The organism is Sphingomonas flavida (genome assembly GCF_036663655.1).
Classification (GTDB): domain Bacteria; phylum Pseudomonadota; class Alphaproteobacteria; order Sphingomonadales; family Sphingomonadaceae; genus Sphingomonas.
This window is the reverse complement of the sequence record NZ_JAXOJH010000003.1, coordinates 115344-172003: the sequence shown is the minus strand read 5'-3', so window position 1 is coordinate 172003 and position 56660 is coordinate 115344. Positions and strand designations below refer to the sequence as shown.

Annotated in this window: 55 protein-coding genes (2 of these 55 cut by a window edge); 24 read left to right on the top strand and 31 right to left on the bottom strand. The window is 66.7% G+C overall.

Annotated features, from left to right (window positions below; all coding sequences use genetic code 11):
* On the bottom strand, positions 1 to 588 hold the 5' portion of the coding sequence (locus tag U1703_RS05040) for an alpha/beta fold hydrolase (protein WP_332784842.1). 192 nt of this gene lie to the left of the window's left edge; the window shows 588 of its 780 coding nt (coding positions 1-588); the start codon lies at positions 586 to 588; its stop codon lies beyond the left edge, outside the window.
* 122 nt (positions 589 to 710) lie between these two features.
* Entirely contained in the window at positions 711 to 1496 is a 786-nt protein-coding gene (locus U1703_RS05035) for a helix-turn-helix domain-containing protein (protein WP_332784841.1), read from the bottom strand.
* A gap of 198 nt (positions 1497 to 1694) precedes the next feature.
* Here U1703_RS05035 and U1703_RS05030 point away from each other — a divergent pair, with 198 nt between their 5' ends.
* Positions 1695 to 2228: a hypothetical protein gene (locus U1703_RS05030; RefSeq protein ID WP_320452235.1), complete on the top strand. Its 534-nt coding sequence runs from the start codon at positions 1695 to 1697 to the stop codon at positions 2226 to 2228.
* Between the two features lie 106 nt (positions 2229 to 2334).
* Positions 2335 to 2979: a YitT family protein gene (locus U1703_RS05025; protein ID WP_320452234.1), complete on the top strand. Its 645-nt coding sequence runs from the start codon at positions 2335 to 2337 to the stop codon at positions 2977 to 2979.
* Positions 2980 to 3122: 143 nt separating this feature from the next.
* Here the strand turns inward: U1703_RS05025 and U1703_RS05020 are convergent, their stop codons facing one another.
* The 7 genes from U1703_RS05020 to U1703_RS04990 all read right to left on the bottom strand — a co-directional run bounded on the left by U1703_RS05020 (position 3123) and on the right by U1703_RS04990 (position 9865).
* On the bottom strand, positions 3123 to 4151 hold the full coding sequence (locus U1703_RS05020) for an aspartate-semialdehyde dehydrogenase (RefSeq protein ID WP_332784840.1): 1029 nt from the start codon (positions 4149 to 4151) through the stop codon (positions 3123 to 3125).
* Positions 4152 to 4272: 121 nt separating this feature from the next.
* Positions 4273 to 5559 carry a diaminopimelate decarboxylase gene (gene lysA, locus U1703_RS05015; protein ID WP_332784839.1) on the bottom strand — a complete coding sequence of 429 codons (1287 nt, stop codon included), beginning with the start codon at positions 5557 to 5559 and terminating at the stop codon, positions 4273 to 4275.
* A complete protein-coding gene (locus U1703_RS05010; protein ID WP_332784838.1) occupies positions 5556 to 5804 on the bottom strand; it encodes a hypothetical protein in 249 nt (82 codons plus the stop codon). The genes lysA and U1703_RS05010 overlap by 4 nt, the downstream gene beginning before the upstream one ends.
* Positions 5801 to 6220, bottom strand: coding sequence for an SAM-dependent methyltransferase (locus U1703_RS05005; RefSeq protein ID WP_332784837.1), 420 nt, complete (start codon positions 6218 to 6220; stop codon positions 5801 to 5803). Before U1703_RS05005 ends, U1703_RS05010 begins: the two co-directional genes overlap by 4 nt.
* A 14-nt stretch (positions 6221 to 6234) precedes the next feature.
* The gene (locus tag U1703_RS05000) at positions 6235 to 6498 is read right to left on the bottom strand and encodes a hypothetical protein (protein WP_332784836.1); all 264 of its coding nucleotides are present in this window, start codon (positions 6496 to 6498) and stop codon (positions 6235 to 6237) included.
* A 289-nt stretch (positions 6499 to 6787) separates the two neighbouring features.
* Positions 6788 to 7504 (bottom strand): MgtC/SapB family protein, encoded by a 717-nt coding sequence (locus U1703_RS04995; protein ID WP_320452228.1) that lies wholly within the window; start codon positions 7502 to 7504, stop codon positions 6788 to 6790.
* Between the two features lie 147 nt (positions 7505 to 7651).
* Positions 7652 to 9865: a S9 family peptidase gene (locus U1703_RS04990; protein ID WP_332784928.1), complete on the bottom strand. Its 2214-nt coding sequence runs from the start codon at positions 9863 to 9865 to the stop codon at positions 7652 to 7654.
* A 335-nt stretch (positions 9866 to 10200) separates the two neighbouring features.
* On the opposite strand from U1703_RS04990, the gene U1703_RS04985 reads away from it, so the two are divergent.
* The 3 genes from U1703_RS04985 (at position 10201) to U1703_RS04975 (ending at position 11817) form a co-directional block, all read left to right on the top strand.
* Positions 10201 to 10851, top strand: a complete 651-nt coding sequence (locus U1703_RS04985) for a DUF6975 family protein (protein ID WP_320452227.1) — start codon at positions 10201 to 10203, stop codon at positions 10849 to 10851.
* Between the two features lie 128 nt (positions 10852 to 10979).
* The gene (locus U1703_RS04980; protein ID WP_443025762.1) at positions 10980 to 11516 is read left to right on the top strand and encodes a CHAP domain-containing protein; all 537 of its coding nucleotides are present in this window, start codon (positions 10980 to 10982) and stop codon (positions 11514 to 11516) included.
* 55 nt (positions 11517 to 11571) lie between these two features.
* The gene (locus U1703_RS04975; RefSeq protein WP_332784834.1) at positions 11572 to 11817 is read left to right on the top strand and encodes a hypothetical protein; all 246 of its coding nucleotides are present in this window, start codon (positions 11572 to 11574) and stop codon (positions 11815 to 11817) included.
* A gap of 72 nt (positions 11818 to 11889) precedes the next feature.
* Here the strand turns inward: U1703_RS04975 and U1703_RS04970 are convergent, their stop codons facing one another.
* The gene (locus tag U1703_RS04970; RefSeq protein WP_332784833.1) at positions 11890 to 12999 is read right to left on the bottom strand and encodes an anhydro-N-acetylmuramic acid kinase; all 1110 of its coding nucleotides are present in this window, start codon (positions 12997 to 12999) and stop codon (positions 11890 to 11892) included.
* A gap of 128 nt (positions 13000 to 13127) precedes the next feature.
* On the opposite strand from U1703_RS04970, the gene rimO reads away from it, so the two are divergent.
* Complete coding sequence (gene rimO, locus U1703_RS04965) at positions 13128 to 14468, top strand: 30S ribosomal protein S12 methylthiotransferase RimO (protein ID WP_332784832.1); 1341 nt, start codon at positions 13128 to 13130, stop codon at positions 14466 to 14468.
* On the opposite strand, the gene U1703_RS04960 is transcribed toward rimO, so the two are convergent.
* Positions 14452 to 14841, bottom strand: coding sequence for an MAPEG family protein (locus U1703_RS04960; RefSeq protein ID WP_332784831.1), 390 nt, complete (start codon positions 14839 to 14841; stop codon positions 14452 to 14454). The two genes, rimO and U1703_RS04960, sit on opposite strands and share 17 nt — an antisense overlap.
* A 225-nt stretch (positions 14842 to 15066) precedes the next feature.
* Here U1703_RS04960 and U1703_RS04955 point away from each other — a divergent pair, with 225 nt between their 5' ends.
* Both U1703_RS04955 and U1703_RS04950 read left to right on the top strand, forming a co-directional pair.
* On the top strand, positions 15067 to 16467 hold the full coding sequence (locus U1703_RS04955) for a serine hydrolase domain-containing protein (RefSeq protein ID WP_332784830.1): 1401 nt from the start codon (positions 15067 to 15069) through the stop codon (positions 16465 to 16467).
* Positions 16464 to 17843, top strand: coding sequence for a leucyl aminopeptidase family protein (locus U1703_RS04950; protein WP_332784829.1), 1380 nt, complete (start codon positions 16464 to 16466; stop codon positions 17841 to 17843). The genes U1703_RS04955 and U1703_RS04950 overlap by 4 nt, the downstream gene beginning before the upstream one ends.
* Positions 17844 to 17957: 114 nt before the next feature.
* On the opposite strand, the gene tpiA is transcribed toward U1703_RS04950, so the two are convergent.
* Positions 17958 to 18704, bottom strand: a complete 747-nt coding sequence (gene tpiA / locus U1703_RS04945) for a triose-phosphate isomerase (protein WP_332784828.1) — start codon at positions 18702 to 18704, stop codon at positions 17958 to 17960.
* Positions 18705 to 18839: 135 nt separating this feature from the next.
* On the opposite strand from tpiA, the gene U1703_RS04940 reads away from it, so the two are divergent.
* The 4 genes from U1703_RS04940 (at position 18840) to U1703_RS04925 (ending at position 23715) form a co-directional block, all read left to right on the top strand.
* Positions 18840 to 20786 carry a peptidylprolyl isomerase gene (locus tag U1703_RS04940; protein WP_332784827.1) on the top strand — a complete coding sequence of 649 codons (1947 nt, stop codon included), beginning with the start codon at positions 18840 to 18842 and terminating at the stop codon, positions 20784 to 20786.
* Positions 20773 to 22281, top strand: coding sequence for an anthranilate synthase component I (trpE, locus tag U1703_RS04935; RefSeq protein WP_332784826.1), 1509 nt, complete (start codon positions 20773 to 20775; stop codon positions 22279 to 22281). Before U1703_RS04940 ends, trpE begins: the two co-directional genes overlap by 14 nt.
* Before the next feature lie 119 nt (positions 22282 to 22400).
* Positions 22401 to 23051, top strand: a complete 651-nt coding sequence (locus U1703_RS04930; protein ID WP_332784825.1) for a sigma-70 family RNA polymerase sigma factor — start codon at positions 22401 to 22403, stop codon at positions 23049 to 23051.
* Positions 23041 to 23715, top strand: coding sequence for an anti-sigma factor (locus U1703_RS04925; RefSeq protein ID WP_332784824.1), 675 nt, complete (start codon positions 23041 to 23043; stop codon positions 23713 to 23715). Before U1703_RS04930 ends, U1703_RS04925 begins: the two co-directional genes overlap by 11 nt.
* A gap of 225 nt (positions 23716 to 23940) precedes the next feature.
* On the opposite strand, the gene U1703_RS04920 is transcribed toward U1703_RS04925, so the two are convergent.
* Both U1703_RS04920 and U1703_RS04915 read right to left on the bottom strand, forming a co-directional pair.
* The gene (locus tag U1703_RS04920) at positions 23941 to 25680 is read right to left on the bottom strand and encodes a methyl-accepting chemotaxis protein (protein WP_332784823.1); all 1740 of its coding nucleotides are present in this window, start codon (positions 25678 to 25680) and stop codon (positions 23941 to 23943) included.
* A gap of 433 nt (positions 25681 to 26113) precedes the next feature.
* Positions 26114 to 27352: a DUF2254 domain-containing protein gene (locus U1703_RS04915; protein WP_332784822.1), complete on the bottom strand. Its 1239-nt coding sequence runs from the start codon at positions 27350 to 27352 to the stop codon at positions 26114 to 26116.
* Between the two features lie 36 nt (positions 27353 to 27388).
* Here U1703_RS04915 and U1703_RS04910 point away from each other — a divergent pair, with 36 nt between their 5' ends.
* Together U1703_RS04910 and U1703_RS04905 are read left to right on the top strand one after the other, a co-directional pair.
* On the top strand, positions 27389 to 27682 hold the full coding sequence (locus U1703_RS04910) for a hypothetical protein (protein WP_332784821.1): 294 nt from the start codon (positions 27389 to 27391) through the stop codon (positions 27680 to 27682).
* Between the two features lie 37 nt (positions 27683 to 27719).
* Positions 27720 to 28577: a serine hydrolase gene (locus tag U1703_RS04905; RefSeq protein WP_503676839.1), complete on the top strand. Its 858-nt coding sequence runs from the start codon at positions 27720 to 27722 to the stop codon at positions 28575 to 28577.
* 223 nt (positions 28578 to 28800) lie between these two features.
* Here the strand turns inward: U1703_RS04905 and U1703_RS04900 are convergent, their stop codons facing one another.
* Positions 28801 to 29238, bottom strand: a complete 438-nt coding sequence (locus U1703_RS04900) for a hypothetical protein (RefSeq protein ID WP_332784819.1) — start codon at positions 29236 to 29238, stop codon at positions 28801 to 28803.
* 185 nt (positions 29239 to 29423) lie between these two features.
* Between U1703_RS04900 and U1703_RS04895 the strand changes: the two genes are divergently transcribed.
* Genes U1703_RS04895 through lexA form a run of 6 tightly spaced genes read left to right on the top strand, consistent with a single transcriptional unit; the run spans position 29424 to position 34238 of the window.
* Positions 29424 to 30038, top strand: coding sequence for an anthranilate synthase component II (locus tag U1703_RS04895; RefSeq protein ID WP_320452210.1), 615 nt, complete (start codon positions 29424 to 29426; stop codon positions 30036 to 30038).
* Complete coding sequence (gene trpD, locus U1703_RS04890) at positions 30035 to 31030, top strand: anthranilate phosphoribosyltransferase (protein ID WP_332784818.1); 996 nt, start codon at positions 30035 to 30037, stop codon at positions 31028 to 31030. The genes U1703_RS04895 and trpD overlap by 4 nt, the downstream gene beginning before the upstream one ends.
* Positions 31027 to 31803 (top strand): indole-3-glycerol phosphate synthase TrpC, encoded by a 777-nt coding sequence (gene trpC / locus U1703_RS04885; protein ID WP_320452208.1) that lies wholly within the window; start codon positions 31027 to 31029, stop codon positions 31801 to 31803. The genes trpD and trpC overlap by 4 nt, the downstream gene beginning before the upstream one ends.
* Positions 31800 to 32267, top strand: coding sequence for a cyclic pyranopterin monophosphate synthase MoaC (gene moaC / locus U1703_RS04880; RefSeq protein WP_332784817.1), 468 nt, complete (start codon positions 31800 to 31802; stop codon positions 32265 to 32267). The genes trpC and moaC overlap by 4 nt, the downstream gene beginning before the upstream one ends.
* Before the next feature lie 38 nt (positions 32268 to 32305).
* Entirely contained in the window at positions 32306 to 33505 is a 1200-nt protein-coding gene (locus tag U1703_RS04875; protein WP_332784816.1) for a molybdopterin molybdotransferase MoeA, read from the top strand.
* A gap of 55 nt (positions 33506 to 33560) precedes the next feature.
* Complete coding sequence (gene lexA, locus U1703_RS04870) at positions 33561 to 34238, top strand: transcriptional repressor LexA (protein WP_332784815.1); 678 nt, start codon at positions 33561 to 33563, stop codon at positions 34236 to 34238.
* 408 nt (positions 34239 to 34646) lie between these two features.
* Here lexA and U1703_RS04865 read toward each other — a convergent pair whose 3' ends face one another.
* Complete coding sequence (locus U1703_RS04865; protein WP_332784814.1) at positions 34647 to 36734, bottom strand: ComEC/Rec2 family competence protein; 2088 nt, start codon at positions 36732 to 36734, stop codon at positions 34647 to 34649.
* 94 nt (positions 36735 to 36828) lie between these two features.
* Here U1703_RS04865 and gltX point away from each other — a divergent pair, with 94 nt between their 5' ends.
* The 3 genes from gltX to U1703_RS04850 are packed head-to-tail and all read left to right on the top strand — an operon-like array spanning position 36829 to position 39767.
* Positions 36829 to 38265, top strand: coding sequence for a glutamate--tRNA ligase (gene gltX, locus U1703_RS04860; protein WP_332784813.1), 1437 nt, complete (start codon positions 36829 to 36831; stop codon positions 38263 to 38265).
* A 2-nt stretch (positions 38266 to 38267) separates the two neighbouring features.
* Positions 38268 to 39551, top strand: coding sequence for a citrate synthase (locus U1703_RS04855; protein ID WP_332784812.1), 1284 nt, complete (start codon positions 38268 to 38270; stop codon positions 39549 to 39551).
* A gap of 3 nt (positions 39552 to 39554) precedes the next feature.
* Entirely contained in the window at positions 39555 to 39767 is a 213-nt protein-coding gene (locus U1703_RS04850; protein ID WP_332784811.1) for a hypothetical protein, read from the top strand.
* Positions 39768 to 39813: 46 nt separating this feature from the next.
* Here the strand turns inward: U1703_RS04850 and U1703_RS04845 are convergent, their stop codons facing one another.
* The 4 genes from U1703_RS04845 to U1703_RS04830 form a co-directional block, all read right to left on the bottom strand.
* On the bottom strand, positions 39814 to 41178 hold the full coding sequence (locus tag U1703_RS04845; RefSeq protein ID WP_332784810.1) for a sensor histidine kinase: 1365 nt from the start codon (positions 41176 to 41178) through the stop codon (positions 39814 to 39816).
* Positions 41175 to 42245 carry a hypothetical protein gene (locus U1703_RS04840; protein ID WP_332784809.1) on the bottom strand — a complete coding sequence of 357 codons (1071 nt, stop codon included), beginning with the start codon at positions 42243 to 42245 and terminating at the stop codon, positions 41175 to 41177. Before U1703_RS04840 ends, U1703_RS04845 begins: the two co-directional genes overlap by 4 nt.
* Before the next feature lie 35 nt (positions 42246 to 42280).
* Entirely contained in the window at positions 42281 to 43411 is a 1131-nt protein-coding gene (locus U1703_RS04835) for a hypothetical protein (RefSeq protein ID WP_332784808.1), read from the bottom strand.
* 123 nt (positions 43412 to 43534) lie between these two features.
* The gene (locus U1703_RS04830; RefSeq protein WP_332784807.1) at positions 43535 to 43828 is read right to left on the bottom strand and encodes an Hpt domain-containing protein; all 294 of its coding nucleotides are present in this window, start codon (positions 43826 to 43828) and stop codon (positions 43535 to 43537) included.
* A gap of 102 nt (positions 43829 to 43930) precedes the next feature.
* Here U1703_RS04830 and U1703_RS04825 point away from each other — a divergent pair, with 102 nt between their 5' ends.
* Positions 43931 to 46255, top strand: coding sequence for a hypothetical protein (locus tag U1703_RS04825; RefSeq protein WP_332784806.1), 2325 nt, complete (start codon positions 43931 to 43933; stop codon positions 46253 to 46255).
* A 130-nt stretch (positions 46256 to 46385) separates the two neighbouring features.
* Here U1703_RS04825 and U1703_RS04820 read toward each other — a convergent pair whose 3' ends face one another.
* From U1703_RS04820 to nuoI, 11 genes are all read right to left on the bottom strand, one after another.
* Entirely contained in the window at positions 46386 to 46907 is a 522-nt protein-coding gene (locus U1703_RS04820) for a helix-turn-helix transcriptional regulator (RefSeq protein WP_332784805.1), read from the bottom strand.
* Complete coding sequence (locus U1703_RS04815; protein ID WP_332784804.1) at positions 46907 to 47182, bottom strand: DUF1467 family protein; 276 nt, start codon at positions 47180 to 47182, stop codon at positions 46907 to 46909. The genes U1703_RS04820 and U1703_RS04815 overlap by 1 nt, the downstream gene beginning before the upstream one ends.
* 4 nt (positions 47183 to 47186) lie before the next feature.
* Positions 47187 to 48821: a ribonuclease J gene (locus tag U1703_RS04810; protein WP_320452193.1), complete on the bottom strand. Its 1635-nt coding sequence runs from the start codon at positions 48819 to 48821 to the stop codon at positions 47187 to 47189.
* Between the two features lie 141 nt (positions 48822 to 48962).
* Complete coding sequence (locus U1703_RS04805) at positions 48963 to 49742, bottom strand: type III pantothenate kinase (protein WP_332784803.1); 780 nt, start codon at positions 49740 to 49742, stop codon at positions 48963 to 48965.
* A gap of 9 nt (positions 49743 to 49751) precedes the next feature.
* Positions 49752 to 50495, bottom strand: coding sequence for a biotin--[acetyl-CoA-carboxylase] ligase (locus U1703_RS04800; RefSeq protein ID WP_332784802.1), 744 nt, complete (start codon positions 50493 to 50495; stop codon positions 49752 to 49754).
* The gene (gene nuoN, locus U1703_RS04795) at positions 50462 to 51925 is read right to left on the bottom strand and encodes an NADH-quinone oxidoreductase subunit NuoN (RefSeq protein ID WP_332784801.1); all 1464 of its coding nucleotides are present in this window, start codon (positions 51923 to 51925) and stop codon (positions 50462 to 50464) included. The genes U1703_RS04800 and nuoN overlap by 34 nt, the downstream gene beginning before the upstream one ends.
* Positions 51925 to 53475: an NADH-quinone oxidoreductase subunit M gene (locus U1703_RS04790; RefSeq protein WP_332784800.1), complete on the bottom strand. Its 1551-nt coding sequence runs from the start codon at positions 53473 to 53475 to the stop codon at positions 51925 to 51927. The genes nuoN and U1703_RS04790 overlap by 1 nt, the downstream gene beginning before the upstream one ends.
* A gap of 7 nt (positions 53476 to 53482) precedes the next feature.
* The gene (gene nuoL, locus U1703_RS04785; RefSeq protein ID WP_332784927.1) at positions 53483 to 55597 is read right to left on the bottom strand and encodes an NADH-quinone oxidoreductase subunit L; all 2115 of its coding nucleotides are present in this window, start codon (positions 55595 to 55597) and stop codon (positions 53483 to 53485) included.
* Positions 55597 to 55905 carry an NADH-quinone oxidoreductase subunit NuoK gene (gene nuoK / locus U1703_RS04780; RefSeq protein WP_007404079.1) on the bottom strand — a complete coding sequence of 103 codons (309 nt, stop codon included), beginning with the start codon at positions 55903 to 55905 and terminating at the stop codon, positions 55597 to 55599. Before nuoK ends, nuoL begins: the two co-directional genes overlap by 1 nt.
* Positions 55902 to 56513: an NADH-quinone oxidoreductase subunit J gene (locus U1703_RS04775; protein ID WP_007404217.1), complete on the bottom strand. Its 612-nt coding sequence runs from the start codon at positions 56511 to 56513 to the stop codon at positions 55902 to 55904. Before U1703_RS04775 ends, nuoK begins: the two co-directional genes overlap by 4 nt.
* Before the next feature lie 49 nt (positions 56514 to 56562).
* Positions 56563 to 56660 carry the 3' portion of an NADH-quinone oxidoreductase subunit NuoI gene (nuoI, locus tag U1703_RS04770; RefSeq protein WP_042483186.1) on the bottom strand. The gene runs 388 nt beyond the window's last position, so 98 of the gene's 486 nt are visible here — the last part of the coding sequence; its start codon lies beyond the right edge, outside the window; the stop codon is at positions 56563 to 56565.

The window sequence follows — 56660 nt, the reverse complement described above, 5'->3', positions numbered from 1 at the left end:
GGGCGTATCGGCAAAGGTCTGAAGGATATGCAGCAGCGCCACCGGATCGCCGCCGGTCGTCTTCAGGAACGCCTCCGCCATCCATTCGGGGGTGCCGCGCGGATGCTCACCCAGCCGGGTCAGGATATTGGTGAAATGCGCGACCCGGCGGTCGGTATGGAGCAATCCCTCCAGCCCCATGCCCGCAAAGATCGCCTTGCCCGGCTCCGCGCCTGTCGCCAGCATCCGGCTGACCGTCCGCGCGCCCAGCGAATAGCCGCCGAGATCATAGTCGGTCAGCCCCAGATGCTCGACCAGCGCATGACCATCACGGGTCAGCGCGTCCTTGGGATAGGCGGCGGGGTCATGCGGCTTGCCGCTTTCGCCATGGGCACGCAGGTCCGGCATGATCACCCGGTAGCCCTTGGCCGCGATGGCGGCGGCGTGGCCGTACCGTATCCAGTTGGTCTGCGCGTCGGAGAAATAGCCATGGATCAGCACCACGGGCCGCCCCTCCCCCATTTCACGCCAGGCGATCGGCGTGCCGTCGAAGCTGTCGAAGAAGCGGGTTTCGGGGGCGGTGTCGGCCAAGGGTTCTGTCTCCGGCATGAAACTGTACCGGGCCCTCCTAATACGGATCGGGCGGGATGTGGACCTCTCTTGCCGCCGCGACCGCCCTCACTTCTTCGACCATTCCTCCATCTGCAAGGGAAGGAGTAGGAGTACCCCTCCTACCCCACGTAAATCCCGGCAACCCGCCACTCGCCATTCTCACGCTCCAGCGTCACGGTTTCGACGATGGCGGCCGCAGTGCCGAACCGCGTGTTGAACCGCACCATCCGATAACCGGCGGGCGGCGCGGGGATGTCGTCCTGGCTCAGGAAGGCGCGCGACACCATCTTGCCCAAGGGCGCCCGCACCTTTTCCGACGTGCTTGCCCAGACCTGTTCGGTGTTGAGCCTGCGGAAGCTGTCCGTGGTCATGCGATAGCTGTCCGCCCAGCGACCCTGGTCGATCAACTGGACGAAATGTTGCGCGACCTCGACCACCGCCGGATCGGTCGCCGTGGACGAAGCCGGAGCCGGGGCCACTTGGGGCGGTGCGGAAGCCATATGGATCAGGCCACCAAGGGCCAGAAGGCTGAGGGCAAAGGTCATGAGCGTCGCTCCGATGATGATCCGGGGACGGCGGTTGCCGCGCCCCGCGCCGATGACCGGCGCCGGTGCTTCATCCGCCACCCCGACCCGACGATCTTCCCCGATCCTTATGTCCCCCAAGGAATAGGGGGTCGCGACCTGCGGTTCACCCTCCACCTCCAGCAGCATCCGCGCCGCCTCGCGGCTGCTCGACACGGCCAGTTTGCGGCGGGCGTCGCGCAGGCGTTCGTTGATGGTGTGGACCGACAGGTTCAACTCGCGCGCGATCGACTTGGCGTCATGCCCCCGCACGATCAGGCGCAGCGTCTGTTTTTCGCGGTCGGTCAGCGCCGCGACACCGGCTTTGGCCTGCATGGTCATGCCCCCGACTATGCCGCAGCGACCCGCCACGACCACCCTCAAAAAATTGTACCCTTGACCTGTTCGGAAGAGCGACGAGCCCGTCATGACTCTGCTTCTGATCAAGCCGACGCAAAATGGCGGGAATCCGCAGTTTTTTCTGATTGCCCGCGAGTCGCGAACATGGACAAAAGGAGTACAAGCCGTTAGCCGCCGCCCATGGCAGCATCCTTGTTCCTTCTACTGGCGGTGATCCTGGCGTTCGCCGGTGGGGGTGGACCGTGGATGCTGATCGCCACGGTCGCGGCGGCGACGGCGGCGGGCACGCGGTTGCCCGATCTCGACACGCCGCTCCAGCTTCAGCATCGCAGCGCATTGGTCCACAGCGTCCTGCCCTTCTATATCGCGACGCTCGACCTGCGGACCTGGCCGGTCGCGGCCGGGCTGGGCTTCGGGGTGGGCTTCCATCTCGCCGCCGATCTGTTTCCCGGCACCATGCGGGGCTTCGCGACGATCAAGATTCCGCTCCTCGGATCGATCGGTGCCTTGCCCTCCTATCTGTGGATCGCGGTCAACGCGGCGGCGAATATGGTGGGGGCGTTCGTCATCCTAGAGTGGATCGCCGCCGACCGGGTCGCGGCCTGCGCGCTGGCCGCGACCGGGGTGCTGGGGGCCAGCTATCTGCTGCGCACCAAGGGCGGGCTCTATGCGCTGGTGGTGCTGATGGGGCTGGGCTGGCTGATCCTGCGCTAGGCGAAGGAATTGGCCTTTTTGCATCGATTGCGATAAGGGTCCCGTCTCTGCCGCCAAGAAGCAGGCCAATCGGGAGTGGATGCCGGACCCTTGATCCGGACCCTCGATGACCGCAGCGACCGCTTCCCCTGCCGAAACCCTGCCGCCCAGCCCGATGGGCCGACCGCATAGCCTGCTGGAGGACGCCTATGCGATCTTCATCGGCGTGACGCTGCTGGTCGTCGGGCTGATCTTCCTGAAGGCGGCGGGGCTGGTGACGGGCGGGATCGCGGGCGTCGCGCTGCTGCTGTCCTATCTGGTGCCGCTGCCCGCGGGCGTGCTGTTCACGCTGGTCAACATTCCCTTCTTCCTGTTCGCGCACAAGGTGATGGGGGCGCGGTTCGCGGTGAAGACGGTGCTGGTCAATATCGGCATCGGCGTCGCCTCGGCGATCACGCGGGTGTCGGTGCATGTCGATGGCGTGCATCCGGCCTTCGCCGCGCTGGTCGGCGGCACGGTCATCGGCATGGGCATATTGTCGCTCGCCCGGCATCAGGCCGGGGTCGGCGGCACCGGGGTCATCACCATCTGGCTCTATCGCAAGCGGGGGTGGAACATGGGCATGACCCAGGTCGCACTGGACGTCTTCATTTTGGCCATGGCGATCCCGGTCGTCTCGGGCATGCAGATGATGTGGTCGGCGATCAGCGCGGCGGCGATCAGCCTGATCCTCTTCGCCTGGCACCGGCCGGGCCTGTATATGGGGCGGTGAACCAGTCCTCCCCGGTACGGGGAGGTGGCAGCGCGCCAGCGCTGACGGAGGGAGGCTTCCACATAGGACTTGCCCAGCGGAGAGCCCCCTCCACCACCGCTTCGCGGCGGTCCCCCTCCCCGTTGCCGGGGAGGAATTTGGCGTCAGTCGCCCTTCTTCAGGTGACGGCGGCCGAGCAGTTCGGCGATCTGCACCGCGTTCAGCGCCGCGCCCTTGCGCAGGTTGTCCGATACGCACCACAGCGACAGGCCGTTATCGACCGTCGAATCCTCGCGAACGCGGCTGATGAAGGTCGCGAAATCGCCGACGCATTCGACCGGGGTCACGTATCCGCCGTCCTCGCGCTTGTCGACCAGCATGATGCCGGGCGCCTCACGCAGGATGTCCTGCGCTTCCTGGGCCGAAATCTCGTTCTCGAACTCGATGTTCAGCGCCTCGGAATGACCGACGAAGACGGGCACGCGCACGCACGTCGCCGTCACCTTGACCTTGGGGTCGAGGATCTTCTTGGTCTCGGCGACCATCTTCCACTCTTCCTTGGTCGAGCCGTCGTCCAGGAAGCTGTCGATGTGCGGGATCACATTGAACGCGATCTGCTTGGTGAACTTCTTGGGTTCGGCCGGATCGCCGACGAAGATGTTGCGGCTCTGCTCGAACAGCTCGTCCATGCCCGCCTTGCCCGCGCCCGACACCGACTGATAGGTCGCGACTACGACGCGCTTGATCGTCGCCTTGTCGTGCAGGGGCTTGAGCGCCACGACCATCTGCGCGGTCGAGCAGTTGGGGTTGGCGATGATGTTCTTGGCCTTGTAGCCGTCGATCGCATCGGGGTTCACCTCCGGCACGATCAGCGGCACGTCCGGGTCCATGCGGTAGAGCGACGAATTGTCGATCACCACGCAGCCGGCGGCGGCGAATTTGGGCGCATAGATCTTCGTCGCGTCACTGCCGATCGCGAACAGCGCGATGTCCCAGCCGGTCGGATCGAAATGCTCGATATTCTTGATGGTCAGTTTCTTGCCAGTCTCGCCGAACTCGACCTGATCGCCCTGGCTGCGCGACGACGCGACGACCGCGATCTCGTCGATCGGAAATTCCCGCTCCGCCAGAATGTTGAGCATTTCCCGGCCGACATTGCCCGAAGCCCCGGCGACCACAACGCGATAACCCATTCAACCCTCCACTCGGAAGCGTGAGCCGGTAGCGTCATTGCGCGGATACGTCCACCAACTTTGCGAAAAGTGCGCATTTGCGCTGGACAAGCGGGAGTTTGTCGGCCCCCCGCCGCCCGGATCACGCCGCATGATCGAGCGCCGTGCCACTCAGCCAGTCCGGCACCATCTGCGGCCGGATCGCCGCCGCGTCGATGCGCGGCGCGATGACGGCATAGCGATCGCCCTCGACCATCACCTCGGCCGCCAGCGCCCGGCTGTTGTAGCAGGATGCCATGGACGCGCCGTAAGCCCCGGCGTCGCGCAGGACGGCCAGATCGCCCTCCTTCACCCGGTCGACCAGCCTTGCCCTGGCGAAACGGTCGCTGCTTTCGCAGACGGGGCCAACGACATGCGCGCGCATCGTCGCACCGTTCGGGGCGACCGCCGCGAAGTCGTGCCAGGCATCATAGAGCGCAGGTCGCACCAGATCGTTCATGCCCGCGTCGATCACAACGAACGGACATTCCGCGCCCGGCTTCACCCACAGGACACGGGTCAGCAGCACCCCGGCATGGGCCGCGATATAGCGCCCCGGCTCGAACATCAGCGTCACGTCCCAATCCTGGGTCACCCGCGCGACCATCGCGGCATAGGCGGCGACATCGCCGCCCGGCCCGCCCCGATAATCCACGCCCAGGCCGCCGCCCAGATCGACATGGGTGATGACATGCCCCCGCGCCCGCAGCGCCGCGACCAGCTCGCCGATCCGACGATAGGCGGCCTCCAGCGGCGCCAGGTCCATGATCTGGCTGCCGATATGCACCGCGACGCCATGCAGCGTCAGGCCCGACCGATACGCCAGCCGATCATAGATGCCGATCGCATCGGCGATGGGGACGCCGAACTTGCTGTCGCTGGTGCCGGTCGTGATCTTGGCATGGGTGCCCGCATCGACATCGGGATTGACGCGCAGCATCGCCGTCGCGCCCAGGCCAAGCCGTACGGCGGTTGCGGCAAGCACTTCGCCCTCGCGCTCGCCCTCCAGGTTGATATGGCCGACCCCGGCCCGCAGCGCCCGCGCCAGTTCCTCCGGGGTCTTGCCGACGCCCGAATAGACGATGTCACGCGCCATCATACCGGCCCCCAGTGCGGCGGTGAGTTCGCCGCCGGAGACGATATCGGCGCCGAAGCCCTCGTCGCGCAGGATCGACAACATGGCCAGCGACGGGTTCGCCTTGACCGCGAAAGCCAGCGACTTGCGGGGGATCGGCGACAGCGCCTCGCGAAACCGCCGCGCCGCCGTGCGCAACGCGCCCGCCGAATAGACATAGGTCGGCGTGCCGACGTCTTGCGCGATCCGGCTCAGCGCGACGCCCTCGGCATGGAGCGCGTTGCCGCGCAGGGCAAAACCCGTGTCCCGGCTCATGACCGCCGCCCCCGGCGCAGGCGCGCGGCATGAATGGCCTCGGCCGTGTAGGGATGCCCGCGCCGTTCGGCGCGCAGCGCCTGGATCAGGTGCTTGCCGTTCAGCATCAGCACGACACCGCCCAGCGCCACCAGAAACCAGAACAGCGCCAGCAACGATTCCGCCGGGCCGGTCAACGTCGCCACCACCGCGCCCAGCGTCATCACCGCGCCCAGTGCCCGCCATGCCATGTCCCGCCCGCTCATGCCGCCATCTCCTGTTCATATTCGTCGCATGGATCGCCGATCACACATGCCGCTGCGGCCCGAAGCACGTCCTTCTGAGCGTCGCACCGATGGCAGACCAGGATGTCGGCGGGAAAGTCGCGTTCCTCGGCCAGCGCCGCGATGGGGTCGCCACGTTCGAACACCAGGCCCATCGCGGCATGGCGGTGACGCCGGGCAGCAGCGCGGGCGCGACCGATCAGCGCGGGCGAGCCGCCGAGCCCCCGCCCCTCGATCGCGGTAAAGCCCATCGCGCGCGCCTGTTCGGCGACCGCGATCAGGAACCCGCCCGCGCCGCAATCGGTATCGACGATCCGCACCGCGCAGCGATGCCGCTCGCGCAGGGCGCTCAACGCCGCCTCGACGGCGGGCCAGCGGGGGTCGTGGCGGTATCGCATGGCCTGCCGCTCACTCATGCCGCACGCGACAGCATGGAGGCGTCGGCCGCCACCGGGTCGAACGATACCAGCGGGGTCAGCGCCTTTTCGGCGACCGCGACGCTGGCATGATAGATTTCGGCTTCCTCGACCGCATAGCGCATCGCCGCGCCGCGCGAGATGAAACGGCCCTCCAACTGGCCCGCGCTATCCTGGACCAGCCAGTGACCCGCCCGGTCCTGGCCGACATAGATAAGCCGCGCCTGCGGGTCGGGTTCGATGGCGAAATCGTTACGCATGGATACTGGAAACCTCTGCCGAACGGGCATCCGATCGCCCGCCCGCATCAGCTACGCCTCGCCCCATAGGGTTTCGAGATCGATTTCCCGCTATCGCATAGCGGCGGCATAGTGGGGCGCAGGTGCGTGTTCCGCCATTCCTTCCCTGGCAGGGGAGATGGCAGGGCGAAGACCTGACGGAGGGGTGTCGCGGCTGGAGATTTTGGCCCGACCTCACGAGCGGGGACACCCCTCCACCATGCTTCGCATGGTCCCCCTACCCTTACAGGAGAGGAATAGAAGTCCAGCCTCAGTCGTGCGTGCTGGCGGCCCAGGTCGCGTGGGCGATGCCGTGGACGGTCTGGAAATGGTCGGTGATGCGGTCGAGTTCGCGCGCCTCGACGATGGTGCTGGTCAGGGTGGCGGCGACCGTGACCTGATCCTCGCCGAGTTCGACCGTTTCCAGTTCGGCGACCGGCAGCCCGGCGCGCTCCAGATGCTCGACCAGCATGTCGCCGACGGGCCCGGCCTGTGCGGCAGCGGTCGTCAGGCTGACCGAATAGGTCGCCTCGACATGCCGTCCCTCGACCGGGATACGGTTGATCGCATCGACCAGCGGGCGCAGCGCGGTGTTGGCGAGCAGGACCATGACGGTCAGCAGCACGGCTTCGGCGACCATGTCGCTGCCCGCGATCGCACCGACCGCCGCCGAGCACCAGAGGGTCGCCGCGGTGTTCAAACCGCGGACGTTCAACCCCTCCTTCATGATGACGCCCGCGCCCAGGAAACCGATGCCCGAGACCACATAGGCGATGATGCGGATCGACTCGACATCGCCGCCCAGCCGCTGGCCGAGATCGACGAACGCCGCTGCGCCGATCGCGACCAGCGCGTTGGTGCGAAGGCCCGCCGTGCGCTGGCGATACTGGCGTTCGGCCCCGATCACGGTGCCCAGGATGAACGCGGTCAGATAGCTGACCATCGTGTCGAGGAAAGGCCAGAGGTGGAAGGTCTTCAGGAATGCCATGTGCAGGCCCTTAAATCCTCCCGTTTCGGGGAGGTGGCAGCGCAACGCGCCGACGGAGGGGGGCCGCCACACAGGTCAACCTTGCCGGGACGCCCCCTCCACCATGGCTAGCGCCATGGTCCCCCTCCCCGTGCCGGGGAGGAATGATCATTTCGCCTTCTTGTTCTTCACCGTGCGATCCAGGAAGTTCAGGATCGTGTGCCACAGATGCTGCGACACGCCGGGTCCACCGACGCGGTGGGTCTGGCCGGGATAGAGCATCATCTCGAACGGGGTGTCCGTCTTCTGCATCTCGGCCGCGAATGCCGTCGCATTGTCGAGGAAGACGTTGTCGTCCGCCATGCCGTGGATCAGCATCAACGGATCGCGGATTTTGGCCGCGTCGGTAATGGCCTGCGACGTCGCATAGCTTTGCGGATCAGTGCGCGGATCGCCCAGATAACGCTCGGTATAATGGGTATCGTACAACTGCCAGTCGGTGACGGGCGCCCCCGACACGGCGGCGGCATACACGCCCGGCGTCTTCTCCAGCATCTTGATCGACATATAGCCGCCGTACGACCAGCCATAGGTCGCGATCCGCGCAGGGTCGACGAAGGGCAGGCCCTTCAGATAATTCGCGCCCGCCAACTGGTCGGCGACCTCGACCGTGCCCATCGCGTGATAGATGGCATCCTCGAACGCCTTGCCGCGATTATAGGAACCGCGATTGTCGATCTGGAAGAAGATCCAGCCCTGATCGACCAGATATTGCGGCAATGCGCCCTGCCAGCCGCGCGTGACCTGCTGGCCGGTGCCGGGTCCGCCATAATGCTGGAAGAACACGGGGTAGCGCTTGCCGGGCTCCAGCTTGGGCGTGATCATCTCCCAATAGAGCGTCGTGCCGTCGTCGGCCTTGATCGTACCGAACTTCGTCTCGCGGTGGCTGGCGAGATATGGGGCATAGGGGTGCCCCGCCCGAATCGCATTCTCGTTGATCCAGCTGAGCCGCTTGCCCGCCGTATCGGCCAGATAGACCTGGGTCGGCTGGCTCGGGCTGGAACGCGAGACGATGAAGCGGCTTGCCGAAGAGTCCATCGTCGCGCTGTTGGTATAACCGCGCTCGGTCAGGCGGGTGATGACGTTGGGCTGGGCGATGTCGACGGCATAGAGATGCTGTTCGAGCACGTCGTCCTTCAACCCGGTGAAGTACAGCCGCCCCTTCGCCTCGTCGACGCCGACCAGGTTGGTGACGACCCACGGCCCCTTGGTCAGTTGCGTCCACTGGCCGTCCGCGAAGTGATAGAGATGGCCATAGCCATCGCGCTCCGACCGCCAGATCAGGCTGCCGTCCTTGAGCGGGCGATAGGCGTCGGTCAGGTTCAGCCAGCTGCGGTCGCCCGACCGCTCGGTGAAGAGGATGGTCGACTTGCCGGTCTTCGGATCGACGCGGAGCATGTCGAGCGTCTTCTGGTCGCGGCTCTCGCGCTGGACCAGCATGGCCGAGCCGTCCGGCGTCCAGTCGACGCGCGCCAGATAGATGTCCGGGTTGGTGCCCAGATCGACCTTCACCCGACCCGAACCGTCCGCCTTCATCACGTACAGGTCGACCAGCGCATTGGGCGTGCCCGCCGCCGGATAGCGCTGTTCATAGACCTTGGTGCCCGCTGCGCCGATGGCGGCACGGACCGCGACCTTGACCGGCGCGTCATCGAACCGCTCGACCGCGATGTAGCGCTCGTCAGGGCTCCACCAGTAACCGGTGAAGCGGTGCATTTCCTCCTGCGCGACGAATTCCGCCTCACCGAAATGGACGGTGCCGCCGCCTTCCTTCGTCAGCGCCCGTGCCTCGCCCCCGCCCAGCGGCATGGCCCACAAGTTCTGGTCGCGCACGAAGCTGACATAACCGCCCTTGGGGCTGACGATCGGGTTCAACTCGCCGCCCGGCGTGTTGGTCAGGCGACGGACCTGCCCGTCCAGCCCGGCGAGGTAGAGATCGCCGTCCAGCGGCACCAGGATCGACTTGCCGTCGGGGGCCCAGTCATAGGCGACGATGCCCTTCGATCCGCTGATCCGCGCGCGCTCGCGCTGCATCTTCTCGGCCTCGGACAGTTCGGCGCCCGAGCCGACCTTCTTGGAGTCGACCAGCATCCGCTCCTCGCCGGTGCGGGTGTCGCGCGCCCAGAGGTCGAGCCGCTCGCGCTCGTCGGCACGCGGGCGCAGCGAGGTCAGCAGCGTGCCGTCGGGCGACAGGCGAAGGCCGCGCGGCTGGGATCCCGACAGGTCCGGGCTGCCGAAGACGCGGTCGAGAGTCAGTTCGCCCTGCTTCGCGCCCTGTGCGGACGGCGCATCAGCCGACATGGCCGACGCCCCCGAACCCATGGCGATCGACGCCCCCACCGACGCCAGCGCCAGACCCAGCACCCATTTGCGCATCCATACCACTCCAGATCCTGTCATGCCGGGTCCCTGCCCGGCCCAATGGCAGCGCGTTATCGCGACGCCGCCCCGATCCGGCAAGCATGATCGGCAACCGCCCGCGCAATCGGCTCGGTCCATCGTGGAAAACGCAGGATTTCAGCGTTAACCCTATCTGTTACGGGGGCGTTTCATATTTCGTAAACCCGGCATTAACGAAAACTGTTTAGGCCGTCCTTTCGGGACCGGAGAAGGGATGACCATCCCGACGCCGGGATCGCCGCACAATCGGAACGGACATGGTGACCAACACGGCATTGGACATTCAGCATGATCGACGCGGGGACATCCGTGCGATCCTGGCGCGCCTGGGCAGCGCCGGGCATCCGCATGTCCAGGCGCTGCTGCTGCCCCATGTCCTGCTCCACGACCTGACTGATGCGATCCATGCGGTGTGTGCGGTGCATGGCAACCACCCGTGCATGATCGACTATGCCATGGCGCGCGGGAGCGAGATCGACACGCTGCCCTGGCTGATCGGATCGTCCAACGCCTTTGCCCATGAACGCGCCTTCCTCGCCAACCTGACCGCCGCAGCCGGTCCGCTGCCCTCGACGCCGGGCCAAGCACAGACCGATGCGGCGCTGACCCAGTTGCGCCAGACGCTGGAAATGCTGGCCAACTCGGATCGGCGCGGTTGCGCGACGGGCGCGGTGTCCGCCCTGATCCTCGACTGGCGCGCGATCCGGCAGGTCATGGCGCAGGCCGCGATGCGCTTCGGCGTGTCGGTGCCGCCCAGTACCCTGCCGGAGCCATTGCTCGACTTCAACGACGACGAATCGGCGATCGGCCTGCCCCGCGCGCGGGGCTTCGGGGCCAGCCAGTTGCTGGGGCAGCACAGGGGTCTATGGGACCTGCTGGAGGCTCGAGCCAGCGCGCGGCGAGGTTGAGTGATGCCCCGCGCGACCCTTTTCGATCGGTCGCGCCAGCGGGGCGGTGCATCTCGTTACCGCGCCGTTAACCAAGCCGGACAGGTTCCGTTTAAATACACCGACTTACGGTCGTTGGCATGAAAGGCATGGTGTCCAAAGCAATCCTTCCGCTCTGCGCACTCGCGGCCGCCATCCCGGCGCATGCGCGCTCGCTGCTCGATTATGTCGGCCAGTGCGTCCCCTTCGCGCGCGCGGCATCGGGCATATCCATCTATGGCGATGCCTGGACCTGGTGGTCGCAGGCGGAGGGCCGCTATCCGCGTGGCCATGCGCCGCGTGTCGGGGCGGTCGTCGTCTTCGAAAAGACGGGTCGCCTGCCGCTCGGCCATGTCGCTGTGGTCAGCCGCATCGTCGAGGACCGCGTGCTGATGCTGACCCACGCCAACTGGTCGATCCAGAATGGCGAGCGCGGCCATGCCGAACAGGACGTGACCTTGTTCGACGTCTCGCCCGGCAACGACTGGAGCACGGTCAAGGTCTGGTTCCGCGATTCCGACGGCCTGGGCAGCTCCATCTACCCCATTTACGGCTTCATCTATGGCAAGGGCCGCCCCGCGCCCGAGTTGACCAGCGAGAAACCCGATTATGTCGGCGCGCTGATCGACGCCTATGTCGCGCGCTGATTGATCGACTGCACTCTTTGATTTAGATTGCTTCCACCCTCAGGGAGGACGCATCATGATGCTGCTCGTCACGCTTGCCTTGATCGCGGATGGCGCCACGCCGCGACAGACGATGCCGACCATCGGCCAGCCATTGCAACAGTGCATCCGGACGGAACAGCGGGTCGCGCAGACCAAGCCCTCCGCCGGTCCCCGAAAGCTGAACGAACTGCCCGACGCGGAACCGCAATTCGCGGTCGTGCGGAACATCGACGGTTGCAACGTTCCGGCCAAGGTGAGCCGACAGACTACGCGGCGGTGAAGGATCGACCCTAGAGGCGCTGCGCTTTCGTTCCTCCCCTGCAAGGGGAGGAACAGTGTCGATGGATTTGGCTCAATTCATGCCCGGCCGATGGATCACCCCCCCGGTCATCGCATGCACGACGCCGGTCGTGCCGGGAAAGCTGATCGGCCGGTCGTTCAGCCGTCGCACCGCCATATAGGCGAACCCCTGCGCCTCCATCGCGTCGCCATCCCAACCGAGCGTGTCGGTCGGCTCCGGCGTCAATCCCGTCGCGGCGGCGATCATCGCCAGCATCGTGGCATTGTGCCGCCCGCCCCCAGCGACCAGCAGCCGCCTGGGCCGTCCCGGCAGATGGTCGAGCGCGCGGGCCACGGTCTGCGCGGTGAAGGCCGTCAGCGTCGCCGCCCCGTCCGCCGCCGACAATCCGCGCGCGGGCTGAATGGTGAAGTCGTTGCGGTCGAGCGACTTGGGCGGGGCCAGATCGAACCAGCCATTGTCCATCATCGTGTCGAGCACCGTCGGTTCGACCCGACCACTGGCCGCCAGTGCGCCGTCCGCATCGTAGCGCTGGCCGGTCTCCACCTCCATCCAGCTGTCGACCAGGCCGTTGGCGGGCCCGGTGTCGAAGGCGACCAGCGCGCCGTCTCGGCCTAGCCCCCCTTCCCCGATCCAGGTGATGTTGGCGACGCCGCCCAGGTTCAAGATCGCCACCGGCTTGGCCAGATCGGCGGCCAGCGCGGCATGATAGACCGGAATCAACGGCGCGCCCTGCCCGCCCGCGGCAACATCGGCGGAGCGGAAGTCGGACACGGTGACAATGCCCGTCGCGTCGGCCAGCGACTGGCCATCGCCGATCTGCCAGGTCCAGCCGCGATCGGGGCGGTGCGCGACGGTCTGGCCATGGAAACCGATGACGTCGACCGCCGCCGCATCGACCCCGGCATCGCGCAGCAGCTTCTGGACGACCATCGCATGGGTGCGCACGATCAGGTCGCTGGCCGCGACGATGGGCGGGCTGGCGCGCGGCCGGTCGAAGGTGAGCGCGAGTGCCGTCGCCTCCGCCAGTTCGGCGCGGGCCCCGTCCGAATACCCCTCGGTCCGGAACGCGATCGGCCGGACATGCGCCTCGCCATCCGTTTCGATCAGTGCGGCGTCCACCCCGTCGAGCGAGGTCCCCGACATCAATCCGATCGCCAGCATCGCGCCCCAAATCCCGTGAAGTTCGCATCCTCCATGCCGGGATCGCACGCCCCTGTCGACCGTCAGAGGTTAAGGCATCGGTGCATCTGGAAAAGCGTGGCGATTTGGCCTATGTGCGCGCACGTCCCATGGCAACCAAACTCCCTACTCCGCCGCGCGTCGGCATGGTCTCGCTCGGCTGTCCCAAGAATCTGGTCGACAGCGAACGCATCCTGACGCAGCTCCGCGCCGATGGCTATCAGATGTCACCCGACTATGCCGGGGCCGATGTCGTGCTGGTCAACACCTGCGGCTTTCTCGACTCCGCCAAGGAGGAAAGCCTGGAGGCGATCGGCGAGGCGATCAAGGAAAACGGGCGCGTCATCGTCACGGGCTGTATGGGCAAGGAGGCGGAAGCCATCCGCACCCGCTTCCCCGACGTGCTCGCGATCACCGGCGCGCATGAATATGAGCAGGTGGTGGAGGCGGTACACGCCGCCGCGCCCGCCAACCTGTCCCCCTATATCGACCTGATCCCCGACGCCGGGCTGAAGCTGACCCCGCGCCATTACAGCTATCTGAAGATCTCGGAGGGCTGCAACCACCGGTGCAGCTTCTGCATCATCCCGTCGCTTCGCGGCGATCTGGTCAGCCGCCGTCCCGACGCGATCCTGCGCGAGGCGGAGAAGCTGGTCGCGGCGGGCACGCGCGAACTGCTGGTGATCAGCCAGGACACCTCCGCCTACGGCATCGACATCCGCAAGGAGCCGCGGATGTGGAAGGGGCAGGAGGTCGTGCCGCACATGACCGACCTCGCCCGTGAACTCGGCAAGATCGCGCCGTGGGTGCGGTTGCACTATGTCTATCCCTATCCGCATGTGGATCAGGTGATCCCGTTGATGGCGGAAGGGCTCGTGCTGCCCTATCTGGACATTCCGTTCCAGCACGCCGCACCGTCGGTGCTTCGCCGCATGAAGCGCCCCGGCAACGATGCCAAGGTGTTGCAGCGCATCCACCAGTGGCGCGACATCTGCCCCGACATCGCCATCCGCTCGACCTTCGTCGTCGGCTTCCCAGGCGAGACCGAGGAGGACTTCGAGTATCTGCTCGACTGGCTGGACGAGGCCCAGCTCGACCGGGTCGGCGCCTTCCGCTTCGAGCCGGTCGAGGGTGCCGCCGCCAATGCCCTGCCCGATCACGTCCCCGAGAAGGTGAAGGAAGAGCGTTACGCGCGGATCATGGAAAAGACCGCCGCCATCTCCGCCGCCAAGCTCGCCGCCAAGGTGGGTCGCACGCTGCCCGTCATCATCGACGCGGTGGACGAGGAAGGCGGCGCGACCGGCCGCAGTCAGGCCGACGCGCCCGAGATTGACGGCGAGGTCTTCCTGCGCGATGCCGGGCATCTGAGCGTCGGCGATATCGTGCCCGTCGCCATCGAGGATGCCGACGATCACGACCTTTACGGCGTTCCCGTCACAGGAAACGGATAAGCATCATCACCAGGCCGATCATCGAGACGATATAGGCCAGCGACCGCACGTAGCGGACGCCGAAGATATAAAGCGGCACATAGGCGACCCGCGCGAGGAACCACACCCACGCGCCGGTCGCCGCGATGCCTCCGCTCTGTCCGGTGACGGCCAGGCCCAATGCGAGCGCGATGAAGATGGGCCATGTCTCGCGATAATTGGCCGAGGCCCGCTCGGCGCGACCCGCATAGCGGCCCAATGGCGCAGGCGTCCCGTCGCGCGGCCCCGCATTCCAGCCGATACCCCGGTCCAGCGTCGCGAGTTGCGATTGCAACGCGATATGGACGAAGAGCAGGATGATCGACCAGCCGAGGATGGTCAGTTCGGTGGTCATCTTTTCCGTGTCCCTTTTTTGCTCTCCACCCTGGCGAAGGCCGGGGTCCAGCTCGACCGCCATAAGCGGCGCGCCTTGCGCTCTACAACGCGACACACGGCACCTTGACCCCGGCCATCGCCGGGGTGGGAAGGAATGTTGCGTTGGACTTCGCTGGCGAGCGGCTAGCCCTGCCCCGAAAGCGCCCCGTTGCACCGTCCCCACAAACCTGCTTCCTTGCGCGCCATGAGATACCCCCATTTGCTGGCGGCGATCGCGTTCATCGCCCCCGCCCCGCTGCTCGCCCAGGCACTGACCCCGGCGGAAACCCAGAAGATCGATGCTCTGGTGACCAAGACGCTGGCCGATACCGGCGTACCGTCCGCCTCGATCGCGGTCGTTCGCGGCGGTCGGATCGTCCTCGCCAAGGCGTATGGCAAACAGTTCGAGGGGCAGACCGGGCCCGCCGATCCCAAACTCCCCTACCAGATCGCCTCGGTGTCCAAGCAGTTCACCGCCACCGCGATCCAGTTGCTCGCCGACGAGGGCAAGCTGTCGCTCGACGACACCGTCTCCAAATACGTCCCCGGCATCACCGGCGGCGACACGATCACGATCCGCCAGTTGCTCAGCCACACCTCTGGCCTGCGCGACTATTGGCCGCAGGATTACAGCTTCAAGGCGATGGCGACGCCGACCACACCGCAAGGGATCGTCGACCGCTGGGCCAAGGCGCCGCTCGACTTCGCGCCCGGCACCCAGTGGCAATATTCCAACACCGGCTATGTCGTGGCGGGCATGATCGTCGAGAAGGTGACGGGTCAGCCGTTGCTCGATTTCCTCCAGGCGCGCGTGTTCCGGCCGCTCGGCATCCGCGCGATCGACCAGGACAAGGCGGTCGGCCCCGGCTTTCCGCAAGGCTATCTGCGCCACGCGCTGGGCCCCGTGCGGGTCGAGACGCCGGCGGCCCCGGGCTGGCTCTACGCCGCGGGCGAGCTGTCGATGTCTCCGCAAGATCTGGCCAAATGGGACGTAGCGCGCATGAACCGCACGCTCCTGCCGCCCAAGACCTGGGCCGAGCAGGAAAATCCGGTGAAGCTGACCGACGGCTCGAACACCAATTACGGCCTGGGCGTCAGCGTCGGGACCGCCGACGGCCGCCGTTTCGTCGAGCATAGCGGCGAGGCGGTCGGCTTCCTGACCGAAAATATCGTGTACCCCGACGACAAGGCCGCCGTGGTGGTCGCGGTCAATGCCTGGTTCGCCGATGCGCAGAGCCGCATCGCCAACGGCATTGCCGAAACCGTCCTGCCCGCGCCCCAGGCCAATGCCGAGGACGCCGCCGCGCTGGCCCGCACCAAATCGATCTATGCACAGTTGCAGGCAGGCCAGCTCGACAAGGCCCTGCTGACCGAGGACGCGGCCTATTATTTCACGCCCGCGACCATCGCCGATTACCGCACCAGCCTGTCCCCGCTGGGCGCGCAGGGCAAGATCGAGCAGACGGGCCGCACGCGCCTTCGTGGCGGGTTCGTCAACCGGTCGTACCGCGTCACCTATCCGAACCGCACCCTGCGCATCAGCACCTATGCCGAGCCGGGGACGAACGGCCGTATCGAACAGTTTCTCGTGAGCCCCGCCGAATGACCGATTTTGCCTCCCTGCTTCAACCCGATCGCGGCCAGAGTGCGCGTACGATCACCCTGGTCGCGCCGGATACGTTCGACGCATGGCTGGGCCGCCAGTCGGTGGCGACCCGCGCGCTGGCAACGGCGCAGCGTTTCACGGGCAAGTCCGGCACGCATCTGTTGGTCCCGCAAGACGACGGGATCGCGGTCGTCGCCGGGGTCGGCGATGCCGCCTCACCCTGGGCGCTGGCGAAACTGGCCGAAACCTTGCCCGAGGGCAGCTATCGGCTCGACGGAGCGGAAGTCGGTGCCAATGCGCTAGGCTGGCTGCTCGGCCAGTATCGCTTCACCCGCTATCGCAATGCCGAGGATCAGGGGCCCCGTATCCTGCTGACCCGCGATGTCGCCCACCGGGATGAGATGATCCGGCTGGCCGCCGCGACTGCCCAGGTGCGCGATCTGGTCAATACCGGCGCGGGCGACCTGGGCCCCGCCGAGCTGGAAGCCGAGGCCGAGGCGCTGGCCCGCACACATCACGCGCAGGTCACCGTGACCAGCGGCGATGCGCTGGCCCGCGGCTATCCGATGATCCACGCGGTCGGCCAGGCCGCAACGCGCGAGCGCGCGCCCCGCCTGATCGAGCTGCACTGGGGCGACCCCACCCATCCGCGCATCGCGATCGTCGGCAAGGGCGTGTGCTTCGACACCGGCGGGCTGGATATCAAGCCCTCGTCCGGGATGCGATTGATGAAGAAGGACATGGGCGGCGCGGCCCATGCGCTGGCACTGGCCAGCCTGGTCATGGCGGCGCGACTGCCGGTGCGGCTCCACCTGCTGATCCCGGCGGTTGAGAATGCGGTATCGGCGGCATCCTTCCGCCCCGGCGACGTGCTGAAGACGCGCAAGGGCCTGACGGTCGAGAACACCAACACCGATGCCGAAGGCCGCCTGATCCTGGGCGACGCGCTGACCCGCGCGGGTGAGGAAAGCCCCGAGCTGATCCTCGACTTCGCCACGCTGACCGGCGCGGCGCGCGTGGCACTGGGCCCCGACCTGCCGCCGCTGTTCACCGATGACGAGGCGCTGGCGACGGACCTGCTCGCGGCCGCGGCGGCGGAGGACGATCCCGTGTGGCGGATGCCGTTGTGGGACGGGTATGACGACATGCTCAAGTCCGACATTGCCGACATGGTCAATGCCCCGGACGGCGGCTTTGCAGGGGCGATCACCGCAGCGCTGTTCCTGCGGCGCTTCGTGCCCAAGGATACGGCCTGGGCACATCTGGATGTGTTTGCTTGGCGGCCTTCGGGTAAGCCAGGGCGGCCCAAGGGGGGTGACGCCTATGCCCTGCGCGCCGCGTATCGGATGTTGAAGGGGCGGTATCCGGCGGCTTGAGGTTCCAGCGTGGCCTTCGACTGCGCTCAGGCTGAACGGGGAGGTGGGACCAAAACCCCCACAGCCGTTCACGCTGAGCGAAGTGGAAGCGCACGCCCCAACCTCACCAAAAAATTACAACCCCGCCGCCGCCTCGATGATCGGCACGAACTTCGCCGCCGTCAGGCTCGCGCCGCCGACCAGCGCGCCATCGACATTGTCCACCGCCAACAGTGTCGCGGCATTCTCGCCCGTCACCGAGCCACCGTACAGGATCCGCACCCCGTCCGCCGCATCGCCGATCAGCATGCGCAGCTTGGCGCGGGCGATGGCATGGATGCTGGCGACCTCGTCCACCGTCGGCGTGCGGCCCGTGCCGATCGCCCAGCGGGGTTCATAGGCCAGCGTGAACCAGCTGCCGTCCGCATTGTCGGGCACCGACTTCTCGATCTGCGCCTGGACCACGCGCTCGGCGCGGCCCGCATTGCGCTCCGCCTCGGTCTCACCGCAGCACAGGATGACGTTCAGTCCCTGGCGATGCGCCGCCGCCGCCTTGGCCCAGGCGTCCTGGCTGGTTTCGCCCTGGTCGGCGCGGCGCTCCGAATGGCCGACGATCGTGAAGCGGGCCCCCGCCTCCTGGACCATCGCGGCCGAGACGCAGCCGGTATGCGCACCCGAATCGGCTTCGTGCACATCCTCGGCACCGATGGCCAGTCCTGGTGCCCGCTCGGCGGCGGGGGCGATCAGCGTGAAGGGCACCGCCATCGCGACGTCGACACCGGGAGCTGCTTCTGCGGCCTGCGCGATGCCGTCCAGTTCGGCCAGCGCGGCACGCGAGCCGTTCATCTTCCAGTTGCCCGCCACCAGTTTGCGCCGTGCCATATCAGGCTCCCAAATGAGTCGCATGTTATACGTGTTCAACACCGATAGCGATTTGCGCTTCCTGCACAAGCTTGATGCGAAGCCGCCTCCCCCCTAAAGCACATCCCGATTTTCTTTCTTGCCGATCGGTCGTCCATGCTCAGCTTCTTCCGCCGGATCATCAATTCCAAGGCCGGCGTCGTCGTCACCTTCATCGTGCTGGGCGTGATCGCGATCGCGTTCGCCGCGGGCGACGTGACGAACATCTCCAGCATGGCTGGTGGCATCACCGGGTCCGAAGTCGCCAAGGTCGGCAGTGCGAAGATCACCGCCAACGACCTGCGCACCGCCGCGCAGAACGAGGTCGCGGCCTATCGCCAGGAACAGCCCACGCTCGACATGGCGCAGTTCATCGCGGCGGGCGGCTTCGAGGGCACGCTCCAGCGCGAGATCACCGGCCTGTCGCTGGAGCAATTCGGCAAGGACCAGGGCATGGTCGTCTCGCGTCGCCTGATCGACGGGCAGATCGCCTCGATCCCGGCCTTTCGCGGTCCCAACGGCCAGTTCGATCCGGCGCTGTACCAGCAGTTGCTGGCGCAGCGGAAGATGACCGACCTGCAGGTCCGCACCGATCTGGAGCGTACGACCTTTGCCCAGCAGCTGACCGTGCCGACGATCGGCGCAACCCAGTTCGCGACGCAGATGGCGCTGCCCTATGCCTCGCTGCTCCTCGAAAAGCGTCAGGGCGAGGTCGGCTACATCCCGACCCGCCTGGTGCCCGCAGGCGCAGCGCCCAGCGACGCCGACATCAAGACCTTCTACACCCGCAATGCGCGCCGCTACACGCTGCCCGAGCGTCGCACCGTCCGCTATGCGCTGGTCAACACCGCCGCCGTCGCCGCCCAGTCGAGCCCAAGCGACGCCGAGATCGCACGCGACTATCAGACCAATGCCGCGAAATATGCCGCCGCGCAGAAGCGTGACGTGACCCAGGTCGTCGTCCTGGACCAGGCGGGTGCGAACGCGCTGGCCGCCAAGGCGAAGGCAGGCACCTCGCTTGCCGACGCCGCACGCGCAGCCGGGCTGGAGGCGTCGGTCCAGAAGGGTGTCGTGAAGGCCGCCTATGCCGCGCAGAGCTCGGCCGCCGTCGCCGATGCCGTCTTCGGCGCGGGCCAGGGTGCCATCGTCGGCCCGGTCCGCGGCACGCTGGGCTTCGTGGTGGCCAAGGTTGACGCGATCACCCAGGTTCCGGGCAAGACGCTGGCGCAGGCGCGGCCCGAGATCGTCACCGAGCTGACCAAGCAGAAGCAGGCCGCTGCGCTGGGCGAATTGCGCAACACGATCGAGGATGCGCTGTCCGGCAACGCGACCTTCGACGAGGTGGTCGCCGACCGCAAGCTGCAGGCGCAGACGACCCCGGCCGTGACCGCGCAAGGGACCGCGCCCGATGCCCCGACCTTCCAGGCGACGCCGGAACAGCGTGCGATGATCACCGCCGCCTTCACCGGCGAAGAGGGCGACGCGCCGCAGATCGTGCCGATCGGCCAGGATGGCAGCTTCGCCGTCGTCGGCGTCGGCAAGATCCAGCGTTCCGCCCCGCGCCCGCTGGCGCAGGTCCGTAACCAGGTCGTCGCCGACCTGACCGCCGACCGCGCCCGTGCCGCCGCCCGCAAGCTGGCGAACACCGTACTGGCCAAGGTCAACAAGGGCATGTCGATGGCGCAGGCGCTGAAGGAAACCGGGCTGGCCGTACCGCCCGCCCGCCCGATCGCCGCGTCGCGCCGCGACCTGGCCGCCGCGCAGAACACCCCCGCCGCCGCCCCGCTCGCCCTGCTGTTCTCGATGCCGCAGAACAAGGCGCGGACGCTGGAGGCTCCGCAGAACGAAGGCTGGTACGTCATTCGCGTGACCAAGATCGAACCGGGCAACGCGACCGGCAACGACGCCGCGATCCGCGCTGCCCGCGCCGATCTGGGCCGTCTGATCGGCCGCGAATATGTGTCGCAGTTCGCGCGTGCGGTGCGTGACGCGGTGGTCGTGAAGACCGATCCCAAGGCGATCGCCAAGGTCCGCTCGGAGCTGCTGGCCAATGGCGGCAACTAAGGGCGACGGCGGCGTTGCGCGGTTGGCCGATGGCCAGCCGCAGCTGATCTGGCGGCGGCAGATCGCCGATACCGAGACGCCGGTCGCCGCTGCGCTGAAGCTGATCGAGCCTGGTCGTGGCGACTTCCTGCTTGAATCGGTCGAGGGCGGCGCGACGCGTGGACGCTACAGCCTGATCGGTCTTGCGCCCGACCTGGTCTTTCGCGCCGAGGGGCACGATGCCGCGATCAACCGGCACTGGGCCAGCGATCGCGACGCCTTCGTGCCGTGTACCGCACCGACGCTGGAGGCGCTGCGCCAGCTGGTGGCGGAATGCCGCGCCGAGGTGCCCGAGGGACTGCCGTCGGCGCTCGCGTGTCTGGTCGGCTATTTCGGCTATGAGACGGTGGGACTGGTCGAAACGCTGCCCCAGCCCGAGGCCGATCCGCTCGGCCTGCCCGACATGATCTTCGTCCGGCCGACCGTCATCCTGGTCTTCGACCGGCTGGCCGATGCGCTGTACCTCGTGGCACCGGTCTGGCCCGATGCCACACGCGATCCCGCCCGGATGATCGCCGAGGCGGAGGAACGGCTGGACGCCACCGCGGCCCGGCTGGCGACCGCGACGGTCCCCGCCCCGGTTCGCGCCGAACTGCCCGAACCATCCTATCGACCCGCCCTGCCCCCCGGCCGCTATGACGAGATGGTGGCGCGCGCGAAGGACTATATCGTCGCGGGCGATATCTTTCAGGTAGTGCTGGCGCAGCGTTTCTCCGCGCCCTTCACGCTGCCGCCGTTCGAGCTGTATCGCAGCCTGCGGCGGATCAACCCGTCGCCCTTCCTCTATCACCTCGACCTGCCCGGCTTTTCGCTGATCGGATCGAGCCCGGAAATCCTGGTCCGCGTCCGCAACGACGAGGTGACGATCCGCCCGATCGCGGGCACGCGCCCGCGCGGCAAGACGCGCGCGGAGGATGCCGCCAACCGCGACAGCCTGCTCGCCGATCCCAAGGAACGCGCCGAGCATCTGATGCTGCTCGACCTGGGTCGCAACGACGTTGGCCGTGCATCGTCGTCGGGCAGCGTGCGGGTCACCGACAGCTACATGGTCGAATTCTACAGCCATGTGATGCACATCGTATCGAACGTCGTCGGTCATCTTGCCGAGGACAAGGACGCCCTCGACGCGCTGTTCGCCGGTTTCCCGGCAGGCACGGTCAGCGGCGCGCCCAAGGTTCGCGCATGCCAGATCATCGCCGAGCTCGAGCCGGAGCGGCGCGGCGCCTATGCGGGCGGTGTCGGCTATTTCTCGCCCGACGGCTCGATGGATTCGTGCATCGTGCTCCGGACCGCGGTGGTCAAGGACGGCACGATCCACGTCCAGGCGGGCGCAGGCATCGTCGCCGACAGCGACCCCGCCTATGAGCAGCGCGAATGCGAGGCCAAGGCCGGTGCGATGCTCGCCGCCGCCCGCGACGCGGTCGCCCGCGCGGGTGAGGGTCGGTTCGGGCAGTAGGTCTTGCCACGCGTGATTTGAATGGACGGGAGGCCGGTTCCGACCAGGGCGGAAGTGCTGTCAGACGCCGCGTGGCAGGCGGCGCGTCACGGCCTGCGGCTCAAAGCAGCGCCGGGACCATGTCGACCATCGCGGCCGCCCCGAAGCATCCGTACGCGATCATTGGGTTGCCTGCCGACCGGCACGTCGATATCCCGTCTGTAGTGACGATAAACCAACCTGACAGTCGGCAGGAGCTTGCAAAAGCCCTGATCGCGACCGGTATCGAGGATCGCGCCGCTTTTCGCCAACTCTATGCGCTGACGTCGGCAAGGCTCTTCGGTGTCTGCCTTCGCATCTGTGGCGAGCGACAGGCGGCGGAGGATGTGCTGCAAGAGGTCTACGCCATCATCTGGCGGCGGGCCGGTGCCTATCAACCGGGGGAGGCCAGTCCGTTTGCCTGGTTGGCCACCATCGCCCGCAATCGCGCGATCGATTATCGTCGGGCCATGGGCCGTCGGCCCGCCACGTCGTTGGACGAGGTGGCGGAGCCTGCCGCATCGGGCCGTCTCGCCCTTGAGGGTCTTTTGCTGGACGAGGAGGAGCGCAAGCTGCACGGGTGCCTGGACCGCCTGAGCGATACGCAGCGCGACGCGATCCGAACGGCCTTCTTCGAAGGGATCACATATGCCGGGCTAGCCGATCTGCGCGAGGTGCCGACGAGCACCATCAAGAGCCGGATCAGGCGTGGCCTCGAACGCCTCAAGGAGTGTCTCGACAATGACGCCTGATGAGGCCGATCTGTCCGCGGCAGAACTGGCACTGGGCGTGCTGGAGGGTGACGAATATCGCGCGGCATCACGCCGGATGCTGGTGGATCCAGCCTTCGCGCGCGATGTCGCATGGTGGCGACGGCATCTGGCCGCCTTCTATCTCGAGGTGGAACCCGTCGAGCCGAGCGCCCAGTTGGAGCGCAAGATTCTGGCGGTGGGCGACAATGACAATCGCCCGGCGGGACCGTGGCGTGCGATCGCGGGTGTCGCCGGCATCGCGGCCGCCGTCCTGCTGACGGTCGTCGTCACCCGTCCCGACACGCCAGCCCCTGTCGCATCGCGTGTCAGCCAGCCTGCCCCCTTACTCTTTGCGGTGCTCACGCCCGAAAAGGCCGCGCCGATCGCCGCATTCTTCGATCCCAATACCCGCATATTGAAGCTGCGCGACGTACCGTCCGTGAGCCGTGGCCAGGATGCGCAGCTATGGGCGATCGGAAATGACGGGGTTCCCCATGCGGCGGGCCTCTTGAGCCGTGGGCGCGGTATTCCCCTGAAAATCTCTCCGCAGATTGCCATGGCGGCGGGCACCACCCTTGCCATCTCGGTGGAGCCGATGGGTGGCTCGCCCAAGCCGACACCGACAGGACCGGTCATTGCCACAGGACAGCTGACAAAAATCTGAGGGCCGATCCGCGCCGCTGCACCCGAAGACGGGTCGTGCGGTCAGTCAGGAGCGGCACACCATGCGGCGGGAGGGATCGTAACGCCCCCGGACGATCCGTGGCGCGATGACGGCGGCCGCGCTGCCCCGGGCACCGCCGCATTGGTACGATGATGATGCCAAGAAGGAACGGGAAGGCGTGGCGACGCCTCCCCGTTCCCCTATCGAGCCGCGCCGTGCGCTCCGTTATCCGGCTGCCGCACGCCGATATCGGTGATCGTCGAGGCGAGAGACATTGCTGGCGTCCTGCCCGCCATGATGGGCGATCGAGAAGCGTGACATTTGCCGGGAGAGTTCGTCGGCCTCCCCTGCCAGGCTCCGGGCGGCTGCGGTCGCCTCCTCGACCATGGCGGCGTTTTGCTGCGTGACCATATCCATCTGGCTGACGGCGATATTCACCTGCTGAAGCCCGCTGCTCTGGTTTTCGGCCGAGACGGCGATGTCGTTGACGAGTTGGTTGATCTCGGTGATGCGCGACACGATGCGCCCCAGCGCCTTGCCAGTCTCGTTGACCAGGCCGACGCCCGCATCGACCTGTTCGACGGACACCGAGATGCGCTCCTTGACGTCCTTGGCCGCGTCGGCGGACCTTTGGGCCAGGGCACGAACCTCGGAGGCGACGACCGCAAAGCCCTTGCCGGCATCGCCCGCTCGGGCAGCCTCCACCCCGGCGTTCAGGGCCAGCAGGTTGGTCTGGAACGCGATACCGTCGATAACCGATATGATGTCGGAAATTTCGGTGGAGGCCCGCTCGATCCCGTTCATCGCGGCCACGGCATCTTCCATGATCCGACCCGAATACTGGACCTCATCCTTGGCGTGACCGACCATCTCGCGCACCAGCCCGGCCTGCTCGGCCGTCTTGCGCACGGTGGTGGTGATCTCGTCCATCGCCGCAGCCGTTTCCTCCAGGCTGGCCGCCTGTTGCTCGGTCCGCTGCGACAGGTCATCGGATGCCTGCCGGATGTCCAAGGCGCTGTTGATGATCTCGCCGGACGACACCGATACCTGGGACATGGCACCCTGAAGCGCATCCGCCGCGCGATTGAAGTCGTTCTTGATCGCGGCAAAGGGACCATCGAGTTCATTGTCCAGACGGGACAGCAGGTCGCCCTCCGCCAGCTTGGACAGCGCGGCCCCCACGCTGTTGACGATCAGGGTCGCCTGCGCCTTCTTGGCCTGATCCGCCGCCAGCAGCTGCCCGCGCAGATTGTTGAGTGCGGCGGCCAGTTGCCCGACCTCGTCACGGCGATCAGCATCGATCGACGCGACGGCCATGTTCCCGCTGGCCAGTTCGGTCAGGCCCTGGGTGACCGCGTTTACCGGCCGGGCGATCTGCCGCACCAGCAGGACGAGGATGGCGATGGCCAGCAACAGGCTGACCAGCATTCCGCCGACGATGGCGCGGGAGATCATGGCGAAGGCCGCTTCCTGCGACGCCTGTCGCTCGGCCAGGAGCAGGTTTTCCGTGGCGATCACCGCCCCCGCCTGCGCGCGAAGCCGATCCATCAGCGCCTTGCCGAGGCCCTTCCCCGCACTGGCGCGCGCCTCCGCCTGCGTCGCCTGCGCCGCCATCAATGCGATATTCGGTAGTGCGATTTCATCACGCCAGCGTCGGGCCAACGCACCGACATCGGTCAGGCGGACCTGCTGCTCCGGATTGTCGCTGGTCAGTCGACGGGCTTCCTTCATCACGCGATCGAAGTCCGACATACCCTGATCATAGGGCGCCAGGAAATCTCGGTTGGCTGTCAGCAAATAGCCGCGAAGCCCCGTTTCCTGATTGATCATCGCTTCGACGAGCTTGTTCGAGGCCATGATGACCTTGTACGTGTGCTCGTTGATGTTCGTCGTCTCGCGAACCTGGTTCTTTTTGGTGTATATGACGAAGTTCATCGTCAACGTCAGCGCCAGAATAACCCCCAAACACAGGGCAAGCTTTCTCACCATTGTCAGGTTATCAAAAAAGCGCATAGGATCATATCCCGATGATATCCGCCATCTGCCATACACGGGCAATCTGGCGGCAAACTGATAACAGATCATGCCCCCGTATTTTCAATACTGATGACAGCTGCGCGATCATACACAGCATCAATCCGAACATGACGCGCAGCCGGATATGACCCACTCCGTTAAAAAGCGGTATACGGCCTGCACATGCGCCGTGATCTCATATATCTAATTTCTGCCGTTCCAGCGATTTTGAACGGAACCTATGAGTTTTTTACGCATTTTAGCATGTTTTCTTTTTTTTGCAGACCGCATGAGAAGCACACAACGCCCAACATCTTCTCCGCAACTACACTGTCTGCAATAACTATTTCCAAGCACCGCGTGCAAATGAGGGTTGCTGCTCTCACATCTGATCTCGATACACCGCCAGCGTTCTTGCCAGCGCGGCCTGGTCGAGCATCTCGCGCTCGACATTCTGCTTGAGCTCCACCCCCAGCGCCTGGGTTGTCTGACGGGCGTGTGGCAGGGCTTCACCAAGGGCATGAAGAACCTTGAAGGCGCGAATGGCCACCTCTTCCTCGCCAGCCCCTTCGCGCACGATCGGCGCGAAACCGGCGCGCACCAACTCGTCCACGGACGGACGCGGCACATGGACCGGCGGCAATTCATCGCCATGCGAAGGCGTCTGCGCCGGCAGTTCGCTCAGGGTCCGCAGCAGCGCGCTCAGCACCTCTATGGCGGTACCGGGATCGTTGGTGGCGGGGGCAAGCGCCCGCCCGGCAATCTCGCCAAGTGCGATCTGCCCCAGCCGGGGATCATGATCGAAATCACGATGCCGCTCGATGACAAACGCGTCCGACAGTTCGTCATCCCGTACCGCGCTACCGCCGACCACGCGGAGCAGCGGACGCCCCTTGTGCACCAGGGTGCCTGGGATCGCTTCCACATGCACGATGATGCCGTGGCTTCGCGCCACGCTCGCGAGGCGCCCGATATCGACATGGGTCACATAGCCGATGCCCTGCGACAGCACCGATCGCGCATTGGCCGGAACCGGAATAGCCGGTCGTCCACCCTGATAGGGATCCTTCGCGAACGCCACGATGGCGGATCGCGCCGCATCCTCGACCCGGTCGATCACATCCGACATCCGCCCGAATGCGGCAAGATGGGCGATCCAACGCAAGAGGGTGACGACCACCAGCGCCACGAGCAGGACCGTGGCGATCAACAGCAGCACCCGCCCCTGCCCACCGTAAAGGCGGGTTTGCAGGCCGATGATGCCCACCACGGCAAAGATGAACGCCCCGAGGAATGTCGAAAGCGCATTTTGCGACATGCGATCCGAGATCAGCAGCTGTGTCGCCCGCGGCGTCGCCAGCTGGGTTGCCGACGAATAGGCGCTGACCATGGCCGTCAAGGAGAAGGTGGTCACTGCCAGCATTGAGGAGGCGATGATCTCCAATACCGTGCCGACGGCATTCTGACCGATATCGCCGGTAAAATGATAGGGGACGGCTCGTGCGACGATCCCCGCAAAAGCGGCGACCACCACGCTGGCGGCGCTGATGAGCGCGGCGCGGAACCAGATCTTCCGAGCGATACGATGGAGGAGCCATCCGATACGAGCCTTTGAAAGCATTTGGCGCCTCTATACTTTGTCGCGGCTTACGCCACCTTGGCCGAAGATGGTCGTCGTCGACCCGAACTCGGCGCGTCGGGCATGATCGAACAACCACTGCAGGGCATCGAATGCCCGGTGGGTTATACGCGGGCCCGTGATGATCGGTTCACGATTCCCCTGAGCACGCCCGTTTCCCCTACCATGCCGCTCACCGCGACACGCCGTCCGGACGATCCGGAACCAGCTATCCGTGATTGGCGCTTCGTCGCCCGATATCGACTGGTCGCGCAGCCAGGTGAACTGGGCGCGGGCTTCGCCTCGGTATGGCGCAAAATGCGATTTTCATGATAGCGACGCGCGCAGGAACAAGCCACAAGAACGCCCTATGCGCCGACCATTCCTCGCCTGCACCCTTCTCTGCTGTATCGCCGGGGGCACGCTTCTCCCCGCCCCGGCGTCAGCGAGTTCGCCGGAGTTGACGGGCCTGGAGCGGACGCTCAACGCCCTGGTTGCGAGCCGATCGAGTGATTATGGCATCGCCGTGCTCGACCTGCGCAACGGTTCGGCGGCGTCCGTCAGGGGTGACATAGCGTACCCCATGGCCAGCACGGTGAAGCTTGCGATTGCCGGTGCCTATCTTACCGATGTCGACCATGGCCGACGCAGCCTGAGCGACATGATTGCGGGTCGGTCCGCCGCCACCCTGATGGAACTCATGATCGTGCGCAGCGACAATCACGCGGCCGATCTACTCCTTGCAAGGGTCGGTGGCCCGGCGGCGGTCCAGCAATGGCTGTCGTCGAACGGCATTTCCGGCATTCGGATAGACCGGAACATCGCACAATTGCTTCGCGAGCGTGGGCACCTCTTCGACAGCAAGGACGTCGCCACACCCAATGCCATGGTGTCGCTGTTGTACAAGCTGAACAGCGGCACGCTCCTGACTGTCGAAAGCCGCAGCCTGTTGTTCAACCTGATGAGCCGGTGCGTGACGGGCACGCGCCGGATCCGCGCCCTTCTGCCCGCAGGCACCCGCGTGGAAGACAAGACCGGAACGCTCGACGGCGTGACGAACGATGTCGGCTTTATCAACATGCCCGACGGTCGTCGGCTGGCCGTCGCCGTCTTCGCCAAGGGCGGTCGTGATCGCCAGGTCGGCATCGCTCAAGTCGCGCGCGTCATCTACGACCATTTCGCAGACCTCGGACGCAATGCGCTCACATATTTCATGGAGCTGAAATAGGTCGGTTTGACCACGGCTGATTCGGAAGGCTTTGCTGCATGAGTGCGCGCGCCACCTGTCTGAAGCAGGTAGCGAACACGCAAACCAAACTACTGCCTGTGGCGACGTTCGTTGCCACCAAGTCCTAACGGCGGCGAGCGCCACGACACCATTGAAAGAAATGGTAAGGCCACCGTCGTCAGGTCGCGAAGCACCCGCTCGCCCCGGACCTGCGGCCGGGCCCTTACTCTCCGTCAGCCGTGGCAGGCGGCGTAGCCTCGGCACGGCGGGCGCGGCGCTCGGCCTGGTATTGCTGGTTCCACATCATGCTGCACCCGCTCTGGCCGCCGGTGCCGACCGGCGAGCAGGTGTCGGGGATACCGCCCGCCACGCGACCGACCTGATCCATGGTCGCGGCGCGGTTGACCCAGCTCTGGTTCTGCGCCGGGATAGGGTTGTCGTTCCGCAGCGCCTTGGGGATGCGGTAGGGCTCGTCGTCGCGACCGCACACGACCACCTCTTCGGCCGTGCTTGCGGGGCATTTCTGATCACCGGTCAGCGTCACCTGGCGCACGCGCTTGGGCGGCTGTCCGGTCGAGGCCTGCTGATCCTGCGACGCCTGCTGGGCAAGCGCCGCCCCCGGGGTGAGCAACAAAGCGGCGATCAGGGCGACACGAACCATGGCGTTGAAACTCCTTCAATCCCTACAACGTCGAAGGCCGCGCATGGCTCCACGCTGAACGGCCGCCACACCAGAACCGGAATCGGGCGAATTTAGGGCCATGGTGCGCCGGGAAGCGTGATTTTGTCGTGCCGGGCGGCGTCGGCGGGCGTTGCACGCGGCGTACGATCGGCTATGGCAAGGCCATGATCCTGGTCGTCGACAATTACGACAGCTTCACCTGGAACCTCGTCCATTATCTTCAGGAATTGGGCAGTGAGGTGGAGGTGGTCCGCAATGACGCGATCTCGGCGGGCCAAGCGCTCTCGTCGGGAGCGCAAGCCTTTCTCATCTCTCCCGGCCCGTGCACGCCGACCGAGGCGGGCGTCAGCCTGGACCTGGTCGCCGCCGCCGCCGAGGCGGGTCGCCCGCTGCTGGGCGTATGCCTGGGCCATCAGGCGATCGGCCAGCATTTCGGCGGCCTCGTCCAGCGTGGCGGGCTGATGCATGGCAAGACCTCGCCCGTCCATCACGACGGCACCGGGCTTTTCCGCGGCCTGCCCTCCCCCTTCACCGCGACCCGTTATCACTCGCTGATCGTCAACGACGTGCCCGACAGCCTGGTCGTCAATGCACGTGCCGAGGATGGCACGGTGATGGGCTTCCGCCACGCCACGCTGCCGATCCACGGCGTCCAGTTCCATCCCGAAAGCATCGCCACCGAATATGGCCATGCGATGCTCGCCAATTTCCTGCGCGAGGCGGGCGTGGCGCATGAATTGCCCGAGCGGCTTCGCCCACCGGTCGGACACGCCGCGTGACCACCCTCACCCTGCTGCCCGATCCCGTCAGTCCGCTGTCGCGCGAAAGCGCCTATGCCGCGTTCGCCGACATTCTCGACGGCCGTGCCGGTGAAGAGGCGATCGCGACCTTCCTGATCGCCTTGTCCGAGCGCGGTGAAACCTCGATCGAGATTGCCGAGGCGGCCCGCGCCATGCGCGAACGGCTGATCCCGATCGAAGCGCCCGAGGGCACGATCGACGTCTGCGGCACCGGCGGCGACGGGCACCACACGCTGAACGTCTCGACCGCGGTATCGCTGGTCGTGGCGGCGCTGGGCGTGCCGGTCGCCAAGCATGGCAACCGCGCGGCGTCGTCCAAGGCGGGGGCGGCCGATACGCTGGAGGTGCTCGGCCTCGACATGGAGCGTGCGGGGCTGGTTGCGCAGGCCAGCCTGGCCGATATCGGCATCGCTTTCCTGTTCGCCGCCAACCACCATCCCGCGATGGCGCGGATCACGCCGATCCGACGGCAGATCGGTCGGCGGACGATCTTCAACTTGATGGGGCCGCTCGCCAATCCCGCGCATGTCGGCCGCCAGCTGATCGGCATCGCGCGTCCCGATTACGCCAGCGTCTATGCCGAGGCGCTGGACCAGCTGGGTGCCGAGGCGGCGTTGGTCGTGTCGGGCGAGGAAGGGCTGGACGAGCTGTCGGGCGCAGGCCCCAGCATCGCGGTGTCCGTCGGCGACATCACCGCGCCCGCGACGATCTCGCCCGAGGATGCGGGGCTCCCTCGCCACCCCATCACCGCCATTCGCGGCGGCGACGCCCGGCACAATGCCGGGGCGCTTCGCCGCCTTCTCGCCGGAGAGACGGGCGCGTACCGCGACGCCGTCCTCCTCAACGCCGCCGCCGCGCTGCTGGTCGCCGGGCACAGCCGCGACCTGCATACTGGCGCGGTCGCCGCTGCCCGCGCGATCGACACGGGCGAGGCCGCGGCGCTCCTCGATCGATGGATTGCCTACCGATGACGATGCTCGACCGCATCCTGGAAACCAAGCGTGCCGATGTCGCGGCGCGCAAGGCGACGATGTCGCACGCCGATCTGGACGCCAAGATCGCGACCGTCTCCGCGCCGCGTGGCTTTCGTGCCGCGCTCGACGCCAAGACTGGCCATGCGCTGATCGCCGAGGTCAAGAAGGCCAGCCCGTCCAAGGGGCTGATCCGCGAGGATTTCGATCCCCCCGCCCATGCCCGCGCCTATGAGGCCGGGGGTGCGGCCTGCCTGTCGGTGCTGACCGACGAACGCTGGTTCCAGGGGGCGGACGTGTTCCTGGAACAGGCGCGGGCGGCGGTGTCGATCCCGGTCCTGCGCAAGGACTTCATGGTCGACCCCTGGCAGGTCCACGAGTCGCGTGCGCTGGGCGCCGACGCGATCCTGATCATCGTCGCCGCGCTGGACGACACGCAGATGCAGGAGATCGAGGCCGCCGCGATCGAATGCGGCATGGACGCCCTGGTCGAGGTGCACGACGCCGCCGAGATGGAGCGTGCCGCTCGGCTCAAGTCGCGCCTGATCGGGGTGAACAACCGCGACCTTCGCGACTTCTCGGTCGACTTCCAGCGGACCTACGAACTGGTCGGCCATGCCCCCGCCGGATCGACCTTCGTCGCCGAGAGCGGCCTGACGACGCGTGCCGACCTGGACGCGATGGCCGCACATGGCATTCGCTGCTTCCTTGTCGGCGAGGCGCTGATGCGTCAGCATGACGTCGAGGCGGCAACCCGCGCGCTGATCGGATGAGCGGCCTTACCCATCTGGACGACGAAGGCTCGGCCCGCATGGTCGATGTCGGGGCCAAGGCGGTGACGGCGCGGCAGGCGATCGCGCAGGGTCGTGTCACCATGGCCCGCGACGCCGCCGCCGCGATCCGAGCAGGCAGCGTCCAGAAGGGCGACGTACTGGCGGTCGCGCGCGTGGCAGGCATCATGGCCGCCAAGCGGACCAGCGACCTGATCCCGCTCTGCCACCCGCTGCCGCTCAGCAAGGTCGAGATCGATCTGATGCTGGACGAAACCGGCGTGACCGCGACCGCGACGGCCGCGACGGCGGGCCAGACGGGCGTCGAGATGGAGGCGCTGACCGCCGTGTCGGTGACGCTGCTGACCGTCTACGACATGGCCAAGGCGCTCGATAAGCGCATGACGATCGGCGATATTCGCCTGATCGCCAAGACCGGCGGCAAGTCGGGCGACTGGCACGCCTGACGCCCCCCTTCCGGGAACGCGCCGCCGTCCCGCGCGTCATGGGTGCAACAGGAGCGACCGTCATTCTCTTACCCGTCCCCGAAGCCCAGAAGCGCCTGCTGGCGCTGACCACCGAACGTCCGATCGTCGACGTGCCATTGCGTGAAGCGGCGGGACGCTGGGCCGCGCGGGACATTGCGGCCCGGCGTACCCAGCCGTCCAGCGACCTGTCGGCGATGGACGGCTATGCGATCCGCTTCGCCGACATGCCGGGGCCTTGGACGGTGATCGGCGAGAGCGCGGCGGGACGGCCCTTCACCGGGACCATCGCGGTGGGAGAGGCCACCCGGATCTTCACCGGTGCGGCGCTGCCGCCGGGTGCCGATACGGTCCTGATCCAGGAAGAGGCCGGACGGGATGGCGATGCCCTGCTGCTGACCGGCGAAGGGCCCGGCCATCTGGGCCGCAACGTGCGGCGGCGCGGGCTGGACTTCGACGAGGGCGCGACGCTGATCACGGCGGGTCAGCGGCTGACTCCGGCCCGGATCGCGGTGGCTGCGACCGGTGGGCATAGCACCCTGCCCGTCCGCCAGCATGTTCGCGTCGCGATCGCCGCCACCGGTGACGAACTGGTGCCGCCCGGCTCGGGCGATCCCGCCGCCTTGCCCGAATCGAACGGCGTCATGCTCGCCGCGCTGCTCGCCGACCTACCGGTCGAGATCATCGACCTGGGCATCCTGCCCGACGACCTCAATGCCTTGCGCGATGCCTTTGCCGGGGTCGAGGCCGATCTGCTGGTGACGACCGGCGGTGCATCCGTCGGCGACCATGATCTGGTACAGCCCGCGCTGAAGGCGGCGGGCGGCCAGGTCGATTTCTGGCGGATCGCGCTTCGCCCCGGCAAACCGATGATGGCCGGACGCCTGGGTGACACGGTCGTACTCAGCCTCCCGGGCAATCCCGTCTCCGCCTTCGTGACCGCGACGCTGTTCGTCCGGCCGCTGATCGCGCATATGGCGGGCGCGGCCGATCCGTTTCCCGCCCCGATCCCGGCGATCCTGGGGGAGGACCTGCCCGCCAACGGCCCGCGGATCGATTACCTGCGCGCCGCGATGATCGACGGCCGGGTCCATGCCGCCGCCATTCAGGACAGCTCGATGCTGCTTACCCTGGCGCGTTCGACCTGCCTGATCATCCGCCCGCCGCATGTCCCCGCCGCACGAGCCGGCGACTCGGCGGAAATCCTGATGCTAGCTTGACGCAAGCCAAAACGTTCCATATAAGTTCCACGTCTGTTCTGGACGGAGGATCGCGATGCTCACCGCAAAGCAGCATGAGCTTGTCTGCTTCATCAACGACCGTTTGAAGGAAACCGGCGTGTCGCCGTCCTTCGAGGAGATGAAGGAGGCGCTGGACCTCAAGTCCAAGTCCGGTGTCCATCGCCTGATCTCCGCGCTGGAGGAACGCCACTTCATTCGTCGCCTGCCCAACCGCGCCCGCGCGCTGGAAGTGCTGCGGATGCCCGATCGCCCCGAAAAGCCCGTGGCTGCGCCGACCGAGGCCAATGTGCGGCCCCCGGCGCCCAAGCCGATCGCCGAACCGGCCAATGACGTGGTCGAGATTCCGTTGCATGGCCGCATCGCCGCCGGCCTGCCGATCGAGGCGTTCGAGGGCAGCTCGACGCTGGCGGTGCCTGCTGCCCTGCTGGGTGCAGGCGAGCATTATGCGTTGGAAGTGTCGGGCGATTCGATGGTCGAGGCGGGTATCCTGGACGGCGACTATGCGCTGATCCGCCGCACCGACGTGGCCCGCGACGGCCAGATCGTCGTGGCGCTGATCGACGATGCGGAGGCGACGCTCAAATATTTCCGGCGTGAAGGCTCGATGGTCCGCCTTGACCCCGCCAACCGTGCCTATGACCCGCAACGTTATGCCCCTGCCCAAGTGCGCGTGCAGGGCAAGCTGTCGGGCATACTCCGCCGCTACGACTGAGCTTGGGTTGGTTCGTTGCCCTGCCCTTTAACGGGACAGAAGGCGAAGACCACGGAATGTGAGAAGGGGGTGCTGGCTATCGGCCCTTCCCTCGCCTCTCGCCAAAGGAGAGGCTTGCACAGACTCGGGCATGGCATGGCATGGCATGGCATGGCATGGCATGGCATGGCATGGCATGGCATGGCATGGCATGGCATGGCATGGCATGGCATGGCATGGCATGGCATGGCATGGCAAAGGCTTGGAGGCTGATCCAGTCAAGCCGAAACACCACCCCGGCGGAGGCCGGGGTCCAGTTGGGGGTGCGGTGGTGGTCGACCGACGCGTTCCATCAATGAAACCTTCGCAACTGGACCCCGGCCTCCGCCGGGGTGGTAAGGCCATAGTTCAGGTCAGGCGGATCAAACTCTAGCGCCCCTGCCCCATGGCCGTGGGGATCCACGGATGCCGGTCCCCCGGCTGGCGCACCATCCGAACCGACGGCGGGTCAAGCCGGATCGAAACCCCACCGGTCCGTCGCAAGGCACCGCTATCCAGCTTCAGCCAGCGCGGCCAACACGCCGCGGGCAGGCGCCGGTCGGCAACGACGATATCGACCTTGCCGCACAGTTCGATCAGCCGCGCCCATAGCACCGGATAGCCGCTGCGCGTCGCCGCAATCCGCCAAGTCCGATCCCCTCGCGCCAGCCGCGTCACGCACATATCGGGCCCGCACCGCGCATTGCCCTGGTCGGCCAGCGCCAGCGGCTCGCCACCCGCCCCGCTCAGTTCGGTCAGGGTGGTGCGCATATAATCCCCTGCCCGGTCGCGCAGCAGCGCCACGCGATCCCCCGCCATGACCGCGACATGCCGCCCGTCGCCGGTCACGATCAGGTCCGGCGTCGGCGCGGCCAGCATGATGCCGATCGCCAGCATCAAGGGCGGCAGGCCCAACCACCGCCACCGCGTCCGCCACAACGCGATCCAAACTCCCCCGACCACCGCCACCGCAAATGCGCAGGGTGAGGCGACCGGCAGCGCGACGACCGACCCCGGCATGGCCGACACCCAGCGCGCCAGGGCCAGCAGCAATCCCAAGGCCTTGCCCAGCAGCCACCAGAAGGGGCCGCCCCAGCCCAGCGGCTCGAGCAGCAGCGCAATCATCTCCAGCGGCATCGCCACGAACGTCGTCCAGGGGATGGCGACGATGTTGGCCAGCGCGCCGTAAAGCCCCGCCTTGTGGAAATGAAAGACGGCGATCGGCATCAGCGCGGCTTCGACGACGATCCCGGTCGCGAGCAACGCACCCAACTGGCGTAGCGCCGACCAGCGCCAGTCGGGATGCGGCCCCAGCCACCGTCGGACCGTCGGATGCTCGTGCAGCGCGACGATCGCGGTGATCGCGGCGAAGGATAGCTGGAAGCTTGCGCCGACCAGCGCCTCGGGTCGGAACAGCAGGACGATCAATGCCCCCGCCGCCACCAGCCGCAGGGTCATCGCCTCGCGTCCCAGCGCCAGGGCGGTCAGGACCAGGATCGCGGCGACGCAGGAACGGATGGTCGGCACCTCCGCGCCCGTCAGCCAGGTATAGCCGATCGCCGCCACCGCCCCGGCCGCCGCCCCCACCAGCGGCAGCCGCACACGCAGCGCCAGCCATGGCCACAGCGCGAGCAGCCGTATGGTCAGCACCATGACGATCCCGACGACCGCGGTGATATGCAGCCCGCTGACCGATAGCAGATGGGCGAGACCGGCACGCCGCATCGCCTCGGCATCCGCCTCGCCGATCGCGCCGACATCGCCGGTCGCCAGCGCCGCCGCGATCCCGCCCTCGCTTCCCGTCAGTCGGCTGGTGATACGGTGCGACAGGCGCTGGCGCAGCCCCTCGCCCCGATCGGCCGGGGTGAGCAGCGTCACCGGGGCGAAACCGCGTCCCGTCGCGCCGATGCCCTGGAACCAGGCGGCACGTGCGAAGTCATAACCACCGGGGGCAACCGCCGGCGCTGGCGGCATCAGGCGGGCACGCAACCGAACCTGCGCGCCTAGACCCAGCCCGGCGGGCGCATCCCCCTCGTCCAGCGATACCCGGATTCGGGGTGGCAGGACGACACTGCGCGCCCGCCCATCGGCGGCTCCCATCGGTTTGAGCATCAGTCGGACGATCCGCCGGGCCGCCAGCCGATCGCTCGCCTCCACCACGGCGGTCAGGTCGACCGTCATCGGCCGTGCAAGCACCGGGGCGCGAACCGACTCGGCACGCCCCCAGACGATCGCCAACCCCGCCAGCACCAGGAACGCCGCGATCCCCACCGATCGCGCCACCCGGCCAGTACCCATCCCGGTCACCGCCGCCAGCCCGATCCCGGCGACCAGCAGCGCGACGGCGCACCATGCGCGGGGATCGGGCAGGACGAACCAGGCCGCGATCCCGATGCCGAGCATCACCGGCACCCACAGCGCCAGCTGATCGCGTTCGGCCTGCGCCCATGTCTCGATCATCGCCCCGATCTTCGTCAACAGGGGGCGCGGCATTTGGCGGCGCGGTCGCTTGATGCTAGGGGCTGCGGCGGCTGAATGGGCCATCGAAATTCATGATTGGGAGTATGCGCGGTTGAGCGCAACTAATGATATCGCCACCGGGTCGAATGCCACGCCAGTGGTAACCCGTTTCGCGCCCTCGCCGACCGGCTTCCTCCATATCGGCGGCGCTCGGACCGCGCTGTTCAACTGGTTGTTCGCGCGGGCGAACGGCGGCAAGTTCCTGCTGCGCATCGAGGATACGGACCGCGCCCGCTCGACCCAGCCCGCGATCGACGCGATCCTGGACGGCATGCGCTGGCTGGGCCTGGACTGGGACGGCGACGCCGTGTTCCAGTTCGCCCGTGCGGACCGCCATGCCGAAGTCGCGCGTGAGATGATGGCACAGGGTAACGCCTATCGCTGCTACATGACGCAGGACGAGATCGCCGCGCAGCGCGAAGCAGCGCAGGCCGCCAAGCAGCCGCTGCGCATCCGCTCGCCCTGGCGCGACGCCGATCCCGCCACCGCGCCCGAGGGCCAGCCCTTCGTCGTCCGCCTGCGCGCGCCGCGCGAAGGGTCGGTGACGATCGAGGACCGGGTGCAGGGCAGCGTCACCGTGCAGAATGCCGAGCTGGACGATCTGGTCCTGCTCCGTTCGGACGGCACGCCGACCTATATGCTGGCGGTGGTGGTCGACGACCATGACATGGGCGTGACCCATGTCATTCGCGGCGACGATCACTTGAACAACGCCTTCCGGCAGTTGCCGATCTATAAGGCGATGGGCTGGGCCGAGCCGATCTATGCGCATATCCCGCTGATCCATGGATCGGACGGGGCCAAGCTGTCCAAGCGCCACGGCGCGGTCGGGATCGAGGCGTATCGCGACGAGATGGGCATCCTTCCCGAAGCGCTCGACAATTATCTGCTCCGCCTGGGCTGGGGTCACGGCGATGCCGAGATCATTTCGCGCGACGAAGCGGTGAAGTGGTTCGACCTTGCCGCCGTCGGCAAGGCGCCGTCGCGCTTCGACATCAAGAAGCTGGAAAACCTGAACGGCCATTATATCCGCGAGTCCGACGATGCGCGGCTGGCCGAACTGGTCGCCAAGCGGATGGGCGAAACCGACACCGCGCTGCTGACCGCCGCCATGCCCTCGCTGAAGCCGCGCGCGGCCAATTTGAACGAATTGGCCGAGGGCGCACGCTTCCTTTTCGCGCGTCGACCGTTGAGCCTCGACGAGGCTGCCACCGGCCTGCTCGATGAAAAGGCACGGGGCATTCTCGTTTCCGTTCACGCCGCGCTTGACGCGGTGCACAACTGGGATACGGAGCTTTTGGAAGACGCGGTACGCAAGGTGGCCGAAACCGAGGGCGTAAAGCTCGGACAGGTCGCCCAGCCGCTCCGCGCTGCCTTGACCGGACGCAAGACGTCCCCGGGGATCTTCGACGTGCTCGCATTGCTGGGCCGTGAAGAAAGCCTGGGGCGGATCGCGGACCAGATGACCGCAGATAGGAAGGATCACTGAGTATGAGCGACACCGCGAAGTTCAATGTCGACGGCAAAGAGTTCGACTATCCGGTCATGTCGGGCACGATCGGCCCGGACGTGGTCGACATCCGCAAGCTATATGCCCAGACGGGCGCCTTCACCTATGATCCCGGCTTCACCTCGACCGCGTCGTGCCAGTCGGAACTGACTTATATCGACGGCGACGAGGGCGTGCTGCTCCACCGCGGCTATGCGATCGGCGAGCTGGCCGAGCAGTCGAGCTTCATGGAGGTCGCCTATCTCCTGCTGAACGGCGAGCTGCCCAGCAAGGACGAGCTGTCGGGCTTCACCACCACCATTACGCGCCACACCATGGTGCATGAGCAGCTGGCGGCGTTCTTCCGTGGCTTCCGCCGGGACGCGCACCCGATGGCGATCATGTGCGGTGTCGTCGGCGCGCTGTCGGCCTTCTATCACGACTCGACCGACATCCATGACCCGGTGCAGCGCACGATCGCGTCGCACCGCCTGATCGCCAAGATCCCGACGATCGCGGCGATGGCGTACAAGTACAGCGTGGGCCAGCCCTTCCTGTACCCGGACAACTCGCTGTCCTACACCGGCAACTTCCTGCGCATGACCTTCGGCGTTCCGGCCGAGCCGTATGAGGTGAACCCGGCCGTCGAAAAGGCGATGGACCGCATCTTCATCCTGCACGCTGACCACGAGCAGAACGCCTCGACCTCGACCGTCCGCCTGGCCGGTTCGTCGGGCGCCAATCCGTTCGCGTGCATCGCGGCGGGCATCGCCTGCCTGTGGGGTCCGGCGCATGGCGGCGCGAACGAAGCCGCGCTCAACATGCTGCGTGAGATTGGCACGCCCGACCGCATCCCCGAGTTCATCGCGCGCGCCAAGGACAAGAACGATCCGTTCCGCCTGATGGGCTTCGGTCACCGCGTCTACAAGAACTACGACCCGCGCGCGACCGTGATGCAGAAGACCGTGCGCGAAGTGTTCGACGCGCTGAAGGTCAACGACCCGCTGTTCGAGACGGCTCTGCGCCTCGAAGAGATCGCACTGAACGATCCGTATTTCGTCGAGAAGAAGCTGTTCCCGAACGTCGACTTCTATTCGGGCGTGATCCTGTCGGCGATCGGCTTCCCGACCGAGATGTTCACCGTGCTGTTCGCACTCGCCCGCACCGTCGGCTGGGTCGCGCAGTGGAACGAGATGATCACCGATCCCGACCAGAAGATCGGTCGCCCGCGTCAGCTGTACACCGGCCCGACGCAGCGTTCGTACGTTCCGGTCGAGCAGCGCTAAGCCATGAACCGGGCCCGGCCTATCCTGATCGCCATCGGCGTCCTTCTGGCGCTGACCGGTGGCTTATGGATCGGTCAGGGCCTGGGCTTTATCCACTGGCCGGACGAAAGCTTCATGCTGGGTCGTGGCGAGTGGGCCGATCGAGGCGCCTTCGTCGCGATCGGCGGGCTGGCGCTGATCCTGGTCGCACGGCGGCTGCCCAGACGGCGACGCTGAACGACCGGATCACGGATCGGAAAAGGGCTCCTTCGGGAGCCCTTTTTTATTGCGCGCGCAGGCGGAAGGTAAAGGTCGCGCCTTCGCCGGGCACGCTATCGACACTCAGTTCGCCGCCCATCGCCCGCGCCAGACGGCGGGCGATGTACAGGCCCAGACCGTTGCCACCGGCCTCGCTGGGGTCGACGCGTTCGAACTTTTCGAAGATGCGGGCCTGATCCTCATCGGCAATGCCCTTGCCCCGATCGGCGACGCTGACGAGCGCCCAGGGCCCATCGCGCTCGACCGCCACCACCACCTCGCTCCCACGCGGGGAGTAGCGAACCGCATTGCCGATCAGGTTTATCAGGATTTGAAGCGAACGGCCGAAATCCCCGATGGCGGGCAGGCCTTCGTCGGCGGCCGGGCGGCGGATCGTGACACCCGCCGTATCCGCGCGAACGCCGAGCAGCCCGGCGGCGCGGCGGGCAACGTCGGCGAGATCGATCGGTGTCGCGGCCAGGCGAAAATCGGGTTGTTCGATCGCCTGCAACTCGACCAGATTGTCGACCAGGCCGATCAGATGGCGTCCGGCATGGGCGATATCCTGCGCATATCCGGCATAATCGGCGGCGATCGGCCCGTCGGCGCGCGCGGCGATGCTGTCGGCATTGGCGACGATCCGCGCCAGTGGCGTGCGCAGCGCCTTGTCGAGCCCGGCGGTAAACGCCTCGGTCAGCGGCGGACCACCGGGTGCGAGGAGAAATTCGTCATCCGCCTCGCCCGGCTCGTCGATCAGGAAGGTGGCTCCGAACAACCCGGCAATGCCGCCCATCCCGTCATGCCGGATCGCGGCCGAAAGGCGAACCGGCACGTCGGTCGGGCACAACCGGGCCGCACGCCCGTCGAGCGTCGCGGTATCCGCCAGCAGGCGGCCGGTGCGGCCCGTGGGCGTTTCGAAGGCGAACAGGGCGTTGAGCGGGCGACCGAGCATCGCCTCTGCATCGAAGCCGTGCCGCTGTCCGGCACCGGGGGACAGGAAGGTCAGGCGCAGCGCGGCATCGGTTTCCCAGCGAAAGTCCGCGCCCGCCGCGGCATGGTCGGCGGGTGTCGCCATGGGCCTCCATGCGGCACGGTCGCGCCAGCCGCTGATGCTCAGGCGGATCTGGCCGGTTTCGGGCCGTGCCTGGACCCACAGGTCGAGATCGCCTTCCTCATCGGCGACCACGACCTTGCGCGACACCGTAATGCCCAGCCGCCGGGCCAGGCGGGCGATACGCGCGATCGGCGCCACCGCCAGGCGGTCGGTCGCCCCGCCACCAGCGCGCATGTGCAGGAGTTCGATCGGAGGATCCGCCGACAGGATATGATCGCCCGCATCCAATATCGCGCGCGCGACCATCGATTCGCCGGGGCTGTCGATCGATGTCATCGACGCCCAGGACCTTCCAGACGCTCCATGGCTACGCGGAAGGTTCGCGGCAATCGCAGGACGGCGGTCGCGTGCCGCGCCTCTTCGGCCGAGACGGCCATGATACCGTCGAGCGCGTCGGCGAACCCCTCCACATCGCGGCGGCCATCGGCCTCGCACAGCGACAGGCCGATCCGCGCGATCGTCGCCCGGTCCAGGTCGAGCGCGCGCAGCACCAGCCACAGGCGATCACCCTCGGGCTCCAGCACGATTTCACGCACCAGATCCACGTCGATACCGGTCGCATGGACAAGCAGCGCGATAAAAAGACCCGGCTGGCGATCGAGCAGGCTTTCGACCAGCAGCTCGGGCAGTTCGCTGGCTCGCGCATCGATCGCGGCGGCCAGCTTCAGCGCGGCGGCCAGCGGGCGTTCACTCGCATCCTGCGCCGCCAGGACGCGATCGACGGCCTGGGCCAGCGCCTTGTCGAGCGGCGCGTCATCCTGCCGGCGAAGTGCCGCGGCGATGATCCACACCAGCCGCTGCTGCAATTCGATAGGCAGCGCGACCGCCTCGCCCTGCTGGCCCGCAATCCGGCCCCGCCCCTCGGCAATCAGCACAGCCCGCGCCGCCGCCGCGACGATCCGGTCGGGGGCTTCAGTCAACCGGACGAGCAGGCTGGGCGCGTCGCCCGCAACGCTTTCGACCGGCAACGCCTCTGCCAGCAAGGTCTGGCGTGCCTGCGCCACCAGTTCGTCGATCAGATCGGGATCGGTCAGGCATCCGGCTTGTCGCAACCGCTCGACCACCCGATCGTGCGGCAGCAGCGCGAAGGCGATCTCACCATCATCGGCCAGGCGTTCGACCTGGCGCGACAGGTCGCGCGCGATCGTCTCGACCAGCAGGCGCAGGTGCGCCGTCACCTCGAACCGGATACGCTCGGTCAGCCGGATGTCGTCATCGAGCCGCAGGTCCGCCACCGCCCCCGACCGCCGCGCGGCGGCACGCGCACGCGCCGACGCCATACGCGTCGACAATGCCGCGCCCTGCCACTGGGGAGGCTCAAATGGGTCCGGTTCGACCGCCATGCCTCACCGCTAACCCCAATGGTGTTAAAGCGACACTAAACTTGCGCCCGCAATGTCTCGATTGCGGACGCCAAGGTTACGATTGCATAGATGCTCGCCAACGCCAGTCCCCACAGCCCCGCACCCAAGAGAGCCAATGGCAGGATGACCAGCAGATAGGCGGGCGGGCTCGCCCACCAGCGGCGGCGAAAGCGATAAAGCCCGGCCCGTTCGGCCAGGATACCGAGAATGATCAGCATCAGCGCCAGGATCGGGGCGACTTCCTCGGCGAGGGCATGATAATAATGCCAGCCCAGCGCGGCGATGGCGAGCGCGGCCAGCCCGGCGATCGCGGCGGAATGGCCACGCGCCGCGCCCTGCTCGTCCCGCAAGCCCGCCAGTGTTTCGCCGAGCCCCAAGCCCAGCGTGCCCAAGACGGCGACGATCAAGCCCATGGCGGGAAAGCCGAACACGATCAGCGCCAGCCCCAACAGCCCCAGCCCGGCGCCCGCACCTCCCGCGACATGCGCGGGCACCGCGCGTTCGACCAGACGCGGCAATGCCAGTCGCGCGACGGGGGCCAGGATAAAGCGGTCGAACCAGCTTCGCCGCCCCGATACCAGCCGTGCGACCACCGCGCGGCCGCGTGCGTCCAGTGCCTCCGCCCGGTGAACGATACCGTGCCCGGCCTTTTCGGCATCGGCGGGCAACAGGATGTGCGTCGCCCGCGCCTGCGCCGCCATCCGCAACAAGGTGGATTGCAGGTCGTAGTCGCGCGGAAGGGCCGCAACCTCGGCGACGCGGCGGGGATCGAGCCGGGCGACACCCGACCAGGCCATCTGCCCCCCGACCCGCTCCAGCCCCGGCTCGGCCCCTGCCTCGGGCACCACCACCAACGCGTCCTGCCCACCGTCGCGCAGGACCAGCGCGATCATGTCCTCGGTCGTGATCAACCCGTCCGCCAGTACGACCAGCCGCGACAAGGGATGCAGCTTTTCGGCGGCCTCGACCGCGCTGCGCACCGTGTCGACCACGGCACCGCGCTGGGCGATGCGGGCGATCGCGCCAAGCAATTCGGGGGTCAGCCGGGCGACGACGATGATGATCTGCGCCGCACCCGCCGCCACCAGCAGCCGGGCCTGATATTCGATCAGGGTCACCCCGGCGAACGGCACGGTGGCCGTCAACCGCCCGGGGCGGTCGTCGGCGTCGTCAATCGCGAAGAGAAGACCTGACAGCATCGCGTGCTGTTAAGCCCTCCCGCTCCGCCATGCCAGCCCCCGAACGCGGCAAGCATCGGCGGGGCCATGTCAAAGGCGGGCGACGACCTCGGCAATGCGATCCAGCAGGTCGCCGTCGCGCGTATCGCGCTCCGCCGCCTGCCCGGCCAGGGTCATCAGCGGCAGCGCGTTGACGCTGGCGGCCAGTCCCTTGAGCCGCAGCGCGGCCTCGCGCCACTCCTGCCCGTCGCGCGCCGCCTTCATCGTCTCCAGAGCACGTGTCACGCCTTCGAGGAAAGCGCAGCGCAGATCCTGAATGACGGCCGGCTCATCCCCGGCAACGGCCGCCAGGGCGGAGTCGATCGTTCCGTACTCATAAGTCATCCCAAGCCTCTAAACCGGGATGGCCGCCGAACGGAATAGCGCAATTCGCTTTCTGCGACGAGCAAACGTGATAAACCGGCCCATTGTGACACGGGGGCCTAGATGATCGTGGATTTGCGCGCGGAGCGTCAGGACAGGTCGGACATGCCGGGGGCCGAGGCGCTGCCGGGCGATCACGCCGCGCCCTATGCCAGCGATGCGGGGGGCTCCGCGCTCCCCCTGCCCCCAAGCCCCTGGCTGGACGAAGGCACCGATGTCATGGCGCACGAACCGGAACCCGCATCGCCCATTCCCCTGATCGTGGCGGGCGTCGCGGCGATCGGCTGGTTCGGGGGGGCGCTGGCCTGGGGGCTGAGCGGGACGGCCGCGATCTCCCCCGTCACACTGGCGCCGATCCTCACGCTGGCGCTGGCGGGGCCGCTGCTGATCGCGGTGTTGTGGCTGGTGACCCAGCGTAACAGCCAGGCGGAACAGCGGCGCTTCGCCATGACCGCGCACGACATGCGCCGCGAGGCCATGGCGCTGCAGCAGGCAGTCACCGCGATCGGCCACGCGCTGGCCGCCAACCGATCGGAATTGTCGGCCCAGGCCATCGCCCTGTCCGAAATGGCGCAGGCGGCGGAGACGCGCTTCAACACGATCGCCCGCGATTTGGCCGACGATATCCAGATGGTCGAGCTGCATGGCCGCACACTGGCCGAGGTCGCGGGCACCAGCCAGGCCAGCCTGAACCAGTTGCTCGACGCCTTGCCCCAGGCGACCGACGCGGTCGGCGAGGCGGGCGACCGGATGGCGGAGGCCGCTCGGTCGGCGCAGACGCATGCCGCCGCGCTGGATGCGCAATTCGTGGCGCTGGGCCGCCGCGGGCAGGATGCGGACACCATCGCCAGCGGCGCCGCGCTTCGCCTGGCCCAGCATATCGAACAGATGGAGGCGACCAGCCGGACGGCCAGCGAGCATCTGGAAAACGTCACCGCCAATGTCGCGGTGACGATCGACGAACTGCTCGACCGGACGGCCGAGGCGATCGACCAGTCGCGCAAGGGCATCGCCGCCCAGGGCGACGCGATGCTCGCCATGGTCTCGGCCAACCAGGCGGCGCTCGACAGCGCGGCGCGGGACAGCGCCGATGCGCTGGCTGAGCGGATTACGACCGTCGACGGCGCCGTCGCGCGACTGAGCGCCGAACTGGATGCGCAGCGGATCGCGGGCGAGGCGATGATCGATGCGCTCGACACCGCGCTGGACCGCGTGGAAACCCGGATCACGGTGCTGCATGCGCAGGGCACCGAAAAGTCGCAGATGCTGGCGGCCTCGATCAGTGCATTGGGCGGTTCGGCCGATGCGATGACCGGCGCGCTGGAAGCGGGCGAGACCATGGCCAACCGCGTCATCGGCACGACCGAGACGCTGCTGATCGCGCTCGACGCGGCGGCGCGCGAGATCGACGAGACGCTGCCCGAGGCGCTGGGTCGCCTGGACGAGCGGATGCACGCCAGCCATGAAATCGTCGTCCAGACCAAGCCCGAACTGCTGGCGCTGGTCGCGGCGGCGGAAAGCACGCATGAGGCGATCGAGGCGATTGCCGACGTGATCGCCGAACAGCGCCAGACGCTGGAGACGCTGTCGGGATCGCTGATCGAGACGCTTTCGAGCGGCCGGGCCAAGGCCGATGCCCTGGGCATGATGGTCGACGAGACGATCGAGCGCACGCACCGCTTCGCCGACGAGGCAGCCCCAAAGCTGGTCGACGCGCTGCTGCGTGTCCGTGAAACTGCGGCGACGGCGGCCGAGAAAGCGCGTGAAACGCTGGCGGAGGTCATTCCACAGGCGGCCAACGCGCTGGAACAGGCCAGCGCCGACGCGATGCGGCGCGCCACTGGCGATACGGTCGAACGACAGATCCACGCCATCGTCGATGCCACCCAGGGCGCGGTCGAGGCCGCCACCCGAGCGACCGAGCGGCTGGCACGGCAGGCCGATCTGATCGTCGAAAAGACCGGGATCGTCGAGGCGCGTATCGAGGAAGCGCGCACCGAGCGCGAGGAAGCCGATCGCGACAATTTCGCCCGCCGCGCCTCGCTGCTGATCGAGTCGCTTAACTCGGCATCTATCGACATCGCCAAGATCTATGCGCCTGAGGTCACCGACAGCGCCTGGGCCGCCTATTTGAAAGGCGATCGCGGCGTCTTTACCCGCCGCGCGGTGCGTATCCTGGACTCGCACCAGGCCCGCGAGATCGCCGACCTGTATGACGACGACCCCAAGTTCCGCGATCACGTGAACCGCTATATCCACGATTTCGAGGCGATGCTCCGCGGCGTGCTGGCTCAGCGCGACGGATCGCCGCTGGGCGTGACGTTGCTGTCGTCGGATATGGGCAAGCTTTATGTCGCGCTGGCACAGGCGATCGAGCGGTTGCGGTAAAGGAATTCCCCTACGCTCCGACTTCGCTCAGCGCGAACGGCCGTGTGGGTAACCGGCGACGGTCAAGGCGAATAGGCTCACGCCACAGCCGCCATTCAGCCTCAGCGAAGTCGAAGGCCATGCCCCGACCTCACCTTTCACCCACGTCGCGTTCGACAAGCCGGAACCGTTCATGCGGCACCCCGTCCGCCTGACGCCATTCGCCCAGCAGCCCTGCGCGCGGGCGGGGATAGCGGTCGATGCGAAAGGTCCGATAATCACGTCGCAATTCGCACCAGCCAAGCAGCACCTCCGCCCGGTCGAACAATGCCATGGCGAATCGCCAGATGACCCTGTCGGTCACCTCCCCCGCCCCATCTTCATAACCGAGAGCCAGCCGCCGCTCGCCGCAGATGGCAGCGTGCAGAGGCGCAGGATCGAAGTCCAGTTCGTCGAATGCGTCATCGGCACGCGGACCGACGAATAGCGCAATGCCCAGGATCGCCTCGGCCTGCTCCGGCGTCAGCGCGTCCATGATACGAGCAACCGCCTGTCGCGCCGCTCCCGCCGCCTCCGGGTCCGCATGTTCGGCGACCCAGCGCGCGCCCAGCACCAGCGCCTCGATCTCCTCAAGCGGAAAGGATATTGGCAGCAACGAGGGCGAGCCGGCCATCAGATACCCCGGCTGACCCTGGTCCAATCGAGCATGTCGGCCGTGATCCAGCCATTCACGTAATTCAGGTAAAAGGCCGCGAACATCACCGTCGCGACGATCGTGGTCCGCACGAAGAAGCGCCCGATCAGGAAAACATGCGGCGCGCTTTCCGCCGTGCCGGGGATATGTTGCTCCCCCAGTTCGTGCGTGGTCCTGACCCCGAAGGGCAGGACCAGGAACACGGCGAGGAACCAGAACAGGACGTAGATCGCAAGCGCCGACGTCCAGTGCATGGCATCAACCCTCGATCAGCAGAACGTCGACGATCGGCTTCTTGCCGGTCCAGCGCGTCGCAACCTTGCGCACCGACAGGCGGATATCTTCCCGCAGCTTATCGGTGCCGCGACGTCCGCCATCGACGGCCTTGGCCGCGGCGGCGACCGCTTCGGCGATGAAGGCATCGCGCTCGTCCTCGACGGGCACACCCTGCACACGGATTTGCGGGCTGCCGACCAGCCGCCCCTTGGCGACCGCGACGCCGACCGAAATCTGGCCGTTGATCGCCAGCTTGCGCCGCTCGTTCATCGTCGAGCCGTCCGACGGCAGGATGACGTCGCCGTCCAGCACCAGCCGCCCGACCGGCACATTGCCGATCTTGGTCGCGTTGCCGGGCAACAGGCGGACCATGTCGCCATCCGACTGGACGAGTGTCTGCGGCACGCCCTGCGTCGTGGCGAAGCGGGCATGTTCCATCATGTGGCGCATCTCGCCATGCACCGGCATCAGCGTGCGGGGGCGCAGCCACTTGTACATCTGCGCCAGTTCGGGCTGGCCGGGATGGCCCGACACATGAACATGCGCCTGACGCTCGGTGACCATGCGGACGCCCTTGCCCGCCAGGATGTTCTGGATACGGCCAACCGCCGTTTCATTGCCCGGAATCTGGCGCGCCGAGAAGATCACCGTGTCACCGGTGTCGAGCCGGATCGTATGGCTGCCCTCGGCGATGCGCGACAGCGCCGCGCGCGGCTCGCCCTGGCCGCCGGTCGCGACGATCAGTACGCGGTCCTTGGGCAGGCGCATCGCGGTTTCCGGGTCCACCGTCTCGGGGAAACCCTTGAAGTAGCCGCAGGCCTTGCCGACCTTCAGGATCCGGTCGAGTGAGCGGCCGGTGACGCACAGCTTGCGTCCCGTCTCCTTGGCCACTTCGCCCAGCGTCACCAGACGCGCGGCGTTGGACGCGAAGGTCGTGACGACGACGCGTCCCTTGGCCTTCGCGACCGTCTCGGTGATGCCCGGACGGACGCTGGCTTCCGAACCCGAAGCTTCGGTGTTGAAGGCATTGGTCGAATCACACACCAGCACGTCGACGCCCATGTCGCCGATCGACGCCAGTTGCGCGGGGCTGGCGGGCTTGCCGATGACCGGGGTCTGGTCGAGCTTCCAGTCGCCGGTGTGGAACACGCGGCCGACCGCCGTCTCGATCAGCAGGGCGTTCGCCTCGGGGATCGAGTGTGACAGCGGCACGAAGGTGAAGTCGAACGGGCCGACCTCGAACGTCTTGGCCGTCTCCATCACGCGGATCTTGACGCGGTTGGCGCTGCCCTCTTCCTCCAGCTTGCCCCGGACCAGGCCTGCGGTAAAGGCGGTGGCATAGATCGGCACGCCGAGATCTTCGGCCAGATAGGGCAGCGCGCCGATATGGTCTTCGTGACCATGGGTCAGCACGATGCCGACCAGATCGTCCAGCCGGTCCTCGATAAAGCTCAGATCGGGCAGGATCACGTCGATGCCGGGATAGGCCGGGTCGGCAAAGGTGATGCCGCAATCGACCATCACCCACTTACCTTCGGTGCCGTACAGGTTCACGTTCATGCCGATTTCGCCCGACCCACCGAGCGCGCAGAACAGCAATTCTTTCTTCGGAGTCATTCATTTCCTGACAGTAGGACCCCCGCCCCGCTGCAAGCGGGGTCAAGGGGCATAGGGATTGCGCCGGTCAGGGCGCGGTCATCTCTCTTGCGGTCTCGGACGCCCAGCGGATCTTCGCGGGCTGTCCGAACCGAAACTCGTTCAACCGATATGGGCCCGTTCCCACAGGATCGCCAGCCCCTGAATGGTCAGGTCGGGCTCGATATGATCGAAAACATCGGTGTGCGGGCTCAGAAGCGTAGCCAGACCGCCGGTTGCGAGCACCTTGACCGGGCGTCCCACCTGCGCCTTCAGCCGCGCAACCAGTCCCTCGATCATCGCGACATAGCCCCAGAAGATGCCGATATGCATCTGGTCCACCGTGTTCCGGCCGATGACGCTCCGGCTCTCGGGCGCCTCGATCGCGATACGCGGCAGCTTGGCCGCGGCGGTGACCAGCGCGTCGAGCGACAGGTTGATGCCGGGCGCGATGATGCCGCCCTTATACGCGCCTTGATAGTCGCTGATGTCGAACGTCGTCGCGGTGCCGAAGTCGATGGTGATCAGGTCGCCGGGATGGAGCTCGTGCGCCGCGATCGTGTTCACCGCGCGGTCGGCACCCAGCGATGCGGGCTCGTCGACGTCGATCGCGATACCCCACTCCACCGGCGCACGCCCAGCGATCAGGGGATCGACCTTGAAATATTTCTGCGCCAGCACCTGAAGGTTGTGGAGGGCGCGCGGCACGACCGTGGCGATGATCACGCCGGTCACATCCTCCCGCGCATAACCTTCCAGCGCCAGCAACTGGCTGAGCCAGACCGCATATTCGTCGCCTGTCCGGCGCGGATCGGTCGCGATGCGCCAGCGGCCCTTGATCGTGCGCCCTTCGAGCAGCGCGAAGACCACGTTCGTGTTCCCGGCATCGATCGCAAGCAGCATGATTGTCCCTCAGACCAGGAAGATGTCGCCGGCATGGATGACATGGGCCGTGCCGTCCGCCAAGCCGAGCCGTAGCGCACCGTCGCCCGCCAGGCCGTCGAATACACCGGTCAGCGCCTGTCCGTCGGGCAGGCGTGCCGTCAGCGGGGTGCCGCGCGGGTGCGCCCGCGCCTCCCAGCGTTCGATGATGCTGGCCAGCCCCTGCACTCGCCAGACCGCCAGCCAGCGCGTCATGGCGTCGGCAAGCAGCGCCTGCATCGTCGCGGGCGCGACATCGACGCCATGATCGACCAGCGCGGTCGTGGCGCGGTCGGGTATGTGCGGGGCCGACGCCAGATTGATCCCCATGCCGATGATGACCGCATCGCCGGTCCGCTCCAACAAGATACCCGACAGCTTGGCACCGTCGATCATCAGATCGTTCGGCCATTTCAGCGCAAGCCGCGCACCGATTTTCGGAAGGCAGGTTCGAACCGCGTCCTCGATCGCGACCGCCGCGACCAGCGCCAGCGTTGCCGCCATCGGATCGCCCGTGCGAAGCCGGACCAGCGTCGAACCATAATAATTACCGGAGGGCGACGACCAGTCCCGCCCCTGGCGTCCGCGCCCCGCCGTCTGGCGGTCGGCGCGGAGCCAAAGACCGTCTTCGCCGCCTGCCTCGGCAAGCTGGCGAAGATCGGCATTGGTCGATCCCGTTTCCGGGACGTGCAGCAATCGGTTCAGAACAGCGCCCGTGCCGCAGCCAGCGACCATGCGCCGAGCAGCGGGATCGCCAGGTAACCGACGGGCGAGACGAACAGCGCCGACAGGGCGATCAGGCCGTTCTCGACCGGCTGGGCATCGCTGTTATCCCAGGCCCCGGCGGGCTCATCGAAGAACATCGTTTTGATGATACGCAGGTAGTAATAGGCACCGATCACCGAGGCGACGACACCGATCACCGCCAACGGGAACAGCCCCGCCGCGACCGCCGCATTGAACACCGCGAACTTGGCATAGAAGCCGAGCAGCGGCGGAATGCCCGCGACCGAGAACATGAAGAACGCCATTGCCCAGGCGAGTGCCGGGCGCGTGCGCGACAAGCCCGAAAGGCTGGAGATCGACTCGAGCGGATTGCCATTCTCGTCACGCATACGAATGACGATCAGAAACGCACCCAGCGTCATGATGACGTAGATGGTGAGGTAGGTCAGCACCGCCGCGACGCCCTGCGCCGTGCCCGCCGCCAGACCGATCAGCGCAAAGCCGACATTGTTGATCGACGAATAGGCGAGCAGCCGCTTGATGTTCGTCTGCCCGATCGCCGCGACCGCGCCCAGGATGATCGACGCGAGTGCCGCGAAGGTCACGATCTGCTGCCACTGCTGCGCGGCCGAGCCCATCGCCTCGACGGCGACACGCACCGCCAGCGCCATCGCCGCGACCTTCGGAGCCGAGGCGAAGAAGGCCGTCACCGGGGTCGGCGCGCCCTCATAGACGTCCGGGGTCCACATGTGGAACGGCACCGCCGACATCTTGAACGCCAAGCCGGCAAAGACGAAGACCAGGCCGAACATCATACCCAGCGAACGCGTGCCGGTAGCGGCGTCGCGGCCATAGGCACCGGCGATCTGGGCAAAGTCGGTCGAGCCCGAGAAGCCGTACACCAGCGAAATACCATAGAGCAGGATGCCCGAGGCCAATGCGCCCAGGACGAAATATTTCAGGCCCGCCTCGGCCGAACGCCCGTCGCGACGCATGAAGCTGGCCAGCACATAGGCCGACAGGCTCTGCAGTTCGAGACCGACATAGAGGGTCAGGAGATCGCCCGCCGACACCATCATGCCCATGCCGACCGAAGAAAGCAGCATGAGGATGGGATATTCGGGCCGCAGATCCTCACCCGGCGAACGGGCGAAGAAACGCGGTGCCATGATGATCGCCACGGCGGTCGCCAGATAGATCAAGACCTTGGCGAAACCGGCAAAGGCATCCGCACGGTACAGGCCGCCAAAGGCAAGCCCGCCCGTGGTGGCCGGACCAGCCAGGGCGACCATCGCCCCCGCCAGCACGAACACCGCGGCAATCGAGATGCCACGCGTCGCGGCATTCCCACCCCAGGCGGCGACCAGCATCAGCGCGATCGCGCCGACGGTCAGCACCAGTTCGGGCAGGACCATCAAAAGGTTCAACGAATAGCTCATCAGTGCGCCTCCCCGTGCGCAGCTTGGTGCTCAGGGGCATGGGTGACAGCCAGCGCGGGGTTGCCAGCGGTCGGACGGCTGTCCGAACCGGGGTTCGCCCGGTCGATCCGCTGAAGCAAAATCTTCACGTCGTTCCGCATCGGCGCCAGGAAGCTCTCCGGATAGACACCCATCCACAGCGTGACCGCCGCGATCGGTGCAAGGAGCCAAAGCTCGCGCGCCGACATGTCGGGCATCGCCGCGACCTCGTCCGACTTGATCTCGCCATAAGCGACCCGCCGGTAAAGGTAGAGCATATACGCCGCACCCAGGATGATGCCCGTGGTGCACAACAGCGCCGTCCAGGTCGACACCTGATAGGTGCCCATCAGCGACAGGAACTCGGCGACGAAGCCGCTGGTGCCCGGCAGACCGATCGACGCCATGGTGAAGAAGAGGAAGAACACGGCATAGCGCGGCATGTTGATCGACAGCCCGCCATAGCGCGCGATCTCGCGGGTGTGCAGCCGGTCGTAGATGACGCCGACGCACAGGAAGAGCGCGCCCGACACCAGGCCGTGGCTGAGCATCATGATCATCGCGCCTTCGATGCCCTGCTGGTTGAAGGCAAACAGGCCGATGGTCACGATCGCCATGTGCGCGACCGACGAATAGGCGATCAGCTTCTTCATGTCGGACTGTACCAGCGCGACCAGCGAAGCATAGATCACGGCCACCGCCGACAGCGCGAAGATCAGCCAGGTCAGCTGTCCGCTCGCTTCCGGGAACATCGGCAGCAGGAAGCGCAGGAAGCCATAGCCGCCCAGCTTCAGCAGCACGCCCGCCAGGATGACCGAACCCGCCGTCGGCGCCTGAACGTGCGCGTCGGGAAGCCAGGTGTGGACCGGCCACATCGGCATCTTGACCGCGAACGAGGCGAAGAAGGCGATCCACAGCCAGGTCTGGACCGAAGCCGGGAAGTCATAGGCCAGGAGCGCCGGGATCGAGGTCGTGCCCGCCGTGCGCGCCATATAGAGCATCGCGACAAACATCAGCAGCGAGCCGAGCAGCGTGTACAGGAAGAACTTGTACGACGCGTAAATGCGGTTCGCCCCACCCCAGATGCCGATGATCAGGTACATCGGGATCAGGCCAGCTTCGAAGAAGACGTAGAAGAGGAACAGGTCCTGCGCCGCGAAGGTGCCGATCATCAGCACTTCGGTGAACAGGAACAGGCCCATATATTCGGGCACGCGCTTGTCGATCGCGCGCCAGCTGGCGCCGATGCAGATCGGCATCAGGAACACGCTGAGCATGATCAGTAGCAGCGCGAAGCCGTCGATGCCCAGCGACCAGCCGAACGGGCCAAAGATGCCGGGGGCATGTTCGACGAACTGCCACTGGGCGCCGCCCACGTCGAACTGCGTCCAGAGCACGATGCCCAGCACGAAGTCGACCAGCGTGGCGGCCAGCGCCAGCAGGCGCGCGCCTTGCGCGTTGAGGAAGAGGCAGGCGATCGCGGCAATAGCCGGGACCGCCAGCATGACGGAGAGGATCGGGAAGCCCTGCATCACGCGATCAACCCAAAATGGCCCAGGTGACGGCGGCGGTCAGGCCGATCAACATGACGAAGGCATAGCTGTAAAGGTATCCCGTCTGGAAGCGCGCCGCACCCTTGCTGCCCTGCTGGACAAGCCAGGCGACACCATTGGGGCCGAAGCGGTCGATCGTCTTCTCGTCGCCACGGTGCCAAAGCAACCGGCCGATCGCGAAGGCGGGGCGCACGAAGAGGAAATGGTAGATCTCGTCGAAATACCATTTGTTGAGGAGGAAGCGGTACAGGATGCGGAACTGGTCCGCGAACTTGGCCGGAAACTCCGGTGCACGGATATAGGTCAGATACGCGGTCAGCAGACCGAGCAGCATCACCACCGTCGCCGACAGCTTCACCCACACCGGCACGCCGTGCATCGAATGCATCAGGTGCTCGTTGAAGGCGACCGCGCCCTTCCAATAGGTTTCGCCCGACTCCGGCTCGATGAACCAGCCGTGGAAGACGAAACCCGCCCCGATCGCACCGATCGACAAGACGACCAGCGGGATCAGCATGACCAACGGGCTCTCATGCGGATGATAGCCGCCGGTGCCTTCCGGCATGTCGGCGTGACCCGCAGCGTGCGTATCCGGCTCGCGACCGGCATCTTCCGAATGCGCATCGTTGTGATGCGCATCATGAGCGTGGCCGTGCGAATGATCGTCATGGCCGTGGCCATGCGCGTCATGGATCGCATGCTGGATATGCTCCGACCCGGTCCAGCGCGGCTTGCCCCAGAAGGTCAGGAACATCAGGCGCCAGGAGTAGAAGCTGGTCAGCAGCGCGGCGATCACGCCTGCCCAGAAAGCGAAGCCCGAACCACCCGCATAGGCGACTTCGATGATCGCGTCCTTCGAATGGAAGCCCGCGAAGCCGAACGCCATCGGATTGCCGAACAGAGCCGGGATACCGACGCCGGTGATGGCCAGCGTGCCCATCATCATCGCCCAGAACGTAACCGGGATGTGACGACGCAGACCGCCATAATAGCGCATGTCCTGCTCGTGATGCATCGCATGGATCACCGAGCCCGCACCCAGGAACAGCAGCGCCTTGAAGAAGGCGTGCGTGAACAGGTGGAACATCGCCGCGCCATACGCGCCGACGCCGGCGGCGAAGAACATGTAGCCGAGCTGCGAACAGGTCGAATAGGCGATGACGCGCTTGATGTCGGTCTGCACCGTGCCGACGGTGGCGGCAAAGAAGCAGGTCATGGCACCGATGACGGTGATGACGCCCAAAGCGGTCGGCGAGGTTTCGAACATTGGCGACAGGCGGCACACCATGAACACGCCCGCGGTCACCATGGTCGCCGCGTGGATCAGCGCCGACACCGGGGTCGGGCCTTCCATCGCGTCCGGCAGCCAGGTGTGGAGACCGAGCTGCGCCGACTTGCCCATCGCGCCGACGAACAGCAGCAGGCAGAGCACCGTCATCGTGTCGAACCGATAGCCCAGGAAGCCGATGGTCGATCCGGCCATGCCCGGCGCGGCGGCCAGGATCGCGGGGATCGAGACGGTCCCGAACACCAAGAAGGTGCCGAAGATGCCGAGCATGAAGCCGAGATCGCCGACGCGGTTGACGACGAACGCCTTGATCGCGGCCGCATTGGCCGATGGCTTGCGGAACCAGAAGCCGATCAGCAGGTAGGACGCGAGACCCACGCCTTCCCAACCGAAGAACATCTGGACCAGATTGTCCGCCGTCACGAGCATCAGCATCGCGAAGGTGAAGAGGCAGAGATAGGCGAAGAAGCGCGGCTGATCCGGCTCCTCGCTCATATAGCCCCAGCTATAGAGGTGGACGAGCGCCGAGACGCTGGTGATGACCACCAGCATGATCGCGGTCAGCGAGTCGACGCGCAGCGCCCAGTCGACCGACATGGTGCCGCTGGTGATCCAGTGCAGCACCGGCGTCACGGTCGCGACATTGTGGCCCGACAGATAGCCGATGAAGATCGGCCATGAGAGGGCACAGGAAATGAACAGCGCGCCGGTCGTGACGACCTTTGCGGGCACGTTCCCGATGGCCTTGTTGCCGAACCCCGCAATGGCGGCGGCCAGCAACGGCAGGAAGACGATAGCGAGGATCAACCCGATTACCCCTTCATCCGGTTGACGTCGTCGACCGCGATGGTGCCGCGGCCACGGAAATAGATGACCAGGATCGCCAGACCGATCGCCGATTCACCGGCGGCCACGGTCAGCACGAACATGGCGAAGACCTGCCCCACCAGATCCTGAAGCGCGGCCGAAAAGGCGACGAGGTTCAGGTTCACGGCGAGCAGGATGAGTTCGATCGCCATGAGGATGACGATCAGGTTCTTCCGGTTGAGGAAGATACCCAGCACCCCCATGGTGAACAGGATCGCCGCGACGACCAGATAATGGACGAGACCGATCGTCACAGTTCCACCCCCTGCCCGATGGGCTGATTGATATTGCGGATCGCCTCATGCGGCTGACGCGCATTCTGCTTAGCGATGTTCTGCGGACGGACGCCGCCACGCTTGCGATGCGTGAGCACGATCGCGCCGATCATCGCGACGAGCAGGACTAGGCCTGCCCCCTCGAAGATGAAAAGGTAGCGCGTGTACAGCAGGTTGCCGATCGCCTGGATGTTGGACACCTCGGGTGCGATCGGCGCGGCACGGGCCGCCAACTGCACGCCGCCGACGCTCCACGCCTGGAACGCGATGATGACCTCGGCCAGCAGCGCGACCGCGAGCGCAAGGCCCAGCGGCAGATAGCGCGCAAAGCCCGCCCGCATCGCCGCAACCTCGATATCGAGCATCATGACGACGAAGAGGAACAGCACCGCGACCGCGCCCACATACACGATGACCAGCAGCATCGCGATGAACTCGGCCCCGCACAGCACCATGAGGCCCGCGGCGTTGAAGAACGCCAGGATCAGCCACATGACCGAGTGCACCGGATTGCGCGACGCGATCGTGAGCCCTGCGGACACGATCACCACGGTCGCGAAAATATAGAAGGCGATAGCCTGTATCACTGCCTGTCAGGCCCCTTTTCTGTCCGCCCCGAACCGTTGGTCGCGGGCTTTAACGGTACGGCGCATCGGCGGCAAGGTTCGCCGCGATCGCGCTTTCCCAGCGGTCACCGTTATCGAGCAACTTCGACTTGTCGTAGATCAGCTCTT

Excerpts from the sequence above, each read along its gene's own strand:
- U1703_RS05035 (WP_332784841.1), bottom strand. The coding sequence starts at position 1,496 with ATGACCATGCAGGCCAAAGCCGGTGTCGCGGCGCTGACCGACCGCGAA.
- U1703_RS05030 (WP_320452235.1), top strand. The coding sequence starts at position 1,695 with ATGGCAGCATCCTTGTTCCTTCTACTGGCGGTGATCCTGGCGTTCGCC.
- U1703_RS05025 (WP_320452234.1), top strand. The coding sequence starts at position 2,335 with ATGACCGCAGCGACCGCTTCCCCTGCCGAAACCCTGCCGCCCAGCCCG.
- U1703_RS05020 (WP_332784840.1), bottom strand. The coding sequence starts at position 4,151 with ATGGGTTATCGCGTTGTGGTCGCCGGGGCTTCGGGCAATGTCGGCCGG.
- lysA (WP_332784839.1), bottom strand. The coding sequence starts at position 5,559 with ATGAGCCGGGACACGGGTTTTGCCCTGCGCGGCAACGCGCTCCATGCC.
- U1703_RS05010 (WP_332784838.1), bottom strand. The coding sequence starts at position 5,804 with ATGAGCGGGCGGGACATGGCATGGCGGGCACTGGGCGCGGTGATGACG.
- U1703_RS05005 (WP_332784837.1), bottom strand. The coding sequence starts at position 6,220 with ATGCGATACCGCCACGACCCCCGCTGGCCCGCCGTCGAGGCGGCGTTG.
- U1703_RS05000 (WP_332784836.1), bottom strand. The coding sequence starts at position 6,498 with ATGCGTAACGATTTCGCCATCGAACCCGACCCGCAGGCGCGGCTTATC.
- U1703_RS04995 (WP_320452228.1), bottom strand. The coding sequence starts at position 7,504 with ATGGCATTCCTGAAGACCTTCCACCTCTGGCCTTTCCTCGACACGATG.
- U1703_RS04990 (WP_332784928.1), bottom strand. The coding sequence starts at position 9,865 with ATGGGTTCGGGGGCGTCGGCCATGTCGGCTGATGCGCCGTCCGCACAG.
- U1703_RS04985 (WP_320452227.1), top strand. The coding sequence starts at position 10,201 with ATGGTGACCAACACGGCATTGGACATTCAGCATGATCGACGCGGGGAC.
- U1703_RS04980 (WP_443025762.1), top strand. The coding sequence starts at position 10,980 with ATGGTGTCCAAAGCAATCCTTCCGCTCTGCGCACTCGCGGCCGCCATC.
- U1703_RS04975 (WP_332784834.1), top strand. The coding sequence starts at position 11,572 with ATGATGCTGCTCGTCACGCTTGCCTTGATCGCGGATGGCGCCACGCCG.
- U1703_RS04970 (WP_332784833.1), bottom strand. The coding sequence starts at position 12,999 with ATGCTGGCGATCGGATTGATGTCGGGGACCTCGCTCGACGGGGTGGAC.
- rimO (WP_332784832.1), top strand. The coding sequence starts at position 13,128 with ATGGCAACCAAACTCCCTACTCCGCCGCGCGTCGGCATGGTCTCGCTC.
- U1703_RS04960 (WP_332784831.1), bottom strand. The coding sequence starts at position 14,841 with ATGACCACCGAACTGACCATCCTCGGCTGGTCGATCATCCTGCTCTTC.
- U1703_RS04955 (WP_332784830.1), top strand. The coding sequence starts at position 15,067 with ATGAGATACCCCCATTTGCTGGCGGCGATCGCGTTCATCGCCCCCGCC.
- U1703_RS04950 (WP_332784829.1), top strand. The coding sequence starts at position 16,464 with ATGACCGATTTTGCCTCCCTGCTTCAACCCGATCGCGGCCAGAGTGCG.
- tpiA (WP_332784828.1), bottom strand. The coding sequence starts at position 18,704 with ATGGCACGGCGCAAACTGGTGGCGGGCAACTGGAAGATGAACGGCTCG.
- U1703_RS04940 (WP_332784827.1), top strand. The coding sequence starts at position 18,840 with ATGCTCAGCTTCTTCCGCCGGATCATCAATTCCAAGGCCGGCGTCGTC.
- trpE (WP_332784826.1), top strand. The coding sequence starts at position 20,773 with ATGGCGGCAACTAAGGGCGACGGCGGCGTTGCGCGGTTGGCCGATGGC.
- U1703_RS04930 (WP_332784825.1), top strand. The coding sequence starts at position 22,401 with ATGTCGACCATCGCGGCCGCCCCGAAGCATCCGTACGCGATCATTGGG.
- U1703_RS04925 (WP_332784824.1), top strand. The coding sequence starts at position 23,041 with ATGACGCCTGATGAGGCCGATCTGTCCGCGGCAGAACTGGCACTGGGC.
- U1703_RS04915 (WP_332784822.1), bottom strand. The coding sequence starts at position 27,352 with ATGCTTTCAAAGGCTCGTATCGGATGGCTCCTCCATCGTATCGCTCGG.
- U1703_RS04905 (WP_503676839.1), top strand. The coding sequence starts at position 27,720 with ATGCGCCGACCATTCCTCGCCTGCACCCTTCTCTGCTGTATCGCCGGG.
- U1703_RS04900 (WP_332784819.1), bottom strand. The coding sequence starts at position 29,238 with ATGGTTCGTGTCGCCCTGATCGCCGCTTTGTTGCTCACCCCGGGGGCG.
- U1703_RS04895 (WP_320452210.1), top strand. The coding sequence starts at position 29,424 with ATGATCCTGGTCGTCGACAATTACGACAGCTTCACCTGGAACCTCGTC.
- trpC (WP_320452208.1), top strand. The coding sequence starts at position 31,027 with ATGACGATGCTCGACCGCATCCTGGAAACCAAGCGTGCCGATGTCGCG.
- moaC (WP_332784817.1), top strand. The coding sequence starts at position 31,800 with ATGAGCGGCCTTACCCATCTGGACGACGAAGGCTCGGCCCGCATGGTC.
- U1703_RS04875 (WP_332784816.1), top strand. The coding sequence starts at position 32,306 with ATGGGTGCAACAGGAGCGACCGTCATTCTCTTACCCGTCCCCGAAGCC.
- lexA (WP_332784815.1), top strand. The coding sequence starts at position 33,561 with ATGCTCACCGCAAAGCAGCATGAGCTTGTCTGCTTCATCAACGACCGT.
- U1703_RS04855 (WP_332784812.1), top strand. The coding sequence starts at position 38,268 with ATGAGCGACACCGCGAAGTTCAATGTCGACGGCAAAGAGTTCGACTAT.
- U1703_RS04850 (WP_332784811.1), top strand. The coding sequence starts at position 39,555 with ATGAACCGGGCCCGGCCTATCCTGATCGCCATCGGCGTCCTTCTGGCG.
- U1703_RS04845 (WP_332784810.1), bottom strand. The coding sequence starts at position 41,178 with ATGACATCGATCGACAGCCCCGGCGAATCGATGGTCGCGCGCGCGATA.
- U1703_RS04840 (WP_332784809.1), bottom strand. The coding sequence starts at position 42,245 with ATGGCGGTCGAACCGGACCCATTTGAGCCTCCCCAGTGGCAGGGCGCG.
- U1703_RS04830 (WP_332784807.1), bottom strand. The coding sequence starts at position 43,828 with ATGACTTATGAGTACGGAACGATCGACTCCGCCCTGGCGGCCGTTGCC.
- U1703_RS04825 (WP_332784806.1), top strand. The coding sequence starts at position 43,931 with ATGATCGTGGATTTGCGCGCGGAGCGTCAGGACAGGTCGGACATGCCG.
- U1703_RS04820 (WP_332784805.1), bottom strand. The coding sequence starts at position 46,907 with ATGGCCGGCTCGCCCTCGTTGCTGCCAATATCCTTTCCGCTTGAGGAG.
- U1703_RS04815 (WP_332784804.1), bottom strand. The coding sequence starts at position 47,182 with ATGCACTGGACGTCGGCGCTTGCGATCTACGTCCTGTTCTGGTTCCTC.
- U1703_RS04810 (WP_320452193.1), bottom strand. The coding sequence starts at position 48,821 with ATGACTCCGAAGAAAGAATTGCTGTTCTGCGCGCTCGGTGGGTCGGGC.
- U1703_RS04805 (WP_332784803.1), bottom strand. The coding sequence starts at position 49,742 with ATGCTGCTTGCGATCGATGCCGGGAACACGAACGTGGTCTTCGCGCTG.
- U1703_RS04800 (WP_332784802.1), bottom strand. The coding sequence starts at position 50,495 with ATGGTCGCTGGCTGCGGCACGGGCGCTGTTCTGAACCGATTGCTGCAC.
- nuoN (WP_332784801.1), bottom strand. The coding sequence starts at position 51,925 with ATGAGCTATTCGTTGAACCTTTTGATGGTCCTGCCCGAACTGGTGCTG.
- U1703_RS04790 (WP_332784800.1), bottom strand. The coding sequence starts at position 53,475 with ATGCAGGGCTTCCCGATCCTCTCCGTCATGCTGGCGGTCCCGGCTATT.